Origin of the sequence: Acinetobacter sp. YH1901134 (genome assembly GCF_013416965.1) — a bacterium.
GTDB lineage: Bacteria > Pseudomonadota > Gammaproteobacteria > Pseudomonadales > Moraxellaceae > Acinetobacter > Acinetobacter amyesii.
In genome coordinates this window covers 519,043-575,913 of sequence record NZ_VPEW01000004.1, presented here as the reverse complement: position 1 = coordinate 575,913, position 56,871 = coordinate 519,043, and the positions used below count along the sequence as shown (strand labels likewise).

Genomic DNA, 56,871 nt, shown 5'->3' with positions numbered 1-56,871 from the left:
CAAAATACATGGAATACATTAACCAGCCGTTTTCCACAACTGGGACATGGCGTGCTTTTGTATGGCAAAAAAGGCTGTGGTAAAGAGGCATTTGCAAAACAATTTCTTGCATGGGTGCTGTGTCAAAAACGTGATGAGCGGACTGAGCCATGTGGTGAGTGTGGGAGTTGCCAGTGGTTAAAGTCAGATACACATCCAAATTTTGTCCACATCAGTACAGATGAAGACAATAAAAAGCAAAATGCCAAAATTAAAATCGAAAAAATTCGTGATTTATTGCCCTTTGTACAACAAACCGTAGACGGTTGGCGAGTTGTGTTGATTGAGCCTGCTGAAGCATTAAACATTGCGTCATCGAATGCTTTGCTGAAGACATTGGAAGAGCCTGGCGAACGCATTGTGATTATGTTGTTGGCAGAGCATTATTTGAAATTGCCGGCAACCATTCGCAGTCGAATGCAGCACTATGCATTGGATCGTATTGAACCCGAACAATCACAGCAATATTTACAGCAGCATTTGCCCGATAGTGGTGAAACTCAGCGCAAAGTTCTCATGAACTTAGCCAGTCAAATGCCATTACAAGCAATTTCATTGGCAAGTAGTGAATGGCTAAATATGCGCCAAGAGTTTCTACAAGATTGGCAAAAACTTGTGACACAAAAAAACATGCCGATGGCAATTGCGACCAAGTGGAATAAAGCACTGAGTTTTAGTGATTTTAGTCAAATGTTTGAATACTTGTTGTCCGATATAATTTGTGTCAAGCTAAATCAATCCATAAAAAATATAGATTTGGATTTTGGGGTGTTGGCAGAGCAATATTCGCTCGAAACACTCTTTGGGATATATACAGAATTACAGCAGTCTAAGCGGTTCATCGAGCAGAACGTACAGGGGAATCTGGTCGTAGATGAGCTTTGCATCAAACTGATGAATGTTTAATTAAGGGGAAACATCATGCAACCACGTATGGGCGGGATTGTTCACGCTAATATTCCAGATGTGGAAACACTTTTTGCGAGCTACATGCCTTATGTCGTTGGTGGCGGTTTATTTGTACCATCAAAGCAAGCTGTGAAAATGGGTGATGAGGTTTTCTTATTGGCGACTCTGCCTGAACAAAGTATAAAAATTCCTTTGACAGGAAAAGTGATTTGGATTTCGCAAAAGCAAAATGGCATTAAACCACAAGGCTTTGGAATTCAATTAAGCGGCGAAAAAGGCGTTTATTTCAAAACAGAAGCAGAACGTTTACTTGCAGGGCTTAAATCTGAGGGGCGTAGAAGTTACACTATGTAGTTACAACAGTGAAGACTTGTAGGTACATATTGTGTTTGTAGATACCCATTGCCATTTAACCATGCTCGACTTAAGCCCTTACGAGGGTAATTTAGATCTTGCATTGGATCAGGCTCGTCAAGCCGGGGTCTCAAAATTTATGAGTATCTCGGTTGATCTAGATGACCATATTGAACTTTCAAAAATTGCTGCACGTCATGCCGATGTAGGTTATTCCGTTGGGGTACACCCATGTGAAGATCCTGCAACGATGGCTCGGGCAACAGAAGAATATCTCATTGAATTAGCACAACCTGAAAAGGTTTGGGCGATTGGTGAAACAGGGCTGGACTATTTTCATAGTACAGACTTTATTGCAGAGCAAAAAGAATGCTTTGCCCGCCATATTCACGCATCACAAGCTGTAAAAAAACCGGTGGTTGTACATACCCGTTCTGCAAAGCATGATACGGTGGATATTATCCGTGCAGAGAAATCCACTCACGGGATTTTGCATTGTTTTACTGAAGATTGGGAAACAGCAAAAGCGGTCTTAGATTGTGGTTATTACGTGTCATTTTCAGGCATTGTTTCTTTTAAAAATGCGCAAGATTTACGTGATGTGGCTAAGCAAGTGCCACTGGATCGCGTGCTGATTGAAACAGATAGCCCATACCTTGCACCGATGCCCTATAGAGGAAAGTCTAATGAACCAAAATACGTTCCTTATGTAGCCAAAGCCTTAAGTGATGTATATGATAAGTCAATTGAAGAGATGGCTTTCATTACAATGCAAAACTTTGAAAATCTCCTCAATCTTAAGTAAATAATTTGAATTGATATAAGAGTAAGAGAGTATAGGGTGAAGATGGATCGTCAAGCTCAGTTTAGAGCAAGAGAGGCATTAATTTTCCAAGTGGCAGAGCAGCTGCTATTGGAAAATGGCGAAGCAGGGATGACACTAGATGCGCTAGCGGCAGAACTCGACTTGGCAAAAGGGACGTTATATAAACATTTTCAAAGTAAAGATGAACTATATATGTTGCTCATTATTCGTAATGAACGCATGTTATTGGAAATGATTAAAGACACCGATAAAGCTTTTCCTGAACACCTTGCTTTCTTTATGTTGCATCACTTACATCACCCAGAACGTACAGTGTTGTTTCATCAAATTGAAGAGCGTTTATCGACAACGGGTGTGGGTATTCAGCACTTGTTTAGTGAACTATATCAAGTGCGCAAACAACGCCTACGATTGATCATTCGTATGACTGAGCATTATTTGGAGTCGATTCAAAGTAGCATGCCAGTACGTGATTATCTTGCTTCAATTTGGTCACTTACACATGGCGCTGCAGCAATTTTGAACTCAAGTTTTTATCAGCGTTATTTGGGTTCAAGAGACACCTTACGGGTTGCTTATATTGATCAAGCCTTGGCCTTACCAAAACAAGTGCATGCGGTTGCTCAATTCGCTTAAAGGCTGCTTATGAAAAGTGCATCACCATCATTGGTTCGTGGCTTCACCCTCGTAGAATTGATGGTGGTGATTGTGATTATGGGCATCATGGCCTCATTGGTGCTTTTAAATATTGGTGGGACAGATCAACGCAAAGCCATGCAGGCACGTGAAGTGTTTGTGATGGATCTAAAACGAATTTTACGCGATGCAAATGATCAAGCTTTGATATTGGCCCTACAGCAAAAAGCTGGAACGGATGTCAACACCCAAAGCTATGCGGTACAAGAATATTTACCAGAACAAAAACGTGTAGAAAATAGTATTTTAAATCAGAACAATAAATGGCAAAACTATAAAAACTTTGAAACCCGAGTATTACCTGAAAATGTCTCTTTTACGATTCAGTCTTTAGACCAGCAGTATGAAAATGCCAATAATGATGATTTGTTAAATACCAATGCACCCAAGTTGATTTGGTTAGGTAATGGGGAAGTGAAGCCTGTGCGTATACAGTTTTATTTTGAAGAACGTCCCATTGGCAATGAAATCGAAATTGATCATTTAGGGAAAGTCAATGCGGGCTAAAGGATTTACGCTACTTGAAGTCATGGTTGCATTGGCAATTTTTGCGACGGCGGCAATGGCTTTGTCTAATGTTGCGATGCAATATACACAGTCGACAGCACACGCAATTTTAAGAAATAAAGCACAATTCGTCGCGTTGAATGAAATCGCTAAGATGGAAATCAATCGTGAATGGATGACAGGTACTGCATCTAAACAAGTCACTGAACAAGGCGAGCAATGGCAAATTGACAAAAAAGCCCAAGCCACCATTAGTCCAAATGTACAACGGATTGATATCCAAGTGAGTTTGATGAATGCTGAAACAGGCGATGTTGAAGCAGGGATTAGCAGTTTGGTGTTCTTTAACTATAAGGCTCCGTTGGATGAAAATAATAACTAGAAAAAAATGTACATCTCAAGATATGCCTGTGCTTGTACAGCAAGGAATGAAGAATCAAGCAGGATTTACCTTAGTTGAGCTTTTGGTTGCGATTGCTATTTTCGCAGTGCTGTCTGCTTTGGGTTGGAAGGTTTTTGATTATGTCTCGAAAGTGAAGGAACGAAACGCAACCCATGAGGCAAGGCTCAGTCAGTTGCAAGATGCCCATCAGCAAATACTCAGAGACACTGTACAAGCTGTGCCGTTAACTGCCAATATTAATGGAGATATTCAACCAGCGTTAGTATTGCAAAATGGCCGATTTAATTTTAGTAAGACAGGTGTCACTGATCCATTAAATCAGGGCATTGCACCTGACGAGCGAGTGGAATATCAATACAAAGCTGATGAAAAAAAATTGTATCGGCTAAAATTTAAAAATCTCAACCAAACGGGGCATGATCAGCCAGATTCGAGTGTTTTACTGGATAATGTTGAACAATATAAAATCACGGTACTCAATCCAAATGAGTTAGAGAATTGGCCAGATGCTGCCGCTGATTTGAATAATGAAAAAACCATTCAACTGTTACCGCGGGGTATCAGGATGCAGCTCACAGTGGATGGGACAAACTACGAATGGTTATTCAGTTTGTTAAATACTGATTTTTTATTGGATAAAAATAAGAATGGTTAGCGGTCAGGTAGTAGAGTCATTTGAAGTTCGGAGTTGCGTATGAAACAGCAACGTGGCATCGCTTTGTTAACTATCCTGATGATGGTAGCTTTGGCAACCATAGTTGCAGCAGGTATCGCAAAACAACAAGCCCATACTTCTGAAAATACCGCTTATGTGATGCGCCAAAATCAGTCGTTGTTATATGCGAAAAGTGCCGAAGCATTTTTTGCTGAACTTTTAGTAAATGATACCGAAAATGCAGGGCAGGTGGATCACCTCCAAGAAAATTGGGCTCAGCCTATGCCCGCCTTTCCTGTGGAAGGTGGAACTGTTGCAGGTGTGCTGCAAGACGAATCTGGAAAATTTAACCTCAATAGTTTGGTTTCAGAAGAGGGTGTGGTAAATGACAAAGCAAAGCTATGGTTTGAAAAAATATTGCAGCGTGTTGGGTTACCCGCAGAATTAAGTCAAGCCGTGATTGATTGGCAAGATGAAGATGATGAGACCTCTGGCCCGATGGGCGCAGAGCTGGCGTACTATCGTGGTTTAAATAATGCGGCACTACCGCCAAATGCAAAATTTCATAGTGTGGAAGAACTGAAATCAGTCCGTGGTTTTGAAGGTGCTCAATATAAACTGATTGCGCCCTATGTGAGCAGCTTGCCCTCGCATGAAACAACGGTAAACATTAATACCGCTCCTGCATTTTTGTTAGCGACTATGGATGATCGTTTAGATGTCAATGCAGTTGAGCAAGCTTTGCAACAAAAAGCTGCCAAATTTGAACATTTCGAAAATATCAATGATTTATGGGCAATGGAGCCATTTGCACAGGTGAGCACAGAAAATAGGGAAGTTTTAAATTCACAATTGGGTGTGCAGTCGAACTATTTTAAAGCGCAAATTGAAATTATTTTAAATGAAAGAAAGCGTCAATTTACCAGTGAGTTAGTGCGAAAAGATAAAGATGTATATGTGGCTTTTCGCAGTATGGCACCATTTTAGGTCTTAAAGGTCGCTAAATTTTCATGATGCCTTTTCCCAATTGTGCTGAATAGCAAAATTAATGCCTCTTGTTAGACTTTTGCATTATAATCTCTGAGAACCCATAGATTATTTGATTGCATTACGACACATGTTAATTCGTAAGTTATTTAAGTTTGAAAACGCGCATATCGTGCGTAATTGCACGTCAGACCGTTGCAAACGTTCCATTCATGGACACAGTTATAAAGTCGAACTATTACTTAAAGCGTCGAAACTTGACCATGGACAAATGGTTTACGATTTTGGTTTGCTCAAAGGGGTAATTAAAGACTTATTTGACAGTTTTGATCACGCGATTTGTTTTTGGCAACACGATGATGCTGAGTACATTCGTGCCTGCAAACAGTTCAGTGCACGTTGGGTTGAACTACCCGTATCGCCCTCAGCAGAACAGTTTTCACGAATCTTCTTTTATTTAGCACAACAAGTTCTAAAATCAACAGAAACTCAAAATGGTGAGGGTGATGTTGAGGTGTATTCTGTGATCGTGCATGAGACAGACACAGGCTATGCGCAAAGCTTCTTAGAAGATATCGACAACGCACAAATGGGGTTGTTGCAGTTAGATCAAATTATCTTCTCCGAACAGGTTCAGTCGGAATGGAACGATACCCAGATGTATGAAAAATTAAAACAGGGTCAAAAATTTTTAAACCCTGCAGTTGATTTACAAATTAGAATTTAAGTAAATATTTGGTTTTATTAGGATTGGTTAACAGTGATGTCTTTAACAGAAGAGCAACAAGCAAAACTCGCTAAAGTGCAGCTTGAGCCTAGCTGGAAATATGCCCTAAGTGAGTTTTTGCTTAGCCCCCGCATGGATGAGTTAAAAGACTTTCTGCTACAACAAATCAAACAGGATAAAGTGATTTATCCACCGAATCCGCTGATCTTTAATGCCCTAAACACGACGCCTATTGCAAATGTAAAGGTGGTGATTTTAGGCCAAGACCCGTATCATGGGCCAAATCAGGCACATGGCTTGAGTTTTTCGGTACAAAAGGGGGTTGCATTACCACCTTCTTTACGTAATATTTTCCATGAGTTAAATACCGACCTTGGGGTGCCTGTGTCAAAACATGGGGACTTAACACGCTGGGCAGAACAAGGTGTTTTGCTTTTAAATGCGGTACTGACTGTTGAGGCTGGGCAACCAACTTCACATCAAAAACGTGGCTGGGAAGATTTTACAGACCATGTGATTGATGTTTTAAATGAGCAACGTGAGCATATTGTCTTTATTTTATGGGGGGCATATGCACAGCGTAAGGGACAACGCATTGACCAAAATAAGCACTTGGTGCTAAAAGCCGCGCATCCATCACCTTTGGCTGCAAACCGCGGTGGTTTTTTTGGTTGTAAGGTGTTCTCAAAAAGTAATAATTATCTTAAACAAAATGGCATTGAGCCAATAGACTGGCAGCTGGACGCATGACTTATTCTCCCGTTTCAAAAAATTATCACCCAGATCTGATTGTTGAAGAAGCGAAAAACGGCTGGCGCATTGTTCGCCTGAATCGCCCAAAATCCCTTCATGCATTAGATGAATCTATCTGTACAGCGTTGCTTGAAGTCTTTCAGGACTTTCAACACGATGATGCTGTAAAGGCGATTTGGTTAGATTCCACTACGCCGAAAGCATTTTGTGCAGGTGGCGATGTACGCAAATTGCGACAATTGGTGGTCAATGATGAAGTTGAAACGGCGAATAAATTCTTTGAACAAGAATATGCCCTAGATTTGCTGCTGCATAACTATGCAAAGCCGATTTTGGTTTGGGGCGAAGGTTATGTGATGGGTGGTGGCCTAGGTCTATTTATGGCCGCACCTTTCCGTTTAGTAACACCTTATTCACGTTTAGCAATGCCTGAAATTAATATCGGTTTGTATCCAGATGTCGGTGCGACACGTTTCTTGGCTGATCGTGGCGCCATTGGGTTGTTTACTGGGTTAACTGGCTCTATTATGACCGCAGCAGGTGCTTATGGTATCGGTTGGGCAACGCATATTTGTGATGCACAGCGTGATAACGTACTTGAAACTGTCATTAATATTGATTGGGATCATTATCCAGCTGGCGATTTTCGTGCCATCGATGACACTTTAAATAGTATGCATCGTCCTGTGGGGCCTGGCCCATTACAAAATTCATTGGATGTAATTCAAAGTGTGTGCCGCGGACATAATTTTGAACATGACTATGAATCAATTATTGGTTTAAGCGATGCGCGCAGTGATTGGCTACGTCAAGCCAGTGAAAATCTGCAAAAAGGTTCACCTGCAACCGCCGCATTAACATGGTTGTTGTGGCAGTGGGGCAAGCAAGTGCATTCTTGGAATGAAGTGTTTGAACTGGAAACCCAAATTTCGGATTGGAAAATTCGTCATGCAGACTTTGTGGAAGGTGTGCGCGCACGTCTAGTCGATAAAGACTTATCTCCAGAATGGAAAAAAGGTACAGATCTTTCCCTCAAAGGAATTCTGGCTGATGAGCCTCCTGTAACCAATATTGACAGTTGGAATGTACTGTTAAGACAGTATGGTGTAATTTAATTAATTGATGTCTGAACAAAATCTATATAGTGATGAACATTGGATGCAGCTTGCTTTCGAGCAGGCTGCACAAGCTGCCGAATTGCAAGAAATTCCTGTAGGCGCAGTCATTGTGAGTCAAAATCAAGTCATAGGTGCAGGGTTTAATGCGCCGATTTCTCTGAAAGATCCCACCGCACATGCGGAAGTACAAGCTTTGCGACAAGCTTGTTTGAATATCGATAATTACCGATTACCTGACGACGCAACTTTATATGTAACTTTAGAGCCATGCACAATGTGTGTGGGTGCTTTGGTACATTCAAGAATAAAACGAGTGGTATTTGCGACGACTGAGCCTAAAGCAGGTTCTTTGGTTAGTTCGCGTCAATTATTAAATTCAGGCTACTATAATCATATCTTTGAGTTTGAGCATGGTTGCCTACAAGAGCAATGCTCCCAACAATTAAGTGATTTTTTTAAAATGCGTCGTGAACAAAAACGACTGATGAAGTTACAGGAAAAAGCCACTTTGACTGAACTTAATTTAAAAAATCAAGTAAACTCTACTGACAATTAATATTGTCAAATAAAATAGGGTACAACATGAAATCCATTCAAGTAAAAAAAGAATTTAATGCACCGGTCGAGCAGGTTTTTGAATTACTTTCAAAACATTCGACCTATAACGTGGCTTTTGCGCCGATTCAAGTGGTGCGCGTAAAAGATTCAGCAGATCCTGAACGTCTTGATGGTGTGGGTTCTGTGCGCCGTATGGGCTTTGGGCCAGTGAAGCCGTTACAAGAGCAAATTACCTTGCTTGAGCCAAACCAACGTATTGAATATAAAATTATTAAAAACCCATTGGTGAAACATCATTTGGGCGTGATTCAATTCGAAGCGATTGATGCTGCGCGTACTTTAGTCACTTATACGATTGAATTACAGGCGCGTGCGCCATTCGTTAGTCAATTAATCCTTGCGCAACTGAAGTCAGCGATTAAAATTGGTTTTTCAAAACTTGCAAAAACCGTATAAACAAAAGTGGAAGAGCAATGACAGTTCAAATCATTACAATTGATGGCCCAAGTGGCTCAGGTAAAGGAACATTGGCAGCAAAAATTGCGGCACATTATCAGTTCCACTTACTCGACTCAGGTGCGTTATATCGTCTGTTGGGATTGTCATTGCATAAGCAAGACTTAATTGATGCATTAGACTCAAAGCTCGATGAATGCGTAAAAATTGCAACAAATTTAGATATACAATTTGTGACAAATGAAGCAGGTGTTTCGGTGCTTTTAGATGGTGAAGATGTCTCAAAAGTTATCCGTACTGAGAGAGTTGGAGAGTTTGCTTCAAAAGTTGCTGCAATTCCTGCACTTAGAACTGCGCTTTTAGAACGTCAGCATGCCTTTGCTCAAGCACCTGGTTTGGTTGCAGATGGCCGTGATATGGCAACTACGATTTTTCCAAATGCTCAAGCCAAGATTTATTTAACGGCTTCTGCTCAGTCCCGTGCGGAGCGCCGTGTAAATCAGTTGCAGGCTATGGGCGTGGATGTTAAAATAAACGACATTTTAGCTAATATCGAAGCGCGTGATAAGCGAGATATGGAACGCGCAGTCGCTCCACTCAAGCCTGCGCCAGATGCTTACTTCATTGATAGTTCAACTTTGAGTATTGATGAAGTATTCACGCTGATGACGAATTATATCGATCAGCAATTAGCAAACTAAAGAATTTTCAGCAGAAGCATAGCTTGATCAGTCTTATACGGACTATGTAGACGCTTAATTAAACCGGCCTTGTCTGATCCAAGACCGCTGACTTTACTAGGTATATCATGACCGAATCTTTTGCAGCCCTCTTTGAAGAAAGCGAATTAAACCTCAACGTTGAAAAGGGTGCAGTCATCCAAGGCGTTGTAGTAAGCATCGACTCTGACTGGGTAACAGTTGACACTGGCCTTAAATCAGAAGGTATTGTTGACCGCGCTGAATTCTTAAATGAACAACGTGAACTTGAAGTTCAAGTTGGCGACACTGTTGATGTAGTTGTTGAAGCTCTTGACAACGGTATGGGTCAAACAGTTTTATCACGTGAAAAAGCTAAACGTGCTGAAACTTGGACTAAACTTGAAAAAATCTTTGAAGACGGCGAAATCGTTACTGGTGTTATCTCTGGTAAGGTTAAAGGCGGTTTCACTGTTGACATCGGTCCAGTTCGTGCGTTCCTTCCAGGTTCTTTAGTTGATACTCGTCCTATTCGTGATACTACTCACTTAGAAGGTAAAGAGTTAGAATTTAAAGTAATCAAACTAGATGCTAAACGTAACAACGTTGTTGTATCTCGTCGTGCTGTTATGGAAGCTGAATCTTCAGCTGACCGTGAAGCTCTTCTTGCTCAGCTTGAAGAAGGTCAAACAGTTACTGGTACTATCAAAAATCTTACTGACTACGGCGCGTTCGTTGACCTTGGCGGTATTGATGGTCTTCTTCACATCACTGACATGGCTTGGAAACGTATCAAGCACCCTTCAGAAGTTGTTGAAGTTGGTCAAGAAGTTACTGTTAAAGTACTTAAATTCGACCGCGAACGTAACCGCGTATCTTTAGGCCTTAAACAATTAGGCGAAGATCCATGGTTAGCGATCATGAACCGTTACCCTAAAGGTTCTATCGTTAAAGCTCGTGTAACTAACTTAACTGACTACGGTTGCTTCGCTGAAATCGCTGAAGGCGTTGAAGGCTTAGTACACGTTTCAGAAATGGACCACACTAACAAAAACATCCACCCATCTAAAGTTGTTCAGATCGGTGACGAAGTTGACGTTATGGTTCTTGAAGTTGATGAAGAGCGTCGTCGTATTTCTCTTGGTATCAAACAAACTCGTGCTAACCCATGGGAAGAGTTTGCTAAAGAACACGACAAAGGTGAAAAAGTTTCAGGTACTATCAAGTCAATCACTGACTTCGGTATCTTCATCGGTTTACCAGGCGGTATCGATGGTCTAGTTCACTTGTCTGACATTTCTTGGAACGAACAAGGCGAAGAAGCTATCCGTCGTTACAAGAAAGGTGACACAGTTGAAGCGGTTATCCTTTCAGTAGACGCTGAAGGCAACCGTATCAGCCTTGGCATCAAACAAATGAACAGCGATCCGTTCAACGATTTCTTAGCTGCTAACGAACGCGGTGCGCTTGTTAAAGGTACTGTAACTGCAGTTGACGCTAAAGGCGCTACTGTTAAGTTAGCTGACGAAGTTGAAGCGACTCTTAAAGCATCTGAAATCAACCGCGACCGCGTTGAAGATGCAACTAAGTTCCTTGAAGTTGGTCAAGAAGTTGAAGCTAAAATCATCAACGTAGACCGCAAATCACGTTCTATCAACTTGTCTATCAAAGCGAAAGACGAAGCTGAAGAAAAAGAAGCAGTAGCTAACTTGAACAAGACAGCTACAGCAACTTCAGACAATGGTCCTAAGACTATTGGTGATTTGATCAAAGCTCAAATGAACCACTAAGTAAGTGTTTGAATTGTATTGTTAATGTAAATTAATTAATATATTTTACACAATTACTGTAACGGTAGCGTAGTAAGTGATTATTACGCTACCGTTTTGTATTTAAACAGGTTATTATCGGGAAACTGATCCTAGGTAGCTTGATAATTAAAGAGGTCGCAGATGACTACTGAAGCACTTAATAAGTCTGACTTAATAGAGCGTATTTCTCTTAAAAACCCACACTTAGCTGAACCCTTAGTGGAAGAAGCCGTTAAGATAATGATCGATCAAATGATCGAAGCTTTGTCTACAGACAACCGAATTGAAATCCGTGGTTTTGGTAGTTTTGCATTACATCACCGTGAACCACGTGTGGGTCGTAACCCAAAAACCGGCAAATCAGTTGAAGTTGCAGCAAAAGCTGTACCGCACTTTAAACCTGGTAAAGCTTTACGTGATGCGGTAAACGAATCTGCAAACTAATTTAAAACATAGTTAGGGGTGTTTATGCGTTACGTATTGGTCGTAATTCTATTAGTCCTATTTGGATACTCATTGGCTTTGGTACTGCAAAACGGAACTGAACTTTCAGTCGATTTGTTGTTTACACAAGTGCCTGCAATGCGTTTAGGGCTTTTATTGCTATTAACATTGTCATTAGGTTTGGTTTTAGGTCTTTTATTGGCAGTGCAAGTATTCCGAGTATTTCAAAATAACTGGGAAATTAAACGTCTACGTAAAGATATTGAGCGCCTACGTAAAGAGCAAATTCAAACTGCTCAACTGGCTGCTGCTGAAGCGGCTGCACATACACGTCATGAAAAAACAGTTTTAGATATTGATGCAAATGAGCGTCCTTCTAACCCGTTATAATTGGGCTTATGAAGTAAATTAACTACTTTTATGAGTATAGTTAAATTTTATATTAAACACTCTGGTGGTTCATCGGGGTGTTTTTTTATGGGCTGAAAAAATAAGCCATATATCTTAAATAAAATAATGAGATAGCTAAATTCAAATTAATCATTTCAATTAACATGAGTTTTATGACTTTCTGATCAAGTTGAATCCATCTATAATGCACTAATTTTGTCAAAATGAAGGGTAAGTCTCTTGAGTATCATCGTTGCACTAGATGCTAAAAGCCAATATGACGCACTTACAATTGCAGAGCAGTTAGATCCTGCATTATGTCGAGTTAAGGTTGGTAAAGAGTTATTTACCCATGAGGGTTCAAGTATCGTTAAAGCATTGCACGATAAAGGTTTTGAAGTATTTCTAGATCTTAAATTCCATGATATTCCAAACACCACAGCACAAGCAGTTTGTGCAGCTGCGGATATGGGTGTGTGGATGGTCAATGTCCATGCATCAGGTGGCCGTAAAATGATGGAAACCTGTGTAGAGCGCCTAAAGGCGGGCAATTACAATACTCAGCTAATTGCTGTTACGGTTTTGACATCAATGGGTCGTGAAGATCTTGCGGAATTAGGCTTAGATGTGGAACCTTTTGAACATGTGAAGCGTCTTGCGACTTTAACGAAAGAAAGTGGTTTGGATGGTGTAGTTTGTTCGGCACAAGAAGCGAAAATGTTACGTGAAACTTTGGGTGCTGACTTTGCATTAGTAACACCGGGTATCCGTCCTGAGGGTTCTGCAGCGGATGATCAAAAACGAATTGTGACACCTAAACAAGCCATGCTTGATGGTTCTACACATTTGGTGATTGGCCGTCCAATTACTAAATCGGATAATATGCGTCAGACTTTAAAAGATATTTTGGCGACACTTTAATATTTACCCTCTCTCTAACTCTCTCCCAAAGGGAGAGAGGAAGTTCTCTCCCTCTCTGGGAGAGGACTTAGGTGAGGGTTAGATAGCTGCTAATATACTCACCAATATAGGTGCAAGTACAGAAAGGATAAAGCCGCTGACCATGGCATGTGGAATAAAATCATTACCACAGGCTTGTTTGACCATAGGTAGGGTGACATCCATAGCTGTTGCACCCGCAGATGAAATTGCAGAGCGTGGGTAGCGCCAGCCAATAATATACATAAATACAATCGCAAAAATTTCTCTGAATAAATCATTCATCAGCGCGATACTGCCTAGATGCGCATTTTTTAATTCAGTCACGACGATGCCTGTCATCGAATAGAAACCATAGCCTTGTGACAGCATAATCAAATCTTTCAGGCTGATTTGTGGCAATAGATAGGCTGCAGCAAAAGCGCCCAAAAGTGAACCGACGATACAGCCCAGAGGAACAAGTAGAATTTTCCAATTTAACCAAGAACGATCGAGCGGTGAGTAGGCGAGATCTAGACCAATCAGAAACATAAAGATTAAGAGTAGATCCCAAGTACTCATATGTGGCTGAAGACTAAAATGTGCTGCCATTTCGGCAAATACATAACCTAAACCTAATGCAATAAAAGCATAGCTAATATTGATGAGTGAGCTTGTTACCAACTGCATGGACACTTTGCCATGACTGGGTTTATAGCCTAAAAGCTTAAATAAAATATAGCAGCAAATAAAAGCACCCACTGAGGTAAATAGTGCAATAAGTACTGATGAAGAAAGGATTTGCAGAGGTGCTGGAATAGTGTGTAATGTTTCGGAAAATTCGATTGCAATAGCAAATAACAAAATATAAGTAAAGTACGGCAGGAGTTTAAAGGCGATTTTTTCAAGCCAAGTGGGTAGGTGACGTGCAAGAATAAAACCAAGCCCTAAACAGGCCAAGAGCTGGAAAATCAACCAGAAAGATTGCATACAAAAATAGGCAGATAATGAATATCTGCCTATTATGACCTGTTATTGCTTAAGCTGCATGACTAGATTTTGTTTTACTGAGGAGTCGAAAATCGGCTGGATTTATTTTTCGAGTAGCCAGCCAATATTTCCATGTATAAGTTGGCCACAGTGCAAAATTTTTACCGCCATTTTGCTGATACCAACTCACGCAGCCTGATTGCCATACCGTACCATCAAGCATGTCTTGTACATGAGTGTTAAATTGATCTTGCACCTGATCTTTGACAGCGATGGCTTGAACATTAGATTTTGAAACCAATTGCATCATTTGTAAGATGTAATCGACTTGTGCCTCAATCATAAATACCACTGAATTATGGGCAAGCACAGTATTGGGGCCTAATAATTGGAATAGATTTGGAAAGCCTTTGGTGCAAATGCCATAAAAACTTTCTGCGCCAGCTTGCCAAACTTGTTTGAGTTCTTGAGCATTTTCACCAATACATTCAAATGATTTTAAATAAATTCTTGGATCGGTAATAAAGCCTGTACCATAGATCAGACAATCGATTTCACGGGATTTTCCATCTTTGGTAATAATGGCATTTTCAGTGATTTCTTGTATTGCATCACTGACCAATTCCACATTAGGTCGATTAAAGGTTGGAAAGTATTTATTAGAAATTAAAATGCGTTTACAACCCATGATGTAGTTTGGCGTTAGTTTCTTTGCAAGTTCAGCATCTTTCACTTGATACTTAATATACAGTTCTGCCAGTTTTTGCGCATATTTCATGGTAGTTGGTTTAACAATTGGCACGACACGTGATTCGTTGGTCCAATACAGGCGAGCGCGGTGAATTTTTCGAAACCAATCATATTTTTTAAATAATGATTTTTCTAAACCATGATAACTGCGTTCATCTCGTGGAATGACCCAAGCCGCGGTACGTTGAAAAACATACAGTTGTTTTGTTTGTGGTGCGATTTCAGGAATGTATTGGATGGCACTGCCGCCTGTACCAATAGATGCGACTTTTTTACCTTCTAATGGATATTGATGATCCCATTGAGAAGAATGAAACACTTTGCCTTTAAATTTTTCAATGCCCGGAATGTGTGGAATTTGCGGGACATGTAGCGGGCCAGATGCAAAAATCACGTATTGAGCGGTAATTTTAACGCCATCTTTGAGTTCTAAATGCCAGTCGCAGGTTGATTCATTGTATTGGCTTGAAAGTACTTCACTGTTAAAGCGACAGAATTGTTTTAAATTATATTCACGGGTGACCTGTTGGATATAGTCAAATATTTCCGGCGCTTCAGCATAACGTTTTGACCAATCTGTTTTGGGTGCAAAAGAAAGCGAATACATATGTGATTGCACATCACACGCAGCGCCAGGGTAGCGGTTTTCACGCCAGGTTCCACCAAAATCATTGGCTTTTTCGAGGATCAAAAAATCTTGATTACCTTGTTGTAAAAGGCGTATCGCCATAGCAATACCACCAAAACCACCGCCGATGATGGCGATTTGTGTATGTATTTCAGAATTGGCTTTTGGGGTTTGCACTGTTTTTGTTTGCGCTTCCTGCATCATTTTTTTAATTCCAAGCGAGATTACAAGTTAAGCATACTTGAGTTCGTGATCAGAACAATATGATTGAGGTGACAGAAAAATTGATCGAAACGGCAATGTTCATAATTGCAAATTTGTAGTAAAAAAGAAGAAATTTAATGTCATTTTACGATTTATGAAACGATCCATTCTAAGCCTGATGTATTTAGTACAAGGAATGCGTAAAGCAGGCGTAGATGTCGATCAACGTTTGCAAACTATTGGGCTGCGTGTCGACGCGCTCGATCCTACTTCAGTGATTCATCCGAGTTTAGAGTGGGATGTACTGAAAGTCATTGGTAAAGATGTAGAACCTGAGCAAGGGTTATTTATTGGTCAGCATTATACGTTAGCGGGTTATGGCCCGTTGCTGATGTTATTGGTCACCAGTGATACTTTACGCCAAGCTTTAAATCAGGGGATTCGCTTTCAACAGTTGACACATCTAACTGGGCGTTTGAGTTTGCAAATCAGTCAGCATAAAGTGGCTTTATGCTACCAACCGCAAGATGTGTATGCGCCACTGGGTGCATTATTGGCGCAGTCAGAGATTTCAGGAACTTATAAATTCATCCGTGATCTGTACAAAATGATGGGGCTATCTACACCACAAGTTCAAATTGATTTGCCGTTTGCTGAACCCAAAGATCCCGAAAAATTAAAAATGTTTACAGATTATTATGGCTCTCAAGTTCGCTTTGGTGCGCCATTTGCGGCATTTTGGTTCGATGAAGATGTTTTAGATATTCGGATCCCTTCCGCAGATATTATTACTTTTCGATTATATGAGTCGAAATGTATTGCGGAGTTAGAACGTTTAAGCGCCGATGAAGATGCGCCATCATTGGTTCAACGTGTGCAAGATTATTTGGAATTACAAAGTGGTGCGATGCCAAGTATGGCAGCAACTGCTCAAGCGTTGAACTTGCCTGAAAGAACTTTGCGTCATCAACTGCAACAGTTAAATACCAGTTATAAGCAAATTCGTGAAGATATTATTAAAGATAAAGCACTCCGTATGATTGAATATAATGAATATTCAATTGAAATGATTGCAGAATTGCTGGGCTATTCAGAACCTGCGGCGTTTAATCATGCGTTTAAACGTTGGTTTGGGCATAGTCCGAGACAATATAATAAATAGCCAATGCGCTTTACTGCCAAAGTGTTATATCTTCGAGTTTATTCTTCGTTATAATTCATTTAGCCCAAAAAAGTATTTAATGATATGTCAGATTTTCAGTCACCACACAACACCGCATTTACTCCGATTTCACCGGCTGAGCGTTATGCTCAAGCCTTAGCATCTGGTCAGTTTTTACCAGATCAGGAACAGGCGCAAGCGGTGCATGAGTTGGATCGAGTTTGGCAAGAATTAATCCAACGTTTTAAGGCTTCTAAAAAAGCGTTTCGTCGTTTCCGTCGTCAAACTGCACCGAAAGGGGTGTATATGTGGGGCGGTGTAGGACGTGGTAAAACGTGGCTGATGGATCAGTTTTATGATTCTGTGCCATTTCGACGCAAAACACGTATGCATTTCCATCACTTTATGCAGTACGTACACCGTGAATTAAATAAACTTTCAGGTCAGCGTAATCCACTAGACCTTGTTGCCGACCAAATTTATAAAGAAGCAGTCGTGATCTGCTTTGATGAATTCTTTGTATCCAATGTCACGGATGCTATGATTTTGAGTGATCTATTCCAAAAATTATTTACGCGTGGGATCACCCTTGTTGCAACCTCTAACATCGCACCAGATGGTTTGTATAAAAACGGGATCCATCGTGACCGTTTTATCCCAACCATCGAAATGGTGAAAAAGAACTGTGTGATTTTAAATGTAGACTCAGGCGTAGACTATCGTTTACGTGTATTGAAACAAGCGCAGTTGTTTAAGTCGCCTTTAACACATGAACATGAGTTGTGGATGGCACAGCGTTTTACAGCATTAACGCAAACCCAAACGGTTTCACAAGAGCCAATTATTATTAATCAGCGTATTGTAGAAACCATTGGTCATACGGAAGATGTGCTGTGGTGTGAATATTCTGAACTTTGCCTAAAACCACGTAGTCCAGCGGACTTTATTGAAATTGCCAATATTTATAATACGGTCTTGGTGAGTAATGTGCCGCACATGACGGATTATTTGTCTGAAGGGACTCGTCGTTTTATCTATCTAGTTGATGAGTTTTATGACCGTGGTGTGAAGTTGTTGCTTACTTCAGAAGATACGATTATTGAATTATATCAAGGTGAAAAATTGGCATTTGAAATTGAGCGTACACGTTCGCGCTTATTGGAAATGCAATCTGATGATTATCTACATACATCTCACCGTCAAATCAATGCACCAGAATCTACAGCAGAAAATTAAGCGTTTCTGTTGGAATGAAAAAAGAACGTCTTGATGGCGTTCTTTTTTTGATTTTTAGTTTTAGATTACATGCATAGATAAGAAAAAGTATAGATCGAACAATCGACTTTAAAAGCGAGGTCGGAAGATAAAAGCATCATTTAATAAGAAGAAGGGTTGTTTAATAATTCATCGATAAAAGCGTTAAATTTAAACTGATTGGTTGAAGTTGTAGCATCGACATTGGCAGCATTTCATGGCTTAATCGAGTGAGTTTGTTTGACGCTTGGGTCTATTTGTTCAGTTTTAGAACAAAATTCTGCACTTAAGTCTAATTTCGACATTTCAAAAACTTTATACACTGTAAAAAGGTATTCAGGCTGATGATGACGTCGTATTTCTGATCTTTATTATGTTGAATGATGAGGGTATTTCATTACATAGAAAATGATCATTATTTAGGAATGTGATAGTACTATTCAGCAAAGTATAAATGGGTATACTAGAATCTCTTGTTATAAAAAATAGCAATATCAGGAAAGACAATGACTGCACGTATTCAAAAAGGCAAGTTAGCGATTGCTAAAGAACTTTACGATTTCATCGAAAATGAAGCACTACCGGGTTCAGGTTTAGACAGTGAAACTTACTGGAAAAACTTTGAACAAGTCGTTGTCGATCTTAGCCCAAAGAACAAAGCACTATTGGCTAAGCGTGACGACATTCAAGCTAAAATTGATGAATGGCACCGCAACAACAAATTTGAACTCGAAGCTTACAAAGCTTTCCTTACTGAAATTGGCTACTTATTACCAGAAGTAGAAGATTTCCAAATCAGCACAGAAAATGTAGACGAAGAAATCGCATTATTGGCTGGTGCGCAATTAGTAGTGCCTGTACGTAATGCACGTTACTGCTTAAACGCTGCGAACGCACGTTGGGGTTCACTCTACGATGCTCTTTACGGTTTTGACGTGATCTCTGAAGAAGACGGCGCGGAAAAAGGTAAGGGCTATAACCCAGCTCGTGGCGCAAAAGTTATCGAATTTGCTAAAAACTTCTTAAATGAAACTTTCCCGCTAGCTAATGGTTCGCATGCAGATGCAACTAAATATGCTGTAGAAGGCAAAAAGTTAGTTGTAAGCCTAAAAGATGGCTCAACTGCAACTTTAGCGAAAGAAGCTCAGTTTGTTGGTTTTAATGGTGACGAAGCTGCACCAACTGAAATTGTACTTTTAAACAATGGTTTGCATGTAATCATTGAAATTGATGCGACGAGCCCAATTGGTTCAACTGATGCTGCGGGCGTTAAAGACTTAGTTCTTGAAGCTGCGGTAACCACAATTCAAGACTTAGAAGACTCAATTGCAGCAGTTGATGCTGAAGAGAAAGTTGAAGGCTACCGTAACTGGTTAGGCTTAATGAAAGGTACACTTTCTGAGTCAATCGAGAAAAATGGTAAGACCATCACGCGTACATTAAATAAAGATCGTACGCACAAAAATTTAATCGGTGGTGAAACTACGCTTCACGGTCGTTCATTGATGTTGCTTCGTAATGTGGGTCATTTGATGACAAACCCTGCGATCCTTGTCGATGGCGAAGAAATTTATGAAGGTATCATGGATGCCTTGGTTACTCCGCTTCTTACGATTGCTGACATCCGTGGTGAAAACACGATTAAGAACTCGCGTAAAGGTTCAATGTATATCGTGAAGCCAAAAATGCATGGTCCTGAAGAAGTGGCATTTGCAGTTGAATTGTTCGAGCGTGCTGAACAAGCGCTTGGTCTACCTGCGAAGACTTTGAAAATCGGTATCATGGACGAAGAACGTCGTACTTCTGTGAACTTGAAAAACTGTATCGCACAAGCAAAAGATCGTACGATCTTTATTAATACAGGTTTCATGGACCGTACAGGTGACGAAATCCATACTTTCATGGAAGCAGGTCCATTCGTTCGTAAAGGCGAAGTAAAGTCTCAAATCTGGTTCCCAGCATATGAAAACCGTAACGTGATGATCGGTCTACAAGCCGGCTTACGTGGTAAAGCGCAAATCGGTAAAGGCATGTGGCCAAAACCAGATATGTTGCTTGATATGTACAAAACTAAAATTGAGCATCCAGAAGCTGGCGCAAGCTGTGCATGGGTTCCGTCTCCATCTGGCGCTGTAATTCACGCGATCCATTACCATCAGTGCAATGTTTCTGAGCGTCAAAAAGAGTTGTTGAATACTCAGCCGCTATCTTTAGATGACTTGTTAACGCCGCCTTTAGCGACAGATACAAACTGGTCTGAAGAAGAGAAAACCAAAGAACTCGAAAACAACCTTCAAGGTATCTTGGGTTATGTTGTTCGTTGGGTTGATTTGGGTGTAGGTTGTTCAAAAGTACTAGATATCAACAACGTTGGTTTGATGGAAGACCGTGCAACTTTACGTATTTCTTCTCAACACGTTGCGAACTGGTTACGTCACGGTATCGTAACTGCTGAACAAGTTGAAGAAGTATTTAAGCGCATGGCGAAAGTTGTGGATGAGCAAAATGCCAACGATCCACTTTACACACCAATGGCACCAAGCTTTGATGGTTATGCATACAAAGCTGCTTATGATTTAGTATTCAAAGGTGGCGAGCAGCCTTCTGGTTATACAGAGCCGCTTCTTCATGCTTACCGTTTAAAATTAAAAGGTTATACAGGTGACTAATCTGTAAATCAAAAAAAGCCTCTTCGGAGGCTTTTTTTATTGCTTGAGAAAGTTAGAATGTCGACAAAAAAAAATAAAAAGGAAACTCCATGTATTTATGGAATGTAAATCGGTTGGTGGATGATATAAGACTGAATAAAGTCTCTGAAACCCATTATAAAAACTACTATATTGCCAGCTCAATATTGATTTTCTTTAGCTACTTAGCACTGATGTTAACCCCAGAATCCAAACCTACAGAAGCTTGGGCTTCGTTTGTTTTACAAGTTGGTCTGCTGATCAGCTGGGTGAATGCCATATTTAAAGCCAATGGCGGCGAGCAAGGCCGAGATTTTTTAAAACGCTTTATTGCATTGTATCTGCCAGTGACGATTCAGAGTTTAGTCCTCTTTATCTTGATCGCTGTTGTTGTCGAAGGGCTGTTACCCATGTTGACCCTAAACATGGAGGAGGCTGCGCTTGAGCAACTCACCACAGTTAAAGATCTAAGTTTTGAAGTCATCATTAGCTGTTATATTTATTGGCGAATCTATAAAACGATGCGGCAGATTCATCAGCCTGTTTAAAGTATAAGGTTGTAAAAGAAGTTAATTATAAAGTTTTATCCTGTTTTTCTCATAGCTTTTCAATGCTGAAGCCTTTACATTGGAATGAATGATAAAAATGGGATGGAAACGATGTCAGCTTATACCGCATTAGATTTGCAATATATTGGTGGGCAATGGCGAGCAGGGACTTCAACGCGTCACATCAAAAATATAAATCCCTTTAGCCAAGCACAGATTTTTGAATTGCAGGCAGCCAGCAGTGTCGATGTAGACAGTGCTTATAGTGCGGCAGAAGCAGCATTTAAATCAGAAAAGACCAAGTCTATTAAAGTACGTCAGCAAGTTATCAACAAATTAGCTCAAACCATTCAGCAGCGCAGAGAAGAAATTATTCAATGGCTGATAGATGAATCTGGGAGTACACGTTTAAAAGCCAATATTGAAGTTGATGCGGCGCTCGGCATTATCCAAGAATCGCTGAGTTTTCCTGAAAAAATGCAAACCACGCAGTTGGAGAGTAAAGATCCGAGTCGAAAGAGTTTTGTCTTGCGCAAACCCTTGGGTGTCATTGCGGTGATTAGCCCTTGGAATTTTCCATTTCATTTGTCGATGCGTTCTGTGGTGACTGCGATTGCTTGCGGCAATAGTGTGGTGCTGAAGCCTGCAACTGACACACCAGTCACAGGTGGAACGTTACTCGGGAAATTATTTGAAGAAGCGGATTTGCCACATGGTGTGTTAAATGTTGTTGCAGGCAGCGGCAGTGAAATTGGCGACTATTTTGTAGAGCATCCTGTACCTAAATTGATTTCATTTACAGGTTCAACTGAAGTGGGTCAACAGGTGGGGGTGAAAGCGCTAGGAAGTTCACGGATTAAGCGTTTAGCGCTGGAACTTGGCGGCAATGCGCCTTTGGTCATTTTAGATGATGCAGATTTAAATTTAGCCGTTGAACTGACCGTGATGGGGCGTTTTTTGCATCAAGGACAAATTTGCATGAGTACCAATCGAGTGATTGTGGATGAATCCTTGCACGATGCTTATGTTGAAAAATTAATTAAACGGGTAAAAAGCATCGTGGTCGGTAATCCGAATGCTGCTGAAACCCTCATAGGGCCCATTATCAACAAGGTGCAGGTCGATAAAATAAAAACCATTATTCAAAACGCCATTCAGCAAGATGCAATTTTAGCCTATGCAGGCGGTATTGAAGATCAATTGGTTGCACCGCATATTTTTACTCATGTCGATGCACACGCTGATATTGCATTAGAAGAAAGCTTTGGGCCAATCTTGCCGATTTTAAAAGCGCGAGATGAAGCGCATGCACTTGAATTGGCGAATTCAACCCGATTTGGTTTATCGAGTGCGGTATGTACCTCAAATTTAGCACGCGGCGGAGAGTTTGCGGCCAAACTCGATATAGGCATGACGCATATCAATGGCATCAGTGTGGCGGATCATTCTAATGCACCCTTTGGCGGTGAACGGAATTCAGGCCTTGGTCGCTTTAATGGTGAGTGGATATTTGAGGAATTTACCCGCACCCATTGGCAAACGTTCCCTGCTTAAAATACACAAATTGAAGTCTATTTTATCTTGTGCAATAGACTTCACCGAAGCTAATGTTACGCAGGACATTTTTAGTTTATTTCCATGAAATATCAGGCAGAATATAGTCCCAAAAACGGCTCCAACGTGTCTTGTAATAGAGAAAAGAGCCAATATCTTGGCTTGAACAATTATCCTGATAGTACATTTTGTGATTCATCAACAGCATAGGTTTACGCTGCAAGGCCGTCATATATAGCTTGACCTGTACCTTATAATTGTAGATTGAATAATTAGAAGAAATACTCTCGGTTTTCATTTTTTGGATATTGTGAATATACACATCAAACTTCAAACCATTTTTGTAATCTGTTGCCTCATGAATTGTTCGATCTTCGATTGGAATAAGCGGATTGTTATCACTAAACACTAAATATGCGTTATGTATTTTGTTTCCTTGTTGATAATTAAACTGAAGAGCTGAATTTGCAGTAGTGAAATAGGGGAGCGCATCTTGAGGATTGATTTTAAACGTGCCTGTACAATTAGTCCTGACACGCCCTTCATCTGCGTTCACCGTAAACCAGCCAAATTGATCTTCCAATTCCGTCGTATGGGCTTCATCTACGTCAGGAAGAATCACGCCAAACTGATCTCTTTGTCTTTGCTGATTTTGCATTAAGCGATAACTATTTTGAGCACGTTTTGCAAAACGGATTTCAGGAAACATCTCTGGAGATGTAATTTTAAAGTCAGAGACATTGATTACTTCACCATCAGGCAATATGACCAATGAAAATTGTTGTTCTTGGGTGGTGGGAAGATTTTTGACCGTAACCCAGTGATTCGAACTGATCATTTGCTGATTGCGAAAATGCTTATATTGAATGCGGTACTTGCCTGCAGGAATCTCAGTCTCATTGATTAGGTCTTGTTTAAATGGATATTCGTTGAGATAGAGCGCGTCGAGACTAAAAGGTAGAAATGAAACGGTATGTACAGAGACTTTTGCGGCATGTGCGGTTGGATACAGGCACATACTTAGAATTAAGACGATAAAGCGACTTCGGTCTAGATTTTTCATTTATTATAAAGATTGATTTTTTGCGGATTATGGCAAATATGTGTGCTAATTTCAAACCGATTACCTTATCGCAATTAAAGTCTCAAAACTTGCCTGAAATCAGCTTTGAATATCCTGAGGAAGTCTATCCAAATTATGATTTGCCGCTACTCTTTAAGTCTGAACAAGGGCTAGAGTGGCGGAAAGTGAATTTTGGCATGGTGCCTAAATGGGCCGAAGACAAATCAATTGCACTTAAAACCTATAATGCCCGAAATGAAACTTTGTATCAAAAGCCTACGTTTATTAATGCGATTTCAAAATGTAAGTTTGGCGTAATACCCGTGTCTGAATTTTATGAGTCAATGTATATCGATAATAAGCCGCAGCGTTGGAGTGTTAAGCGCAAAGATGGAGAAGCGTTTTATATAGCTGCCTTATATGACATTTGTAGACAAGGTGACGAGATTGTACGTTCAAGTACCATGATTACGATGGATGCTATTCAGCATGAGATGATGAAACACTTTCATGAGCCGGGCAATGTAAAGCGCTCGGTCATTGTGATTCCGCATGCGCGATTAGAGGAATGGCTAAGTTGGAAATCACCCAACATCCAAAGTTTTGTACAAGGTTTTCCTGTTGATGAGTTTGAATGTGCGCACGCACCCAAAATAAAAATCGAAAAAATCAGTCCCCAACTGAATATTTTCGATTGATATTTCGGTGATGCAAATGCTTATCGAGCTAAGTTTTTAAAGATATGCTTTAAGCTTTCCATGGTTTTTTCAATTTGTAGCGGTGTTAAGCCTTCAAAAGATTGCTCTAGAACGACATTCGTTAGATCGTTAATCTTCTGCGTCATTGCAGTGCCTTTATCAGTTAATACAACCCGGGTAATACGTGCATCATCTTCACAAGAATAGGTATCTACCAAGCCTTCATCTTTTAAGCGATAAACGATCTTGGTTGTGGTCGACATTTTAGATACGACCATTTCAGATAAATCCGAAACACTCGCATGAGGTTTAGACTTGAGTGCGAGCAGGATACGACGACGTGAATTATCAACGCCATACTTTTTCAATGCATGGTCGACGTTTAAAACATATTGTGAATGCACCTGAGTAACCCAGTAGAAAGGAAAATTTTCTAAACTAAAGTCATCGGTGGATGGTAAAAATTTTGAATACTTTTTTGTCATAAAGGAGTCCCCTGAATATTTGTTTTAATTTTATTTAATGTTTTAACATTCTATTGAAAAATAGAGGGTAATAGCAAGAGTTCACAATAAAAAAATAGAAAGTAGAAGATATCTCATTTTTAGATTATCTAAATAGATTATATTGATATTCTGTCTAAATGCTTAACAGAAATTAAAACTAAGGTTAGGTATAGAGATAGTGTAGTGAAAATAAATAAGTTTTTAATTTGAATTGAATATTAATATTTTTTACCAAAAGGTAGAAATAAATAATTCATTAGATTTGTCATACAATCTATTACAAGCGTCCTTAATTACATTTAATTAAAAGTCAGGTGAATTCATACTTTTTTTAAAGTGGAAGAGGAGATCTCAAAAAGTAGGTTTTAACATCTAGATGTGTATTTTATATCGCCCATTCGATTTGTAATACATTCAGCGTTTTTAACATTTTGTCATATTGTTGCTGCGAAAAAATATGCTTGAATACATTACAAATGCGCAAGATTGTGCATAATGGAATGGTTTATAGTTACACAGGTTAAATTTATGGATCCGTCGCCGTGCGTTGGTCTGATTGAAGATATTCTTACAATCCAGAATGAGGAAGAGAGCTAATGGAATTTTTGTTAGATCCCGGAATCTGGGTTGGTTTACTTACATTAATTATTTTAGAAATTGTACTAGGGATTGATAACCTAGTCTTTATTGCCATTTTGGCAGAAAAACTCCCTCCAGAACAACGTGACAAAGCCCGTATACTTGGTCTTTCACTCGCATTATTAATGCGATTAGGATTGTTATTTGCAATCTCTTGGTTGGTCACATTAACAAAGCCCCTGATTACCGTTTTTGATTGGACATTCTCTGGTCGAGATCTCATATTATTGTTCGGTGGATTGTTCTTAGTCTATAAGGCGGTCACAGAGCTACATGAGAAATTAGAAGGAAAACCAGAAGTTCAAGTGACAACAAAAGTGGCATATGCCAGCTTTACAGCAGTTGTTGCGCAAATTGTTGTCTTAGATGCGGTTTTCTCTTTAGACTCTGTCATTACAGCGATCGGTATGGTCGACAACATTTATGTCATGATGGCAGCAATGATTGTGGCAATGGCAGTGATGTTACTTGCATCTAAACCGCTAACGGCTTTTGTAAACCGACATCCGACCGTCGTGATCCTATGTTTAAGCTTCTTATTGCTTATCGGGATTAGTTTGATAGCAGAAGGTTTTGGTTTCCATATTCCGAAAGGCTATATCTACTCAGGTATTGGTGTTGCGATTGTCATCGAAGCCTTTAACCAGTTTAGTCAACGCAATGCTCAAAAACACGAAGCGAAAATTCCATTACGCCATCGTACTGCAGACAGTATTTTAAAACTGATGGGTGGGCGCTTAGAAGCTGATCAAGTCGGTAATCAGGCGCAAGAAACCTTTGCAGACGAAGAGCGTTACATGATTGGGGGGGTGTTGACGCTTGCAGAGCGTTCAGTTGCGTCGATCATGACTCCCCGTAATCAAATTTCTTGGGTGGATTTAAATGACACACCTGAGCAAATTCGTGAGCAAGTCCTTTCAGTGCCGCACAGTTTATTCCCTGTGTGTCGTGGTAGCTTGGATAAAGTAATTAGTATTGTCCGCGCGAAAGAACTTATTGATGTTCTAGACAGTGAAGATGATCTAAAAGCATTGATTAAACGTCATCGTCCGATCTTTATTTTCCAAAAAATGAAGGTGATTGATGCGATTAATACCTTGCGGACTTCTAAAGGCTCTTTGGTATTGGTTACGGATGAGTTTGGTGCGGTACAAGGTCTGATTTCACCACTCGATGTGTTTGAAGCAATTGCTGGTGAATTCCCTGATGCGGATGAACAACTTGATTTGATTAAAATCGATGATGAACATTGGAAAGCTTCAGGCATGCTCGATCTGTATCAGTTAGAACTTGAATTGGAAATGCTGGATTTGATCGAAGAAGATGATGGTTATATCAGTGTTTCAGGCCTCATTTTAGATCAGACTCACGGCAATGTTGAAGTCGGGACTGTGGTTGATTTTAAAGGCATCCAATTTAAAGTTACGGCAATGGATGAAAACCGCATTAAAACGGTTGATATCTATTACCAAGCTTAATGCTTAAATTTTAAAAATAACTCAAAGACAGCTTTTCGAAGCTGTCTTTTTTGTATGACTAGAAAGTATAAGAAATCCTATCCAAGGAGGCTGTAATTCACTATGTTAAAACGTATTATATTTACATGATGTAACAGTCAAAAAACGCTGCAACTTTTGGGCTTTTAGAGGGCTAAAACGATTCAAAAGTAAGAAATATTGATAGGGTTGGTTTTAAAAAAGCATGAGGTTAAATAGCGATTCATTTTTAACTCGGGGTTTTAATCATCATAGATGATCTATGAATAATTTTATTTCATTTAAATACCGCTTCGGAAAACTTTATAACTAGGTACTTTGAAGAAATTCAAAGTTAATCCATTAAAAAATGGGTGTTGGTATGGCGATCACTGAGAATATCATTGATTTTAGTAAACTCACGACTGAAGAAAAACATGAGTTGTTTCAACGGCTCTGGGAGTTTGATCAATGTATTTTCCCAACTTCTAAGATTGAGCAACTCTATCAATACATGCATGACCCCGATATTGTTGCATTACCAATCATTCAGTATTTTGAGCACGATAAACTGATCGGGCAAAATATTGTGCGTATATTAAAAATTATGCATAACAATCGGCCGATTTTTATTTTTAATTCACGGGCAGGGGTATTGGTTGATTATCGTCGGAAAAACCTGACCTTAAACTCGGCGATTAAAGTGGCAATGCAGCATCAGATTCGATTTCCAGCGATTCCGATGTGGTTTGTGGCAACATTGGCACAACCAAAGGTATATACATTATTTGCCTCGCGCTCTGTTAAGTTTTATCCAAGGCACGGTGCCCCGATGCCCACTGAGTATGCGGATGTTTTAAAAAGTTATAAAATCCGTCAGCATGATGTGCAGCATCGGGCTGAGGATATTTTTGTTCATCGTTGTGATTTACCGAAGGTGACGCCCGAGCAATTGGTTCGGCTACGGAAAAAATCTGATGAACATGTTCAATTTTTTATGCAGCACGTGCCAGATTATTTTGATGGCATGGGGTTAATGTGTATTTGTAAATTAAATGTATCAACCATTTTTGAAGCAAGTATGAATCTGGCAGTTGGGCGGGCAGTTTAATGATGGACATGGATGTATTATGCGACAAATGACAATATATCGATTATTCGGTTTCGGTGCGGCAATCTTTTTAACGGCTTGTCAGCCTGCAGAGCAAAAAGTACAAGAGCAATCGCAGAAATGTGTTGCACCGGAAAAACTGGTCAAACAAATTTATGACCAAGAGTTGAAATTACATGCTTTGAGTAAAGATCAACTTGCTGCCTATTTTGAGCCATCGTTAGCGGAACGTATGCAAGCAGAAATTAACTGTAAGCAGTCGCAACAAGTGTGTAATGTGGATTTTGATATATTCACGGATAGCCAAGATCCGCAGCAAGATTCGAAAAAAGGCGTTCAGCCTAAACTGAGTTTTGATGAAAATAAAAACGTTGTTCGTGCTGAGTTTAAAATTGGTGATGAAGCCAAAGTATTAAATTATGAAATGAGTGATGGCGACTGTTCAAAAATCAAAAATATTGTTTATGCAGGGGACTATGACCTCGACATGATTTTGAGTAATCCAACAGAAACGATCGAAGATTCAGAAATGTTTGATGCCAATGCTGCAAGTGACAGTACGGCACAGTAAATTTTTTGTCGCATATTAATTAGTACAAAACAGTATGAATCCCTGAACAGCTTGAGTCCTTTACTCAAGCTGTTTTTGTTTTCCTCAAGCTATCGTAGTTCATAGTGCATAAATTTGTATGTTGGCAAGTTGATTGAAATCATCTTCATTGAGATTATAAATTTCATCTAAAAATGCAACATTAAAACTGCCGACACTTGAGCTAATTTCATAGGCTTTTTGACCCGCAATCGCAAAGTGCAAATGTGCTGCGACCGTGCCAGCAGTTAGCGTTTCACTCACGGCGCAATACGCCGCTGTTAACGCACCTAAAGCGCAGCCAGAAGCCGTCACTTTGGGTTGTAAGTAAGATCCACCATTAATCTGTATCACCGCATTTATTTCTTTCGATAAGATGAAATCCGATTCGCCTGAAATTGCCACACATTCACAGTGTTCTAACAAGGGCGCAGCATTTAAGTAAATTTCTGCACTATTGAGCGTGCTATCGACACCGCGTGACTCACCTTGATTACCTGCAAGACCACTGATTTCTGATGCATTGCCACGGATTATGCTTGGCTTGTACTGGAGTAATTGATCAACCATTTCAGATCGCCACGGCAAAACGGGGCCATAACCGACAGGGTCAAGCACCCAAGGTTTATTTAAATTTTGTGCTGTTTGTGCAGCAATTTGCATGGCCTGCATTTGTTCAGACGTTGGCGTGCCTAAATTGATATTCAATGCACTGGCAATCGAGGCAAAGCTTTCAGCTTCAAAGGGATTGTCAATCATTGCAGGAGAAGCACCCGCAGCCAAAAGGACATTGGCGACATAATTGCTCGCAACTGCATTGGTAATGATGTGCACCAAAGGTTGTTTGGATTGAAGTTCAATCCACGCATTAATGACGCTTTGCAAAAGCGGGCTATTTAAGTCAGTCAATTCACTGTTCATGGTCGTTTCAAAATTTTCAGATTGATTCATCGTTTTCTCCCTTAGCGGGTGAAGTAATGGTCTTGATGTTTACAATTACGGCAGAACAGGGTCACATAATCTGCGGCATCATAATCGACAGAGAGTTCTTGTGAACCACAGTACATGCAGCGCTTTGTGGAATAAAAATTTAAGCGAGGTTCGATTTTTTTCCACGCATGGCGTATCGGTTGCACAAAGATACTTTCATCGAGTCCTAAAAAGTTAAAGAGTAAAATTTCACTCATTTTACTAAAGGGGAGTTGTGGCGGACGAGGGAGGGTAAAGGTTTCCCATTTTTCCTGTAAGCCACGTTCACGGTATTGCTGTAAGGTCTTTTTTAACAGATTGGTGTTAATGAAATTTTCATTACGAACTTGCAGGGCTTTTTGTTTATGTAGATATTCGAGTGCTGACTGAATCATATAGTAAATCTGCCCAACCGCTAAATGGTCGAGTAGGCGATAACAGAACACTTGAAAGCTTTTATTTCCTGCAATTTGAATACCCCATGTCTTACAGTAAAACTGCATAAATTGCACAATTTCTTGAAACAGTAGGAGATACAAACATTCTTTCACTTCGTCAGCGCTTTTAAACGGGACACCCAAGGCTAAATTTTCATAAAACCAATGGCGGAGTTGCTGCGCTACGCTAAAAAGACTGGGCTCTGAATATCCATCCAAACGGACATTGATATAATACTGTTCAGCTTGTAGAGCATCATCTTTCACAATCAAAATTTGCTCATGCACGAGATGCTTTTTGAGTGATTGTTGGAAGAAATAATTCGGGCTGATGTTGTGATACTTAATAGCGTCCCAGTCGATAAATTCTTGATGCGCCGTATGTTCTTGGACGTGATTATCCAATAAAGCCAGCAAAAAGAGTTTCTGTAAAAAACTCAGTTCACTTAATTCACGTTCAACGATATCTTTATTTTTGAGTTTTCGATGTTCTTGTAAGCGGGTTTCTTTCAGTAGTTTTTTTCGCGCAGCCTGACAGTTTTCACAATGACAGTTGTATTGCTGTTCTGGAAATATTTGATGATGACAGTGGCTACACTGATAAAAATTAAATTCTTGCTCATCTAATTTTTCAGCATCTACCCAATACATTGATGCACGACACAACGGGCATTGTGTACTTTCATCCATTTGTTTGCGTAGAATATTGAACATGTTGCCAGCGTTTCTTGAAAGGTTAAATTGATTATACACATCTCTGTTTAAAGACGGGTTTGCAATTTCAGTTGCGGCAGCTCAGGCGATATGTCGACAAATAAAAAAAGCTGCATAGTGATGATGCAGCTTTTAGTCAGAATGGATTATTAATAGGCGGCTGGGCATGGGATCGATTCGTCCTCCTCTCCAAGTTGTTTGGCTTGTATTAAGGCTTGCACTTTTTTAGACGCGACTTTTTTAGTGCCTAATGCACTATATGAATTAAGTAATGAACTGACCTCAAAGGCTTTGAGTGGGATCCCTTCGCAGGTCATAAACATTGCAATTACCTGATGATCGATATTTGCAGCATCAAGCGCTTGCAGGGTCTTCATATTTTCAATACGGATGATGTGTTCTTTAATAAACATAATGCACCTCTTTTTGTTTTAGCCTGAATATTTTGCTTTTGGCAATTAAGTAGATGCAAAACACATGCTCAAATGTTTTGAGTAGACATTTTAAAGCAGATAAACGGCATATTGTTTTATTAAGATATTGAAAATAAATTATTAATTTAAAAGTAACAAAATAATATTGATGCGTATGGCTATGTCTAATGCATTCTCAAAATGCTTAAACTGTTGAAAAAGAAACATCTTGGTGCATGGTTTAAACAGAAGTATGCAATCAAATCTAAATCAGAATATTGATATGATTCGAGAGCTAAGGTGCTTTTTGGAAGGAATCACCTAAGCGATTGGATTTGAAAAGTATATTTGTATATATTGAGCTTATAATTCTAATGATCTAGGCTTCTAGGATTGAAACCAAGCGGAATCTACTGAACTTGATACACAGCATGATTCAGCTGGATTTCTAAAGGTTTTGATCTTTTTTTATCCTTTCTTTGTATGGAATACATATGTCAGACGCACTTAAAAACAGCAATATCACCCGTATGCAATTATATAAGCAGCCACAGGGTACGGTTGGTGCGCTGATTATTGGGCATGATCAAACACTGGAAAAGACGATCGAGTTACTTGGCCTGGCGCAGCAACATCAAGTATCTAAAATTTATGTGGCGGGTGCGACGGAAGAAATTCAGCAATTCCTCACCTCAAAAGTCACGGCATTTCAATTTTACTTTGCTGCAGACTATGACAGCGCGCTCGATTTAATTTTCGAAAATCAATAATCCTCTAAGTCTTAAGCAGGTAAGTTTGAGCGCAATAATTTGAACGTACAGATGGATTAAGCACCTGTACTTTCTCTGTCTAGTATATAGGTGCTTTATTTATTTGAGGTAGATATAAAATTTGCATATTGAAGTAGCTGTGCTCAACTCAGGCATTTATTTTGCTTAAACATGGCGAAAATATGTGCCAGCCTTTAAATTATTCAATAAAGATGATTGAAAACAACATGCGCTGAGCCCATATATAAATCATTGTAAATGCGAAGACAGCTTATGCATCTTGTCGTATGATCAAGTCATTCACAATGTGTTCAAAAAGCTGATGAAGCAATAACTAAGGAATAGGACGAGATATGAATATTGCGGCAAATCCAGTGGTCGAAGCAGACCAAACTGTTTATTTAAAAGATTATCAAAAACCATCATTTGTCGTAGATAGTATCGATCTAGATATTCAAGTCTTTGATAAGCATACCAATGTAAATGCAAAATTAGTGATGCAGCGTCAAACGGCTGGGGATTTGGTGTTATTGGGTCGTGATTTGGAACTCAAATCAATTCGCTTAAATGGTCAAGTTTTGCCAGCAGATGCCTATGTTGTAGATGCAGAACAACTGGTGATTTCAAATGCACCTGAGCAAGCTATCATTGAAACCGAAGTCGTGATTCATCCTGAAAGCAATACTCAACTCGAAGGCTTGTACCAAGCGGCAGGCGATTTATTCGTTACCCAAAACGAGCCTGAAGGCTTCCGTAAAATTACCTATTATCCTGACCGTCCTGATGTGCTATCGGTATTTACCACACGTGTTGAAGCGGATAAAAAATTTCCTGTATTACTTGCCAATGGTAATTTGATTGAAGCGGGTGAAACCGGTGAAGGTCGTCATTATACCGTTTGGCAAGATCCAACCAAAAAACCATCGTATCTATTTGCTTGTGTGATTGGTGATTTGGCAGTACTTAAAGACACTTATGTGACGTCTGAAGGTCGTAATGTTGCTTTAGAAATCTATGCAGAAGAAAAAGACATTCCAAAATGTCATATTGCCATGGAAGCTTTAAAACATTCGATGCGTTGGGACGAAGAACATTATGGTCGTCCTTATGATTTAGACAATTATATGATCGTGGCAACCAGTGCATTTAACATGGGTGCAATGGAAAACAAAGGTTTGAATATTTTCAACACCTCTTGTGTGCTTGCTGATGAAGAATACACCACTGATGCTGCGATCATGCGCGTTCAGTCTGTGATTGCACATGAATACTTCCATAACTGGACAGGTAACCGTATTACCTGTCGTGATTGGTTCCAACTATGCTTAAAAGAAGGTTTGACGGTATTCCGTGATCAGTCGTTCTCAGAAGATTTACAATCTGCTGCGGTACAACGAATCGATGATGTTGCTGTGTTAAAAGCACATCAGTTCCCAGAAGATTCAGGCCCGCTTTCACATCCACCGCGTCCAGATCATTTTGTTGAAATTAATAACTTCTATACCGCAACAGTGTACGAAAAAGGTGCGGAAATTAACCGCATGATGGCAACACTTTTGGGCAAAGAAAAATTCCGCGCAGGTACAGACGAATATTTCAAACGCCATGATGGTCAAGCCGTGACTGTTGAAGATTGGGTAGCAGCACTAACAGCGGGATCAGGTGTAGATTTATCGAGTTTCTTGATTTGGTATAACCAACCGGGTACACCAAAACTTGAAGCAAAAGGTGAGTACGATGCTGCAAATCAAACCTATACTTTAAGCTTGAAACAAAGCTTAAAAGCGCATCCGAAATATCCAAATTTAAAAGCTGTGCCTATTCCTGTGGCTTTGGCATTGTTTGATGCGACGAGTGGTGAACAGTTAGTTCTCAGCTCAGATGCATTGGTTGAAAATGGCATCAAAGATGGCGTGTATTTATTTGATACCGATACTGCAACGATTACATTTAGCGGTGTAAAAAACCAGCCTGTTGTGTCTTTACTGCGTAACTTCTCTGCACCCGTTAATCTTGAATTTAACTATTCAGATGAAGAGCTTGCATTCCTGATGCAGTACGAGCCGAATGGTTTTAACCAATGGCAAGCCAGCCAAACCTTGTTAGAACGTATTTTGTTAAATGGCCATGATGCTGACATCTATGTCCAAGCTATACAAAATACATTACCAGCATTGGTTGAGCGTGATCCATTACTTGCTTCACGTTTATTCGATGTACCGACAGAGGGTTATTTAGGTAGTCGTATTGATACCGACTACAGTCCTGCCCAAGTGCAAGAACAGCGTGAAGCACTGTTAAGTCGTGTGGCACGTGAGCTAGGTTCATTCTTTAAAGAGACTTATGCAACTTTAGACCCAGATGCGCAGAAAGAGTTTTCACAAGCTATGGGTGTTCGTGCATTGAAAAACATCATGTTGAGTATGATGGCACGTCAAGGTGATGCTTCTGTATTTGAATTGGCTTATGAACAATTCAGCTCAACAGGCAATATGTCTGAACGTCTTGGTGCTTTAAAAGTATTGGTTTGGAATGATGCACCACAAGCACAGCAAGCTTTAGAAACCTTCTATACACGCTTTAAAAATGAAGCTTTGTCGATGGACCAATGGTTTATGTTGCAAGCGGCACATCCGAAAGCAACTGCGGAAACCATTAAGGCACTGACTGCTCATCCTGATTATGACTTGAAAGTGCCGAACCGTATTCGTGCGGTTACTGGTGGCTTAAATAGCAATCCTGTCAACACTTGGAGCTTTGGTGTGCAGCATATTGTTGAATTAGCAAAATTCCTCGATGAGAAAAATCCAATTGTCGGTTCACGGTTACTGCAAATTTTGTCCCGTTGGTACACGTTGGCAGAGCCGCAGCGTAGTGAAGTCAAAGCCGAACTTGAAGCGCTTAAACCTGTCGTGAAATCGAAGAATGTATCAGAAACCTTAAATAGCATGTTAAGTGTTTAATCATTCAACCTCTCTGTACGATTGATTTGATTTAAATCAGTCGTACTGAAATGAGCCTGTTGCCATGGCTATGGCAGCAGGCTTTTTTTATATCCAGTCTTTTTATCCAATCTTTAGTTAGAATTGAAAATCAATTATGTTTAGATGGCTGAAACTCAAAAATTTTCTCTGAGAATTTATTTAAATTACATAATAATTGCAATATAAATCACATAATGGCGTTACAATAAAATAGGTCTAACACATGAATGACTGTATGCGGTAATGCATCCAAGTTTATGAATGTTTAGATTTTTTATCTATTTTATTATGTGGGATTTTTGAGGCAGGTCATGTTAGTTAAGGTTGATGAAGGTTTTTATTTAAACTCACATCATATTATTGCAATTCGGATTAATAGAGATTTGCTTGATACCTTTGTTGTGTCGGTAGAATACACGCCCAATAGTGTGCAAAACACAGGTGTATTTGAAAAGAAATTCAATGCGCGCCGCGATGCAGAACAATACCTACAGACTCTGAATCAAATCATTGGTAAATCGTAAAAGCTAAAGTGTATATCGTGGATATTGTCTAGATTGAAATGGGCAAGATACGAATCAGACTCAGATTGACGTCTAGCAAAAGGGATGAAGCGCATCCCTTTTTTGTCTTATCTGAGCGAAACTGATGTAAAGAATTGAAAATAAATCATTCTATCGATACGACTCGATTTGCACGTCGGATATTTTCCTGACATGCTGTAGCCATCCAAAATGAGTTAAAACTATATGCGAATCAGTATTGTGGGTGCAGGTCGTGTTGCAAATCATTTGCTCAATGTGCTTCATCCACAACATCACATTGTGCAAGTTTATGCGCGAAATCTTGATAATGCAGAAAAACTTGCAGCCAGAGTAGGTGCAGAAGCCATTCATAACCCAGCTAAGTTGAATGCTGAGATTGATCTTTTGATCATTGCGGTGAGCGACCAATCGATTGCAACCGTTATTCAGCAAGTCAAAGCCTATCTGCCACAAGTTTTGATTGTGCATACGTCAGGTAGCACCAATATCACGGTACTGACCCAACAGCATTCGCGAGCAGGGGTGTTTTATCCTTTACAAACCTTTAGTTTAGATCGAGATGTGGACTGGATGTCGACACCGATCTTTGTAGAAGCGGCCGACTCTGCAGATTTGACGACACTTACAGATTTAGCAAACAGCATTAGCCAAAGGGTTTATCAATATGATTCGGCACAGCGCTTGAGTCTGCATCTTGCTGCGGTGTTTGCCTGTAATTTTAGTAATTATTGTTATGACATGGCAAAGCAGATTGTCGATGCAAAAAATGTCGATTTTAGTTTGCTTTATCCTTTGATTTTAGAGACAGCCAATAAAGCTACTCAGGCTGAACCACGTAACATGCAAACAGGTCCTGCAATGCGTGGGGATCAAAATATCATGTTGATGCATGCCAATATGCTTGAGCAAGCTGATCAAGTCGATCTGAAAGCGGTCTATGAAATGCTGAGTCAGCAGATTCTTGGGCATCATCAGAAATAAACAATCCATATAGAATAATGAATATTTATTAGCTTAGACATACATGTCAAACAGGATGTTACATGGCAAAAGATTTTAATAGCCCACAAGTGGTCGAAAGTTATGATGCACATATACGAAAATTAATTCCCGGCTATGAACTTGTCCATCAACAAATTCAGGCGGTGTTGAATTGCCATATCGCTGAAGATGCCCATATATTGATTATTGGATGTGGGACGGGCTATGAATTGGGTTATCTCATGGCCTTGAATCCAACATGGTCATTTACCGTTACAGAATTGTCTGAAAATATGCTGAATCAAACACAGCAACGCGTTGAAGCCGCTGGACAGTTGCATCGCGTCAATTTTGTTTTGGGCAGTCATACTGCTTTTGAGGAAGTAAGTTGTTTTGATGCGGTGCTGAGTATCTTGGTGACGCATTTCATTGCGTTGTCAGAGAAAACGAATTTTTTAGCAAAAGCATTTGAACTGCTTAAACCGCAGGGCATTTTTTTAAGTTTTGACTTGATGCAAACTCATTCGAATTTTGAGCAGCGTGTCCTGCCTGAATTTTGCCAAATGCAAGGTTTATCTGCTGCGCAAGCGACAAAAATGATGCAGCGTTTAGAAGATGATTTTGAACTGATTAGCCAGCAGCACTATCAAAGCTTACTGACGGAAATAGGCTTTGATCAAATCTATTGTTTCAGTCAAATCTTTAGCTATGCAGCTTACAGTGCATTTAAAACGGCTATGGATTAAAAGAATAAAGACCAAGTTTGAGTGTATTAAGTTTATCGATCATTTTCATCGATATAGTTACTACGTTGCATGAGTGAAACTTGCATCAAAATTTTGATCAATAGTCTCATTTTTCTTGCTCGGTATGGCGCTCATTATTTTAAAAAAGAAACTTTTCAGTCAGCGTTAAATCACTTATTGTGCATTTATAAAAAGAATCAATTGGATGAAAATAATGTGAAAAATGGAATTTGATTATATTGTGATTGGTGGCGGAAGTGCGGGATGCGTACTGGCTGCACGACTCAGTGAAGATCCGAATATATCTGTGTGCTTGCTAGAAGCAGGTGGACAAGGTGATCAGTGGACGGTCAATATTCCAGCTGCATGCGTGGTGAGCCTGCCGACCAAGATCAATAATTGGGCCTTTGAAACTGTGCCTCAAGCTGGCTTGAATGGTCGTAAAGGCTATCAACCACGTGGAAAATGCCTTGGTGGTTCATCGAGTATTAATGCCATGATTTATATTCGTGGACATAAAAATGACTATGATCAATGGGCGGCACAGGGAAATACTGGCTGGTCATATGATGAGGTCTTACCATATTTTATTCGCTCAGAAAATAACAACCGAATACAGAATGAATTCCACGGTAATGACGGCCCTCTGTCCGTCACAGATGTACAAAGTGACAATATTTTCCATCAACGCTATACCGAAGCGGCTCGTGCACAAGGCCATAAATTTCTCGATGATTTTAATGGCGCAGAACAAGAAGGCTTAGGGGTTTATCAGGTAACACATATCAATGGAGAGCGTTGTAGTGTGGCGCGTGCTTATTTGTTTCCGCATTTAAACCGACCAAATTTAACGGTATTGACCAAAGCCACAACACATAAAATCATTATAGAAGATAAAGTGGCCACAGGTGTTGAAGTCCAACATGCAGGGCAAATGAAACACCTAAAAGCCAGACGGGAGGTTTTACTCAGTGCCGGAGCGATGCAGTCACCGCAGATTTTAATGTTGTCTGGAGTAGGCGACCAGAGCGAACTCCAAGCGCATGGCATTGAAGTGAAACATCATTTACCGGGTGTAGGAAAGAACTTCCACGACCATCCCGATTTCATTTTTGGTTATAAAGTCAAAGAATACCAATGTACATTTGGCATGTCCTTACCTAATTCAATTGATATGTTCAAGCAGATCAGTCGCTATCGTAAGGAACGAAGGGGTATGATTGCTTCAAATTTTGCAGAATGTGGCGGTTTTCTAAAGTCTTCACCCGATTTAGCCATTCCAAATTTGCAATTACACTTTGTCGTGGCGTTAGTAGATGACCATGCACGGAAATTTCATGCAAGCCATGGTTTATCGTGTCATGTGTGTCTGCTCAATCCAAGAAGTCGCGGCACGATCAAACTAAGTGGTTCCAGTATCAATGATCCATTATTGATTGATCCAAACTTTTTAGGGGATGAACAGGATTTAGAAGATTTGGTACAAGGTTTTAAGTTGACGCAGCAATTGATGATGTCGCCGTCTTTATCGAGTCATTATCAGCAAGATTTATTTACCTCACTGGTCAAAACAGATGATGATATACGTGCAATCTTACGTCAGCGTGTGGATACGGTTTATCACCCTGTCGGTAGTTGTAAGATGGGCGTAGATGAGATGTCTGTGGTTGACCCTGAATTGAAAGTCTACGGCATTCAAAACCTTCGTGTCGTCGATGCTTCCATCATGCCTTCTGTGGTGAATGGCAATACCAATGCGCCGACAATGATGATTGCTGAAAAAGCCGTGGATATGATTCGACAAAGTCAGCTCCAATCACAAGTAGCTTAGATGTAAGCCATTTTTATATGATTTGATACAACAAAGATAAATCTAAAAATAAAACAGAAATAAAAAAACCACCGCTAACGGTGGTTTTTTGCTTCATTCAAAAATTAATATACTTTTTTGAAGATGAAGTCATTAATTTTATGGCCTGCTTCAATTCCGCGACGTTCAAACTTAGTTTGTGGACGCCAGTCTGGACGAGGGTAGCTATTGCCTTTACCCGCAAGGTTTTCAAGACGTGGGCGTTCTTCAAGCACTTCGATCATCCATTCCGCATACGGTTCCCAGTCAGTCGCTGAGTGGAATGTGCCGCCGATTTCTAATTTTTCTTCAACCAATGGCATACGGTCATGAGATACAAAACGACGTTTGAAATGACGTTTCTTCTGCCATGGATCTGGGAAGTATAATTGCACAGTGTTAATACTGTTGTCTGGCATTTCACGTAGCACTTGGATGGCATCAGCATCCAATACTCGAAGGTTAGTTAACCCTGCAAGACCTGCTTCATACACACATTGAGCGATACCCGGAACATGTACTTCAATGCCGACAAAGTTACGTTCTGGGTTTGCTTTTGCCATCAGTACCAAAGAACGCCCCATACCAAAACCGATCTCAACAGTTAATGGGCGTTCAGGGTGCTCAAAATGCTGACGCAAATCCCCAACAGGATATTCCAAAATTAGATGACCATATTGTTCCAGCGCAGTACGTTGCGAAGTATTAAGTGGCGCAGAGCGGCGCATAAACGTCACGATTTCACGGTGTTCGTTCAGGTTATCCAGATCTACTGCGTGCTGGTCTAATTGATCGTTCGACATAACTTTGGCAAATGTAAAAAATTCGAATGCCGTATTTTAAGTCCTGAGATACACAAGTCAAATTTTTACCGTGAATAAATCCGCTTTTTGCTCAATCTTACCGATTGGAGCCGTGCTGAGCATTTGCCATGTACAGTGAATTACTTAGCTCAAAAGTCATGAATTAACATTAATCTAGGCTGTTTTTTCATCAAGATCTTCACTGTCAGCACCATCAGATTTAAATGGCAAAATGGCCTCAAGAACGGTAGAACCCGGCTGTGATTGTATTATAAATTCACCGCCGATACGATGGATTCGTGTTTGCATACTATGTAGACCAACATGTAGACCTTGTTCAACATTGTTAGGGTTGAAGCCTATACCGTTATCTTCAATACGTAATACCAACTGAGTTTCTGTTTGGCACAAACTGAAATGAACTTTGCTTGCTTGACTGTGTTTTAAAATATTGGTGAGGGTTTCTTCTGCGACACGTGTCAAATTGAGACATTGGGTCGCAGAAGGTGAGTGAATCCATTCGGCAGCAATTTTCCAGCTCGAGCTTATGTCTAATTCCTCAAAGAGCTGTACAAAGCGATGGCGAATCGGTGCCGCCCATTCGATCGGGGTGTCGGGAACTTTCGTTCCTATACTCGAACCTGAATCGATGACTTGTCTTAAATCATTTCGGAACAGTTTAAGCATCGACATGATTTGTGGTTTTTCAATTTTGTCATTTTGTTCTAACAGTAAAATTGAACGGACAATTGATCCGCCTAAACCATCATGTAAGTCATGAGATAAATGAATTCGTTCTTGAAGTCGTGCATTTTCAAGTGCGAGTTGATGTTGTTGACCAAGTGAAGTGGCGAGTTTCAGTTCTGCACGTTGTACATTTTCAGTTAAGGTCTTATTAAAGCGCTCAATTTGACGGGTGTGTCGGGCTAAACGTAAAGCCAGTACGCCGCCCAAGATGAGGGTGGTCACTGGCCCGGTATAGGGCGAGAGGGCATGACCTTCCATGGTCATCATAAAGTGAGCATCATGTACCGCAATCGGTAAATAAATCAGATAAAGCGTTGCAAGCAAATAGGTTTCAGCCATTTTGGCTTTATACGCTAAATAGGGGTAGCTAATACATTTGGCCACAAAGACAAAAACAAAGAAGCTAAAACAAATTTGGATGACGGTCTTTAAATAAGCCTCTGGCGCAAAACCTATACAGAGCGCGGCGATGGTGGCTAGGCTTAATAACATTTTCTGAATTTTCGGGAAAGGATGGTTTGCAAAATACCACGCACCAATACAGCCAAAAACCGTATAAAAACAGAAAATAATATTTTGTAGGCGGTCGACCTGTACGGTGGTTAGAAATGTAATTGGCCCATTAAAAATAATACACAGGCTATAAAACACCCAAGCCATGCCTGTGATGGTTAACCATAAATAAGCTCTTTCATTGCGATTGGCGAGCCATGCTAAAAAAAAGAACACAGCCACGACGAAATTAATCATCGTATTGAGTTCGACTAATTGTCGTTGTTCGAGTAGCCAAATCTTAAAGGTGTCGTAGACTTGCGGGTATTCCCCAATTTGAACTGAACTGAGTCCTGATTTTTGGGTCACTGAACCATACACTTGCACCCAAATGGTATTTACACCTTGCTTTAAACTCGAGCTAGGCAAGTTCAATAGTCTAGGTTGATGTTGGCTTCGTGAAAAATGTTCTGCTGAAATGTAATCTTGCCAAAGTAGGGCATCGTTGATATAAACCCGTCCACTTTGGGTGATGCCTTGTATAGCGATAGCAATGGGTTGATTTAACTGATGGAAATTACAGTTCAACTTAAATTGGATTTTGTACCAAGCGATACCATGATAGTCCGGCCAACGTTTATTCCATGTGTCTGGAAGCTTTTGCAGATTTTGCCAACCTGTACGTGGGCGCTCTTGCTCGACAGCGCTTTTAGCTGTGGCAATATGGGTAATTTCAACAGGACAATGACTGCTTGAGATCTGAGGGGTGGAATTGGCAAAAGTGGGTATAGCGAAACAACATAGCAGGCAAAATAGACTCGCTAAGACCAGCAGCCGATTTGCTTGAATGCAGTGTCGTGACCAAAACCATACCATCAAAATTCCCCCAATTTTGTGTATCCACAATTTAAAAAAATAAATAGAAAGTCACATCAAATCTTTATTTTATTTTTGATAGTTATAATTTTATGAGATGAATTATACAGTTAAATCGAATGAATGGTGAATTTTTCTCTTTTTTATAGCCTTAGTATTTTATGTAATGTCATTACAAATGAGACTTTGATTATTGAAACCCTTTGCTATATTCATCCTGCATAGGGTTTCAATAGGTCACACTTTATTGAAAATTGATTTGATTCAAAGTGAATATTTCAAAAATCCATTAGACACTGACACGGTCAAGTAAAGTGCTACTTGCTTCATTTAAGCCAAAAACCTCTACTTGAATCTGTCTTGATTCAAATTTTTGCACGACATTCTTCAAAATATTAACAGAAGTAATATCCCAAATATGTGCATGACTCAGATCAATTCGCACATGACTAACCCTCTCCTGAAAATCAAAAAATTGATAAAAAGTCTCAGAGCTACTAAAGAAAATTTGTCCATAGACTGTGTAGCTACGAATATTGTCTTTAAGTTCAGATGTGACTTTTACCGAGCTTTCCAGTTGATTGATAATAAACAACGCAGAGAGGAGCACGCCAACCATTACGCCAAGGGCTAAATTATGTGTTGCAAGCACCACGATCACCACAGCAATCATTACGACATTAAAAGACATCGGATGCTTCGAAAATTGCTTGACTGATTTCCACTGGAAAGTAGTGAATGACACCATGACCATAATCGCGACTAAGGCCGCCATTGGGACATAAGCCAACCATTCTTTTAAGAACACCACCAAACACAACAAAAATACACCTGCAACCAAAGTGGAAAGGCGAGTTCGCCCGCCAGAACTAACATTAATAATCGACTGCCCAATCATGGCACATCCAGCCATGCCGCCCATAAAGCCACTGACTATATTGGCAATCCCTTGACCACGACATTCCTGATGACGATCACCTTCAGTTCCAGTGACTTCATTGATCACTGTCGTGGTCATCATCGTTTCTAATAGGCCAACTGTTGCTAGGGTAATGGAATAGGGAAAAATAATCGTGAGGGTTTCAAGATTAAAAGGAATTTCAGGAATCAAGAAAATAGGTAAAGTCTCTGGAAACTTACCCAAATCACTCACAGTACGCAGGTCAGCACCTAAAAATAATGCCAAACCACTGAGGACAATAATGCAAATCAGCGGTGATGGAATGGCTTTGCCAATTTTAGGTAGATATGGAAACAGATAAATAATTGCAAGCCCTAAAAGCATAAAGACATAGCCCAAACTATCCATCTTTGACATTTCAGGTAGCTGTGCGAAAAAAATCAAAATCGCGAGTGCATTTAAAAAACCATACACCACTGACTGCGAGACGAAGCGCATAAGTTTTGCGACTTTAAAATAGCCAGCAATGAACTGAATCACACCAGTTAAAATCGTGGCAACCAAAAGGTATTGCAAACCATGATCTTTGACCAACGTGATCATAAGTAAGGCCATCGCACCCGTAGCAGCTGAAATCATTGCTGTACGACCACCAAAAAAGGCAATGGTGACGGCAATACAAAACGAAGCGTACAAACCAACCTGAGGGTCAACCCCAGCAATAGCTGAAAAGGCGATGGATTCTGGAATCAACGCAAGTCCAACCACCAAGCCAGCGAGTACATCAGTACGAATATTGGAAAACCATTGTTCTTTTTTAAGTTGTAACACGGTAACTTTTCATCAAATCTTAAACGCGGCTATGTTAAAACAACTGAGTATAAAAATGCATAACACAGTGACTTGAAATCTTCTTAAATATGGATAATAGTCAATGAGTATATATGTTTCAGCATTTACGCTTTTTTGCAATTTACAGGTTTGATCACTTGAAAGTTTGACAGAAGAGATTTAAAACATTGAATAGTACATAACAAGGATCAGATATGAAGCTTTATTATTCTCCAGGTGCATGTTCATTAGCATCACATATAATTTTAAATGAAATTAATGTCGATTTTGATTTGGTCCGTGTTGACCTAAAAAACCATAAAACAGAAAAAGGGGTAGATTATTACGAGATCAACCCAAAAGGTTATGTACCTGCATTAGAAATTAACCCAGGTTTGATCTTGACCGAGAATGTGGCCATTTTACCGTTCCTTGCACAGCATGATCCAAAACAAGACTTAATTCCGCCATCTGGTTTAGGTCGTGCCAAAGTTTTAGAATGGCTTGGCTATTTGAACTCAGAATTACATGATGCTTATGCCGTATTCTTTGGTGCACCACTAGATGCAGACGCTAAAGAAAAAGCTTATGCAGAAATTGATCGTTTATTGACATATATCGATAAAGCGATTGATGAATCGGATAACGACTATTTGGTCGATGATAACTTTGGCCCAGCAGATGCCTATCTCTTTGTACTGACAAATTGGTCAAATGGCATCGGACATGATTTAACGCCATATAAAAATATCATTGCATTACGTAACAAAGTTGCAGAGCGTCAATCAGTTCAAATTGCGATGCGTGATGAAGGATTGATTCCTTAAGTTGTGTATTCAAATTGAATAATAAAATACCGCCGAAATTGGCGGTTTTTTATTGCTCAGGTTCAACTTAGTACTCGAACTGTGTATAGAAATCATCAAAGTTAATATTTTTAAGCGTCAGCTGTTGTGGTGTTTTGAAGCTTGACCATTTGGTATGAGTTTTGGCATCTTTAAACATATTGCCGCCTACAATTTCCTTACGTTTTAAGGTCGAAAAATTGTAGCTTTTCGATGTTTCTTCACCAGAAGCTCGGTGAAAGCTACTGTAGTCAAAACCAATCAGGTCAAAGCGTTGATTTTGCCAACGGAAGGTATGACTATGTCGGGGCAATTCCCAGCCACCACAAGCCATAAAATAACTAAAATGAACGAGTAAATTGCCTTTACTGATTTGGATGTCTTCTGCTTCAGCAAGTGGGTCTAGTAGGCATGAATTCGGTTGCTGAGCGACAGGGATGCTGTTGTTTTCAACGATACGTTGATATCCCTTTGCGGTTTTAAAAAACACGATGAGTTTTCGTGGATGGTTATGAACGACTTTGCCATCGTCATCATAGGTCGCTACATCGACTTTTTGCTTTTCCACGATCATCGCAATATCTGGCATTTGATCTTTGTTTAGGTCTCCAGTCGTAGCCATCAAAATGTTCCAACCTTGAGGCGCGAGTGATTTGGCTGTGCTCGGCACTTGGGCAGACAGCCAACTAGATGCGACACAAAGACTCAAAGTACAAAATATATGGGATATTTTCATTATTATCAGGTTTTCAAAATCAAAAAGAGGACTCAATAGAGTCCTCTTTTATACCGTGAATAAGTTCTTATTTAAAGAAGTATCCAGTTTCAGGTGAACTGGCATTTGCCATGCGTTTACGTGGCATACGTCCTGCTAGGAATGCTTCACGGCCTGCTTCAACTGCTTTTTTCATCGCTGAAGCCATCAGAACAGGGTTTTGTGCAGCTGCAATTGCTGTATTCATTAATACGCCATCACAGCCCAATTCCATCGCTATCGCTGCATCACTTGCTGTACCTACACCGGCATCGACCAAAACAGGTACTTTGGCATTGTCTTTAATGATCGAAATAGTATGTGGGTTGAGAATGCCTAAACCTGAGCCAATAAGACTACCTAAAGGCATAATCGCTACACAGCCCATGCTTTCCAGTTCTTGTGCCACAATTGGGTCATCTGAGGTATAAACCATGATTTCAAAGCCATCGTCAATCAATGTACGTGCAGCTTTTAAAGTCTCAGTAATATTTGGATATAGGGTTTTCTCATCCCCTAAAACCTCAAGTTTAACCAAATTGTGACCATCTAAGAGTTCACGTGCCAACATACAAGTACGAACCGCGCTGTTCGCATCGAAACAACCGGCTGTATTTGGCAAAATCGTATATTTCTCAGGTGGAACTACAGAAAGCAAGTTTGGCTGGTCTGGATGTTGACCAATATTCACACGGCGAATGGCAACGGTCACAATTTCAGCACCACTGGCTTGAATGGCCTGGTCAGTTTCCGTTAAGTCCTTGTACTTACCTGTACCAACTAAAAGTCGTGAATTAAATGTACGTGAACCAATGATTAGGGGTGTATCTTCCATGGGAGCTCCATTTTAGCCGCCACCTACGGCATGAATAATTTCAATATGATCTTGCTCAGTAATTGGGGTTTGTTCCAATTTACTTTTCGAGATGATCATTTCATTTTTTTCAACAGCGAAGCGTTTGCCTTCCAGTTGTAATTGTTGAACCAATTGCAAGAGGTTGACACATTCGGTTTGTGTAGCTTCGCCGTTTAAATAGATTTGCATTTGCGGATTCCGTTCTTGCTGCCTTACCTATTGAATAAGGCCAAAATCTGTTGTTAATTATTTTGCGTATTTAAATGCATTCCAGGCCAATATGAGCCATCCAGCAATCATCAACGCTCCACCAATTGGAGTAATGGCACCGAGACTGCGTGGTAAACCTAGAGCCATCACATATAAAGAACCACAGAAGAAGAAAATACCAATTTGTATAACTAGGAAACTGGCTTTTATTGGAAGTTGGGGAATGACTTTGGATAAGATCGCGAGGGCAAGTAAGCCCAGTGCATGATAAAAGAAATAGTCCGTTGCAGTTTGCCACCAAGCCAATTGGGCTTCAGTCGCGCGAGCTTTTAATCCGTGTGCACCAAAGGCACCAAGCATTACAGCAAAAGCTAAGTTAAGTGCGGAAATGGCAATCCACATGTGCATTCACCTTAACAAAATTTGCGCATAACCATAGCATATTTAGCACGCAGGGTTAAAGCAAAAATGCCCAAAGTTTTTGTGTTGTAGCTTGTCATTCAATACTATTCAGACATAAAAAAGAGCATCGAAATGCTCTTTTTAAGAATGACTGGAAAAGCCTTCAACTTAGTTTGAGGACATTGCGACTTTAATTTTTTCCATCGCATTTTTTTCCAACTGACGAATACGTTCAGCAGATACATTATATTCCGCCGCCAATTCATGCAGCGTCGACTTTTCGTCATCTAACCAGCGACGTTGTAAGATGTTACGTGAACGGTCATCCAACTGATCCATGGCTTCATGTAAAGCTGAAGTGCTTTGTTCTTCGTAATCTTCATCTTCCGCTAAACGCGCAGGGTCGTAACGGTTATCTTCGAGATAAAGGGCAGGAGCGACATGGGTCGAACCTTCATCGTCATCATCACCTTGAGCTTCAAAGGCAGCATCATAAGCGGTTAAACGGCCTTCCATTTCCAAGACTTGTTCAGGTGTTACATTTAAGTCATTGGCAATCGACTGTGCTTCATCCAAAGTTAATTTTTTAGATGACTTTTTTAAGCTACGTAAATTAAAGAATAATTTACGCTGCGCTTTAGTGGTCGCAATTTTGACAATACGCCAGTTACGAATCACATATTCATGAATTTCTGCTTTAATCCAATGCACAGCAAAAGATACGAGACGTACGCCCATGTTTGGGTCAAAACGTTTTACCGCTTTCATTAAGCCCAAGTTACCTTCTTGAATCAGGTCACCTTGTGGCAAGCCGTAGCCTGCATAGCTACGTGCGATATGTACAACAAAACGAAGATGTGACATTACTAGCATTTTAGCTGCGTCTAAATCTTGGTCATAATAATAACGTTCGGCCAGCTCTTTTTCTTGTTCGGCCGATAAAATTGGAATCTGATTAACAGTACTAATATAAGCACCAAGATTCACCCCAGGTGCCGATAATGACAGGGGCATCAATTGATTGCTGCTGTCACTCATGTTTTCTCCTTGAGAATTAAAATGGGTAAGCCCAATAACTAAGATTCATCTTAATCCAATATTTCCGTAAATTATGGAAAATTGGGTATAGAAATGTAAACTTTTATTCAATTATGAAGCAATTTAGTTTAACTGAATCTTTTTAAGATTCAATCAAGTAATGAAACTCAGAATCGGAAATTTTGCGCATTTCACAGTTTAACTGATGTATTTGACAGTATCGTGATATATCTTGTTGGCTGTGCGGATCGGATGACTTTAACAATAAAGATTGGTCTGGACTTTTCTTTAAAGCTTTTTTGAGCATCAATAGTGGCATCGGGCAGGGTTTACCCATTGCATCTACAGTTAAAAGCGAATTTTGGCTGTCATTCACGAAGCAGATCCAACATGTTTACATTTCAATGGAAATATTAGCAAATACAGTGCCAAATCCCAACCTAAAATAGGTAAAAATCCTTTGTGATTTATAACTCAAACGATGTGAAAAAATAAGAATATTCAAAAGGAAAATAGATCAAAAAAATCTATTAATTGCGGTAAACCCGTGTTAAGCTCGTTGCGTTGTTAAGATTTTTGTTGGCTGTGAAGCCTCTTAACTCTTGATATATTTGGATGTAACCGGGATTTTGTTGATAGTTTTACAGAATGATTACAAGCTTAGAAATAAAAATATTTTTTTTAACCTTGTTTGGTCTGCTGTTTGCAACACCGGGTGGTCCTTCTTTTTTAAATACGATAAGGATTAACTTATGACAGCTCGTGAACAAGGCGTTGTTAAATGGTTCAACGACACTAAAGGCTTTGGCTTTATTCAACGTAACGGCGGCGACGACGTATTCGTTCATTTCCGCGCAATTATGGGCGAAGGCCACCGTTCACTTCGTGACGGTCAACGCGTAGAATTCAGCGTTGTTAAAGGTCAAAAAGGCTTCCAAGCTGAAGAAGTACAACCTTTAGACTAATCGTCTGAATGTACTCAAAAACGCTCCAATGTAAATTGGGGCGTTTTTTGTTTATAATGCTTCAGCAATTTTGTGATTATTCAATTAGGGCACATCTATATGTCATCAGGTTTTGAAACCTTAAATTTACATCCGAACCTTAAAAAAGCCATTGATGCTTTAGGTTTTAAGGATATGACGCCTATTCAGCAAAAGGTTTTAAAATTTACATTGGCTGGACATGACGCTATTGGTCGTGCTCAAACTGGTACTGGTAAGACTGCGGCTTTCTTGGTCAGTGTGATCAATGACTTGTTGAATAATCCAATTAAGGAACAGCGTTATCGTGGTGAACCGCGTGCATTGATTCTTGCACCAACGCGCGAACTTGCTTTGCAAATTGAAAGTGATGCAAAAGATTTAGTGAAATACACTGATCTCAATGTCATGACTTTGCTCGGTGGGGTAGATTTTGATAAGCAAAAAAATCTATTAAATCGTAATTTTGTCGACATTATGGTGGCGACACCGGGTCGCTTAATTGACTTTGTTGAACAAAAAGAAGTTTGGCTCGATCAAATAGAATTTTTAGTGATTGATGAAGCTGACCGTTTATTAGATATGGGCTTTATCCCATCTGTAAAACGTATCGTGCGCTTTTCACCACGTAAAGAACAACGACAAACTTTGATGTTCTCTGCAACATTTAGTTATGACGTTTTAAATTTGGCACAGCAATGGTTGTTTGAACCAGTAACTGTTGAAATTGAACCTGAGAAAAAAACCAATGCAGATGTAGAGCAACGTGTCTACATGGTGGCGAAGTCTGATAAATATAAATTGCTGGAAGACATCTTACGTGATGAACCAATTGAAAAAGTTATGATCTTTGCCAACCGCCGTGATCAAGTGCGTAAACTTTATGATCATCTCAAAAAAGATGGTTATAAAGTGGTGATGTTGTCAGGTGAAATCGCTCAAGATAAACGTTTGAAAATGCTTGATCAGTTCAAAAATGGTCAACATAACATCATGATTGCAACAGACGTTGCGGGTCGTGGTATCCATGTCGATGGTGTTTCTCATGTAGTGAACTTCACACTTCCTGAACAGTCTGATGATTATGTACACCGTATCGGTCGTACAGGTCGTGCAGGTACTCGTGGTGTGAGTATTAGTTTCTTGTCTGAAGATGATGCTTTTTCACTGCCTGAAATTGAAAAAGCCATTGGTCAAAAATTACCTTTAACCCGTTTAGACGGTTATTGCTAATTTTGCTTCTAAAAAGCCTGCAGATTTGCAGGCTTTTTTATTTCATGTCGACTATTTCATTTTGAGTTAATGACAAAACAAAATCACAGACTAGCGTTTTAGTTTGCACGGCAACTAAAGGTTAGTACGGTTTGGTAATCATCATCTTTGCTGATGCTACCGCTATTTCCTGTAATGGTGCCAAGTACACCAGCCGCAGCCTGAATCATTTGACCTGTCTTTTCATCGACCACGCCTTTTAATACACCGTTGTATTCTTGCTTTTCATCCACGACGACAGGGGTCGCATTTTTACCACAGGTACTATTTGCAGCTGCAATTGCATTATTTTTTGCCGCTAAACTGGTTTTACCTACGGCAGTCACTTCATATTGATTATTTGGTTTTTGAATCGCTAAAGATTTTGTTGGCGTAGATGTACATGCAGCTAAAAGCACAGTTGCGCTTAGCGTGCTAACAATGGCAACAGTTTTGTTGAATTTTTTCATGCGGTGCCCCGAGTTAGAAACAATTTGATTTATTTGAACATAAAATTTCTTATAGAACAGGGAACTGCTGTACAAGTTATGCGGTTTTTTTATAGTAAATCTGTGAATAAAGCTGACTTAACAAATAAGCACCGAGTCTGATGTAAACATTCTAGAGTAAGTTATTGAGAATATGCTAATCTTGAGCAAACGTTTTAAAGTACAGTGTATAGATGTCAATTCTAAAGTCAGCAGTTGATACAGTTCATCAAAATATTCATCAGCGTCAGTCGATTGGTCATTTAATTGAACCTGCGCCGAATGCTGAGCAATTGGAAAATGCGTTTCAAGCCGCTTTAACGGCGCCAGATCATCATCGTCTTAAGCCTACGCGTTTCGTGATTATTCCTGAAACTGAACGTGAAGCATTTGGTGAGTTGCTTTCACATGCCTTAGCCGATACTGGACAAACAGAAGAAGCGCAGTTGGAACGTGTGAAACACCACCCATTTCGTGCGCCACTATTGGTTTTGGCTTTAACTCAATTACAAGATCATCCCAAAGTTCCGCATTTCGAACAAATCTTAAGTTCAGGCGCAGCAGTACAAAACTTTTTGCTCTCTCTACAAGCACAGGGCTTTTCAACCATGTGGCGTAGTGGAGCGGTGGTTGAATCTAAATTGTTTAAACAAGCCTTAGGCTTAACGGAAAATGATTTGATTTCAGGCATTATTTATATCGGTACAGCAGTGAAAGCAATTCCACCTCGTGCTGAAATACAGTCTGCTGACTTTGTAAGCCATTGGCATAAAGCAAACCAATAAAAGTGAAAAATAGATCGATTGATGAAGTTCGATCAGTAAAGAAATTAGGATAAAAGAACAATGTCAGAACTTGATTTTGCAAGTCTTGTTAGCCCTGTGTCAGTTGACCAAAAAACTGCACTACGTGTTACGGTGTTGGGTGGTGGGAGTTTTGGTACTGCGATGGCCAATACCGCAGTACGTAATGGCTGTGACACCATGATATGGATTCGTGATGAGGCGGTAGCTGCGGACATTAATGCAACACATATTAATAAACGTTACTTGCCAGATTTTCAATTAGAAGCAAGTTTGCTTGCTGTTTCAGATTTAGAAAAAGCAGTATGTAATCGTGACATTATTTTGGTGGCCATTCCGAGCCATTCTTTCCGTAGTGTTTTACAGCAGATCAAGCCTTTTATCACGTCACAAGCAGTGGTGTCTTTAACCAAAGGTATTGAAGCCAATACCTTTAGCTTTATGAGCGATATTATTCGTGAAGAACTTCCTGAAGTCCCTTATGGTGTGCTTTCAGGGCCAAACTTGGCGAAGGAAATTGTTGCAGGACAACCAGCAGGAACAGTGATCGCAAGCCAATCTGAGCTGGTTCGTTATGCAGTTCAACAAGCGCTACACAGTGCGTTGTTCCGTGTATTTGCCAGTGATGATGTGCATGGCGTGGAATTGGGCGGTGCTCTGAAAAATATCTATGCAGTCGCGATGGGTCTAGCTGCGGCTTATGGTGTCGGTGAAAATACCAAGAGTATGATTTTGACACGTGCTTTGGCAGAAATGAGCCGTTTTGCAGTGAAATTAGGCGCAAACCCATTAACATTCCTAGGTTTATCTGGTGTCGGTGATTTATTTGCAACTTGTAGTAGTCCGCTCAGCCGTAATTACCAAGTCGGCTTTGCACTCGGTAGTGGTAAAAGCTTAGAGCAAGCCACCAAAGAACTGGGACAAACTGCGGAAGGGATTAATACCATTGTGCAAGTACGCGCACGCTCTGAAGAGCTCGGTGTATATATGCCAATTACCAGTGCCTTGTACGAAGTGATTTTTGAAGGTGCACCGGCACTGAATATTGCATTGTCACTGATGAAAAATGGCCATCGTAGTGATGTTGAATTTGTCTTGCCACATCAGCAAGTTTAAGTTAGCTGATTAATATGCAATACACATAGCTTTGTCATACTGGCTGTATATAATGTGCGGAATAGAATAAGGAAATTTTATGCAACTGACATTGGTTAGGCATGGCGAAGCTGCTCCGCCAGTAATGGGGAATGATGAAAAGCGTCCTTTAACAGCGCGCGGACAAACTCAAGCGGCAGAAACTGCAGCATATTTGAAAGATATAATTCAACCAGACGTTTTTGTGGTGAGTACGCTACTGCGTGCGCAGCAAACACTTTCATCTTTGCAAAAACATTTTCCACATGTGCCTGTGGTTATTTGTAATGCCATCAAACCGGAAGATGATGCCAAAGTTGCAGTGGAATGGTTGTCACATTTACCGTATGAGTCTATTGTGGTGGTGTGCCATATGAACGTTGTGGCACATATGGCCAGTGTTTTGGTCTCAGAATATTTTAATCCCTATGCTTTGGCAGAAGCGCGCATTTATGAACAAGCGGTCATTGCTCCAGGGTTATCAACACAAATTAAAACGTTTATACCATCAACATAAAAACCAATTAAAACGGCAGAAAAATTAATGTTGTATTTATGGATGCCCGAAGCCAATGGGGTTTGGCAATGGTCAGAAGGGGATTTCTGGAAGCAGTCATCGACACTTGAACAATTGATTCAGGAAATTCAGCCACATGCGGGAAAGGAAGCGGTTGTTTTCTTTCCAAGTCGTGATGTACAAATCATTCAGCAAAATTTTCCAAAAAACCAATATAAAAAACTTGGCCCAGACGGCGTAAAATATTTACTTGAGGAATATGTCATTTTGCCTTTGGATGCAATGAAAGTATTGCATCATTTTCAAAGTCCAGATGAATTAACGGTCATGGGGGTTGCGCATAGTGCAGTCGAAACGATGCAGCATGCTTTGACACTAATCCCTGTGAAAGTCATTTCGTTATTACCTGACTTTTTGGTCTTGCCAAGTCCAGAAGCAGGGCAACATGTTTTGGCAAATGTCAGCGGTCATTTATTGGTCCGAAATAGTGAATATGTCGGTCAGTCTGTTGATGATTTGGCATTGTACTTAGATTATCAAATTGGTCAGCCGAACTATAAGATTTCAAATCTAAGTTCAGATCAGACGCATAGTCTTGAAGCCGCTGTAACGCATGATCACATTGAATCGTTTCATTATGAACTACCCAATATAAAAAAACCGAAACAACATCCACTCAATGTTTTGCCGAAAGCCAAAGCCAATAATGGTGTGAGTGGCTATTGGAAAGCATGTGCAGCAGTTTTGGTCGCGGCTGTAATTACACAGTTTAGCTATGATGCAGTTCGTTGGTATCAATACAAAAAAGTGGCCAATATCACTGCGGCACAAGCGATTGATCAGTTTAAATATTGGTTTGGGCAAAGCTATCCTGTGACTGAACAAACGCTGAAAAGCCAGTTCGAATCACAATTGCGTCAGAGTCAAACGGGCAATGCGCAGGCGCTGTCCTTGCTGAGCCGTGTCGGGCCAGTTTTGATGCAAAACCAAATTTCTGCAAATCGTGTGAGCTATGAAGCCTCGATGCTGAATATGGAGCTAAAAGCTAATTCAGCAGAAGTACTACAAACCCTAACCAATCAATTAAAACAACAAGGTTTTAAAGTTGAATTAGGGAATATTCAACCAAGTGCCAACGGCGCGATTGGATTGGTGAAAATACAATAATGACAAAAATGGAAAACCTACAGCAACGTATAGATGGGCAAATTGAGCGCATCACTGATTATTTAGACCAACTTTCTACTCGTGAACGAGTCATGGTGATCTTTACCACGATTTTTGTTGTAGTGGCAGCGATTGGTTCGGCACTATTTTATATGAATAAAGCTGCAAATTTTCAACAAAAGCGCGTGAATGAACTTAAAGATACTGTTGTTTGGATGCAAAGTAATGCCGTCACGATGAAACCAGCAGGTGATACACAACTGAGTGCGTTGGAAAAAGTTCAGCGTGTGTCGCAACAACAGGGCTTGTCAGTGGCATCGCAACAAGTCGGCGAGCAAATACAGATTGCTGTGATGCATGAAAATTATGCAATTCTGGCCAATTTTTTGACGCAATTGGTTCAAATTGGCTTAAGTATTGAAAAGATGGAATTAAGTTCTGAAGCGGGACAGGTCAAATTAACAGCGAGTGTACAATAATCGGTAAAAATAAAGATCTGCTAAGCATGGTGTTTTATTTGTGCTGTGCCTATAATATGCCGACTTAAAAAGCAGTAGACTTTTATAGATATGTTGTATTCTCTAGCCCGCCCTTTGTTGTTTACTTTAGCACCAGAGCGTGCACATGAGCTGACATTATCGCTGTTGAAATCTTCTCACAAGATGGGAATGATGCGTCAAAACGTGGCGTCTAAACCAGTGACATGTATGGGAATCGAATTTCCTAATCCAGTTGGTTTAGCAGCTGGTCTTGATAAAAACGGTGCTTATATCGATGCGCTGGCGAGCCAGGGCTTCGGCTTTATTGAAATTGGTACAATTACACCACTTCCACAATCAGGGAACCCTGAACCTCGTTTATTTCGTTTACCGAAAGCAAAAGCCATTATTAACCGTATGGGTTTTAACAACGATGGCGTGGATCAGCTGATCGAAAATGTCAAAGCTGCAAAATTTAAGGGTGTACTTGGGATCAATATCGGTAAAAATGCAGTCACACCTGTTGAAAAAGCAGTTGACGATTATCTGATTTGTCTAGAAAAAGTTTATAACTACGCTTCTTATATTACCGTTAATATTTCATCTCCTAACACAAAAAATCTTCGCAGCTTACAAAGCGGTGATGCTTTGACTGAACTGTTAGAGACGCTCAAGAAACGTCAACTCGAGTTGGCGGATGAAAATCAACATTATGTACCCTTAGTACTTAAAGTTGCACCAGATCTAGAACCTGAAGACATTAATTTTATTGCACAACAATTGTTAAAATTTAAAATTGATGGTCTGATTGTCACCAATACGACTTTGTCACGTGAAGGTGTTGAAGGCCTTCCATTTGGTGATGAAGCTGGTGGTCTATCCGGTGCACCAGTCTTTGAAAAAAGTACGGCATGTTTGGCGGCTTTTGCTAAAGTATTAAACGGTCAAATTCCATTGATCGGTGTAGGTGGTATTTTGTCGGGCGCGGATGCTGTTGCGAAACAAAAAGCAGGAGCAAGCCTTGTACAAGTGTATAGTGGCCTCATATATACAGGTCCGACACTTGTAAAAGACTGCGTAGACGCATTGTAAATATCATGAATACCATTGATATCTTTATACTGATTATTTTGCTCATTGGAGGGCTTAACGGTTTGCGTCAAGGATTTGTAAAAGCCTTTGCGAACTTCATTGGATGGATTCTTGCACTTGTCATTGCGGCAAAGTATGCAACCGTCCTTGCACCTTCGATGACATCTTTAAGTACAGATCCAGTGGTACAGAAGATTGCCGCGTTCGCATTTATTGTATTGTTGATTGTAGTCATGACTTGGGTCGCAACATGGTTATTGAACAGTATTTTGAAAACATTAAAGCTTGGTCCTCTAAATCGACTGGCAGGTGGTGTTTTTGGAAGCTTGAAAGGATTGTTGGTGGTGCTGATCACTATGCAGGGGCTAGGTCCTTGGGTAGAAAGTTCACCACATTGGAAACAATCTAAAATGGTTCAGTCATTATTGCCATATGCGCCTTGGGCAACCGAATTGTCCAAAGATGCTGCAAATCAAGCACTTCATCATATTCAGTCTGAAGATGCTCAGAAATCTTCAGACCTCCCATCTGAGTCGCAGAACAAGCACGGACGTTCTGGATCGGGTGAGTCAACAAATAATCCTTTTTATTAACCCTAGCTTGTCTGCGAGGTTGCTATGTGTGGAGTAGTTGGTATAGCTGGTAAATCACCTGTTAACCAAATGTTGTTTGATGCGTTAACGATGT

61 protein-coding genes (2 of these 61 cut by a window edge) are annotated in these 56,871 nt (G+C 40.0%); 44 read left to right on the top strand and 17 right to left on the bottom strand.

Annotated elements, in window-relative coordinates; translation table 11 throughout:
• The 18 genes from FTV50_RS06680 to pyrF form a co-directional block, all read left to right on the top strand.
• A protein-coding gene (locus FTV50_RS06680; protein ID WP_078193725.1) for a DNA polymerase III subunit delta' crosses the window boundary here: on the top strand, positions 1-945 show its 3' portion. It extends 39 nt beyond the left edge of the window; the window shows 945 of its 984 coding nt (coding positions 40-984); the start codon falls outside the window, past its left edge; the stop codon is at positions 943-945.
• 15 nt (positions 946-960) lie between these two features.
• Positions 961-1,302 carry a PilZ domain-containing protein gene (locus FTV50_RS06675; protein WP_111885061.1) on the top strand — a complete coding sequence of 114 codons (342 nt, stop codon included), beginning with the start codon at positions 961-963 and terminating at the stop codon, positions 1,300-1,302.
• Between the two features lie 31 nt (positions 1,303-1,333).
• Positions 1,334-2,107 carry a TatD family hydrolase gene (locus tag FTV50_RS06670; RefSeq protein WP_111885060.1) on the top strand — a complete coding sequence of 258 codons (774 nt, stop codon included), beginning with the start codon at positions 1,334-1,336 and terminating at the stop codon, positions 2,105-2,107.
• Positions 2,108-2,149: 42 nt separating this feature from the next.
• Positions 2,150-2,764, top strand: a complete 615-nt coding sequence (locus tag FTV50_RS06665; protein ID WP_078193665.1) for a TetR/AcrR family transcriptional regulator — start codon at positions 2,150-2,152, stop codon at positions 2,762-2,764.
• A gap of 9 nt (positions 2,765-2,773) precedes the next feature.
• On the top strand, positions 2,774-3,331 hold the full coding sequence (locus FTV50_RS06660; protein WP_180023913.1) for a type II secretion system protein: 558 nt from the start codon (positions 2,774-2,776) through the stop codon (positions 3,329-3,331).
• Entirely contained in the window at positions 3,321-3,713 is a 393-nt protein-coding gene (gene gspI, locus FTV50_RS06655) for a type II secretion system minor pseudopilin GspI (RefSeq protein WP_078188947.1), read from the top strand. The genes FTV50_RS06660 and gspI overlap by 11 nt, the downstream gene beginning before the upstream one ends.
• Positions 3,714-3,759: 46 nt before the next feature.
• Entirely contained in the window at positions 3,760-4,389 is a 630-nt protein-coding gene (gspJ, locus tag FTV50_RS06650) for a type II secretion system minor pseudopilin GspJ (RefSeq protein WP_111885090.1), read from the top strand.
• A gap of 39 nt (positions 4,390-4,428) precedes the next feature.
• On the top strand, positions 4,429-5,376 hold the full coding sequence (gspK, locus tag FTV50_RS06645; protein ID WP_180023912.1) for a type II secretion system minor pseudopilin GspK: 948 nt from the start codon (positions 4,429-4,431) through the stop codon (positions 5,374-5,376).
• Positions 5,377-5,506: 130 nt separating this feature from the next.
• On the top strand, positions 5,507-6,103 hold the full coding sequence (locus FTV50_RS06640) for a 6-carboxytetrahydropterin synthase (RefSeq protein ID WP_180023911.1): 597 nt from the start codon (positions 5,507-5,509) through the stop codon (positions 6,101-6,103).
• A 36-nt stretch (positions 6,104-6,139) separates the two neighbouring features.
• Entirely contained in the window at positions 6,140-6,853 is a 714-nt protein-coding gene (ung, locus tag FTV50_RS06635; RefSeq protein ID WP_180023910.1) for a uracil-DNA glycosylase, read from the top strand.
• Positions 6,850-7,971, top strand: coding sequence for an enoyl-CoA hydratase/isomerase family protein (locus FTV50_RS06630; RefSeq protein WP_180023909.1), 1,122 nt, complete (start codon positions 6,850-6,852; stop codon positions 7,969-7,971). The genes ung and FTV50_RS06630 overlap by 4 nt, the downstream gene beginning before the upstream one ends.
• Positions 7,972-7,978: 7 nt before the next feature.
• Positions 7,979-8,530, top strand: a complete 552-nt coding sequence (gene tadA, locus FTV50_RS06625) for a tRNA adenosine(34) deaminase TadA (protein WP_111885055.1) — start codon at positions 7,979-7,981, stop codon at positions 8,528-8,530.
• Between the two features lie 26 nt (positions 8,531-8,556).
• Complete coding sequence (locus FTV50_RS06620; protein ID WP_180023908.1) at positions 8,557-8,988, top strand: SRPBCC family protein; 432 nt, start codon at positions 8,557-8,559, stop codon at positions 8,986-8,988.
• A 17-nt stretch (positions 8,989-9,005) separates the two neighbouring features.
• Positions 9,006-9,689: a (d)CMP kinase gene (gene cmk / locus FTV50_RS06615; protein WP_078193656.1), complete on the top strand. Its 684-nt coding sequence runs from the start codon at positions 9,006-9,008 to the stop codon at positions 9,687-9,689.
• 107 nt (positions 9,690-9,796) lie between these two features.
• Complete coding sequence (rpsA, locus tag FTV50_RS06610; protein ID WP_078193655.1) at positions 9,797-11,476, top strand: 30S ribosomal protein S1; 1,680 nt, start codon at positions 9,797-9,799, stop codon at positions 11,474-11,476.
• Between the two features lie 162 nt (positions 11,477-11,638).
• Positions 11,639-11,941, top strand: coding sequence for an integration host factor subunit beta (locus FTV50_RS06605; RefSeq protein ID WP_067767464.1), 303 nt, complete (start codon positions 11,639-11,641; stop codon positions 11,939-11,941).
• A 24-nt stretch (positions 11,942-11,965) separates the two neighbouring features.
• The gene (locus tag FTV50_RS06600) at positions 11,966-12,331 is read left to right on the top strand and encodes a lipopolysaccharide assembly protein LapA domain-containing protein (protein ID WP_180023907.1); all 366 of its coding nucleotides are present in this window, start codon (positions 11,966-11,968) and stop codon (positions 12,329-12,331) included.
• 240 nt (positions 12,332-12,571) lie between these two features.
• Entirely contained in the window at positions 12,572-13,252 is a 681-nt protein-coding gene (pyrF, locus tag FTV50_RS06595; RefSeq protein ID WP_078193653.1) for an orotidine-5'-phosphate decarboxylase, read from the top strand.
• Between the two features lie 78 nt (positions 13,253-13,330).
• On the opposite strand, the gene FTV50_RS06590 is transcribed toward pyrF, so the two are convergent.
• Together FTV50_RS06590 and FTV50_RS06585 are read right to left on the bottom strand one after the other, a co-directional pair.
• Positions 13,331-14,239 (bottom strand): lysine exporter LysO family protein, encoded by a 909-nt coding sequence (locus FTV50_RS06590; protein WP_180023906.1) that lies wholly within the window; start codon positions 14,237-14,239, stop codon positions 13,331-13,333.
• 49 nt (positions 14,240-14,288) lie between these two features.
• Positions 14,289-15,818 (bottom strand): NAD(P)/FAD-dependent oxidoreductase, encoded by a 1,530-nt coding sequence (locus FTV50_RS06585; protein ID WP_180024001.1) that lies wholly within the window; start codon positions 15,816-15,818, stop codon positions 14,289-14,291.
• Between the two features lie 157 nt (positions 15,819-15,975).
• On the opposite strand from FTV50_RS06585, the gene FTV50_RS06580 reads away from it, so the two are divergent.
• The 5 genes from FTV50_RS06580 (at position 15,976) to FTV50_RS06560 (ending at position 23,026) form a co-directional block, all read left to right on the top strand.
• A complete protein-coding gene (locus FTV50_RS06580) occupies positions 15,976-16,983 on the top strand; it encodes an AraC family transcriptional regulator (protein WP_111885051.1) in 1,008 nt (335 codons plus the stop codon).
• A gap of 84 nt (positions 16,984-17,067) precedes the next feature.
• The gene (gene zapE, locus FTV50_RS06575; RefSeq protein ID WP_180023905.1) at positions 17,068-18,219 is read left to right on the top strand and encodes a cell division protein ZapE; all 1,152 of its coding nucleotides are present in this window, start codon (positions 17,068-17,070) and stop codon (positions 18,217-18,219) included.
• A gap of 524 nt (positions 18,220-18,743) precedes the next feature.
• Positions 18,744-20,906: a malate synthase G gene (locus FTV50_RS06570; protein WP_180023904.1), complete on the top strand. Its 2,163-nt coding sequence runs from the start codon at positions 18,744-18,746 to the stop codon at positions 20,904-20,906.
• Positions 20,907-20,995: 89 nt separating this feature from the next.
• Positions 20,996-21,472, top strand: coding sequence for a hypothetical protein (locus FTV50_RS06565; RefSeq protein WP_180023903.1), 477 nt, complete (start codon positions 20,996-20,998; stop codon positions 21,470-21,472).
• A gap of 111 nt (positions 21,473-21,583) precedes the next feature.
• Complete coding sequence (locus tag FTV50_RS06560; protein WP_180023902.1) at positions 21,584-23,026, top strand: aldehyde dehydrogenase family protein; 1,443 nt, start codon at positions 21,584-21,586, stop codon at positions 23,024-23,026.
• A gap of 76 nt (positions 23,027-23,102) precedes the next feature.
• On the opposite strand, the gene FTV50_RS06555 is transcribed toward FTV50_RS06560, so the two are convergent.
• A complete protein-coding gene (locus FTV50_RS06555) occupies positions 23,103-24,089 on the bottom strand; it encodes a hypothetical protein (RefSeq protein WP_180023901.1) in 987 nt (328 codons plus the stop codon).
• A 38-nt stretch (positions 24,090-24,127) separates the two neighbouring features.
• Here FTV50_RS06555 and FTV50_RS06550 point away from each other — a divergent pair, with 38 nt between their 5' ends.
• Complete coding sequence (locus FTV50_RS06550) at positions 24,128-24,787, top strand: SOS response-associated peptidase family protein (protein ID WP_111885089.1); 660 nt, start codon at positions 24,128-24,130, stop codon at positions 24,785-24,787.
• Positions 24,788-24,807: 20 nt separating this feature from the next.
• Here FTV50_RS06550 and FTV50_RS06545 read toward each other — a convergent pair whose 3' ends face one another.
• The gene (locus FTV50_RS06545; RefSeq protein WP_078193646.1) at positions 24,808-25,272 is read right to left on the bottom strand and encodes a MarR family winged helix-turn-helix transcriptional regulator; all 465 of its coding nucleotides are present in this window, start codon (positions 25,270-25,272) and stop codon (positions 24,808-24,810) included.
• Positions 25,273-25,889: 617 nt separating this feature from the next.
• On the opposite strand from FTV50_RS06545, the gene FTV50_RS06540 reads away from it, so the two are divergent.
• The 3 genes from FTV50_RS06540 (at position 25,890) to FTV50_RS06530 (ending at position 29,089) form a co-directional block, all read left to right on the top strand.
• Positions 25,890-27,410 (top strand): transporter associated domain-containing protein, encoded by a 1,521-nt coding sequence (locus tag FTV50_RS06540; protein ID WP_180023900.1) that lies wholly within the window; start codon positions 25,890-25,892, stop codon positions 27,408-27,410.
• Between the two features lie 379 nt (positions 27,411-27,789).
• A complete protein-coding gene (locus FTV50_RS06535) occupies positions 27,790-28,518 on the top strand; it encodes a hypothetical protein (protein WP_180023899.1) in 729 nt (242 codons plus the stop codon).
• Positions 28,519-28,537: 19 nt separating this feature from the next.
• Entirely contained in the window at positions 28,538-29,089 is a 552-nt protein-coding gene (locus FTV50_RS06530) for a hypothetical protein (protein WP_180023898.1), read from the top strand.
• 99 nt (positions 29,090-29,188) lie between these two features.
• Here FTV50_RS06530 and thiM read toward each other — a convergent pair whose 3' ends face one another.
• The 3 genes from thiM to FTV50_RS06515 form a co-directional block, all read right to left on the bottom strand.
• The gene (gene thiM / locus FTV50_RS06525) at positions 29,189-30,058 is read right to left on the bottom strand and encodes a hydroxyethylthiazole kinase (protein ID WP_180023897.1); all 870 of its coding nucleotides are present in this window, start codon (positions 30,056-30,058) and stop codon (positions 29,189-29,191) included.
• An 11-nt stretch (positions 30,059-30,069) separates the two neighbouring features.
• The gene (locus FTV50_RS06520; protein WP_180023896.1) at positions 30,070-31,227 is read right to left on the bottom strand and encodes a hypothetical protein; all 1,158 of its coding nucleotides are present in this window, start codon (positions 31,225-31,227) and stop codon (positions 30,070-30,072) included.
• Positions 31,228-31,376: 149 nt separating this feature from the next.
• Complete coding sequence (locus tag FTV50_RS06515) at positions 31,377-31,640, bottom strand: hypothetical protein (RefSeq protein ID WP_078193641.1); 264 nt, start codon at positions 31,638-31,640, stop codon at positions 31,377-31,379.
• 494 nt (positions 31,641-32,134) lie between these two features.
• Here FTV50_RS06515 and FTV50_RS06510 point away from each other — a divergent pair, with 494 nt between their 5' ends.
• The 6 genes from FTV50_RS06510 to FTV50_RS06485 all read left to right on the top strand — a co-directional run bounded on the left by FTV50_RS06510 (position 32,135) and on the right by FTV50_RS06485 (position 39,497).
• The gene (locus FTV50_RS06510) at positions 32,135-32,410 is read left to right on the top strand and encodes a hypothetical protein (RefSeq protein ID WP_180003034.1); all 276 of its coding nucleotides are present in this window, start codon (positions 32,135-32,137) and stop codon (positions 32,408-32,410) included.
• A gap of 353 nt (positions 32,411-32,763) precedes the next feature.
• Positions 32,764-35,373 (top strand): aminopeptidase N, encoded by a 2,610-nt coding sequence (pepN, locus tag FTV50_RS06505; protein ID WP_180023895.1) that lies wholly within the window; start codon positions 32,764-32,766, stop codon positions 35,371-35,373.
• Positions 35,374-35,705: 332 nt separating this feature from the next.
• Positions 35,706-35,918, top strand: a complete 213-nt coding sequence (locus FTV50_RS06500) for a hypothetical protein (protein ID WP_078193638.1) — start codon at positions 35,706-35,708, stop codon at positions 35,916-35,918.
• A gap of 225 nt (positions 35,919-36,143) precedes the next feature.
• Complete coding sequence (locus tag FTV50_RS06495; protein ID WP_180023894.1) at positions 36,144-36,920, top strand: Rossmann-like and DUF2520 domain-containing protein; 777 nt, start codon at positions 36,144-36,146, stop codon at positions 36,918-36,920.
• Positions 36,921-36,982: 62 nt separating this feature from the next.
• Positions 36,983-37,666, top strand: a complete 684-nt coding sequence (locus FTV50_RS06490; protein WP_180023893.1) for a class I SAM-dependent methyltransferase — start codon at positions 36,983-36,985, stop codon at positions 37,664-37,666.
• 223 nt (positions 37,667-37,889) lie between these two features.
• Positions 37,890-39,497 carry a GMC family oxidoreductase gene (locus FTV50_RS06485; protein ID WP_180023892.1) on the top strand — a complete coding sequence of 536 codons (1,608 nt, stop codon included), beginning with the start codon at positions 37,890-37,892 and terminating at the stop codon, positions 39,495-39,497.
• A 104-nt stretch (positions 39,498-39,601) separates the two neighbouring features.
• On the opposite strand, the gene trmB is transcribed toward FTV50_RS06485, so the two are convergent.
• From trmB to FTV50_RS06470, 3 genes are all read right to left on the bottom strand, one after another.
• Complete coding sequence (gene trmB, locus FTV50_RS06480) at positions 39,602-40,318, bottom strand: tRNA (guanosine(46)-N7)-methyltransferase TrmB (RefSeq protein WP_180023891.1); 717 nt, start codon at positions 40,316-40,318, stop codon at positions 39,602-39,604.
• A gap of 174 nt (positions 40,319-40,492) precedes the next feature.
• Entirely contained in the window at positions 40,493-42,433 is a 1,941-nt protein-coding gene (locus FTV50_RS06475; protein WP_180023890.1) for a sensor histidine kinase, read from the bottom strand.
• A 289-nt stretch (positions 42,434-42,722) separates the two neighbouring features.
• Positions 42,723-44,165, bottom strand: coding sequence for a SulP family inorganic anion transporter (locus tag FTV50_RS06470; RefSeq protein WP_180023889.1), 1,443 nt, complete (start codon positions 44,163-44,165; stop codon positions 42,723-42,725).
• Between the two features lie 215 nt (positions 44,166-44,380).
• Here FTV50_RS06470 and FTV50_RS06465 point away from each other — a divergent pair, with 215 nt between their 5' ends.
• Positions 44,381-44,992, top strand: a complete 612-nt coding sequence (locus FTV50_RS06465; RefSeq protein WP_180023888.1) for a glutathione binding-like protein — start codon at positions 44,381-44,383, stop codon at positions 44,990-44,992.
• A 67-nt stretch (positions 44,993-45,059) separates the two neighbouring features.
• Here the strand turns inward: FTV50_RS06465 and FTV50_RS06460 are convergent, their stop codons facing one another.
• From FTV50_RS06460 to FTV50_RS06435, 6 genes are all read right to left on the bottom strand, one after another.
• Entirely contained in the window at positions 45,060-45,632 is a 573-nt protein-coding gene (locus tag FTV50_RS06460) for a hypothetical protein (protein WP_180023887.1), read from the bottom strand.
• A 181-nt stretch (positions 45,633-45,813) separates the two neighbouring features.
• Complete coding sequence (locus tag FTV50_RS06455; RefSeq protein WP_111885685.1) at positions 45,814-46,599, bottom strand: thiazole synthase; 786 nt, start codon at positions 46,597-46,599, stop codon at positions 45,814-45,816.
• A 12-nt stretch (positions 46,600-46,611) separates the two neighbouring features.
• Entirely contained in the window at positions 46,612-46,809 is a 198-nt protein-coding gene (gene thiS / locus FTV50_RS06450; RefSeq protein WP_180007313.1) for a sulfur carrier protein ThiS, read from the bottom strand.
• Positions 46,810-46,866: 57 nt separating this feature from the next.
• The gene (locus FTV50_RS06445) at positions 46,867-47,232 is read right to left on the bottom strand and encodes a DUF423 domain-containing protein (RefSeq protein WP_180023886.1); all 366 of its coding nucleotides are present in this window, start codon (positions 47,230-47,232) and stop codon (positions 46,867-46,869) included.
• A gap of 168 nt (positions 47,233-47,400) precedes the next feature.
• Positions 47,401-48,270, bottom strand: coding sequence for an RNA polymerase sigma factor RpoH (rpoH, locus tag FTV50_RS06440; protein WP_180023885.1), 870 nt, complete (start codon positions 48,268-48,270; stop codon positions 47,401-47,403).
• Between the two features lie 142 nt (positions 48,271-48,412).
• Positions 48,413-48,607: a sulfurtransferase TusA family protein gene (locus FTV50_RS06435; RefSeq protein ID WP_218950719.1), complete on the bottom strand. Its 195-nt coding sequence runs from the start codon at positions 48,605-48,607 to the stop codon at positions 48,413-48,415.
• Positions 48,608-49,022: 415 nt separating this feature from the next.
• Between FTV50_RS06435 and FTV50_RS06430 the strand changes: the two genes are divergently transcribed.
• Together FTV50_RS06430 and rhlB are read left to right on the top strand one after the other, a co-directional pair.
• Positions 49,023-49,235: a cold-shock protein gene (locus FTV50_RS06430; protein ID WP_005014923.1), complete on the top strand. Its 213-nt coding sequence runs from the start codon at positions 49,023-49,025 to the stop codon at positions 49,233-49,235.
• Between the two features lie 99 nt (positions 49,236-49,334).
• Positions 49,335-50,486: an ATP-dependent RNA helicase RhlB gene (gene rhlB / locus FTV50_RS06425; RefSeq protein ID WP_078193628.1), complete on the top strand. Its 1,152-nt coding sequence runs from the start codon at positions 49,335-49,337 to the stop codon at positions 50,484-50,486.
• 98 nt (positions 50,487-50,584) lie between these two features.
• On the opposite strand, the gene FTV50_RS06420 is transcribed toward rhlB, so the two are convergent.
• Entirely contained in the window at positions 50,585-50,974 is a 390-nt protein-coding gene (locus FTV50_RS06420; RefSeq protein WP_078188876.1) for a hypothetical protein, read from the bottom strand.
• Positions 50,975-51,186: 212 nt separating this feature from the next.
• Here FTV50_RS06420 and FTV50_RS06415 point away from each other — a divergent pair, with 212 nt between their 5' ends.
• From FTV50_RS06415 to purF, 8 genes are all read left to right on the top strand, one after another.
• A complete protein-coding gene (locus tag FTV50_RS06415; RefSeq protein ID WP_171525909.1) occupies positions 51,187-51,777 on the top strand; it encodes a nitroreductase family protein in 591 nt (196 codons plus the stop codon).
• A 60-nt stretch (positions 51,778-51,837) separates the two neighbouring features.
• The gene (locus FTV50_RS06410; RefSeq protein WP_180023883.1) at positions 51,838-52,911 is read left to right on the top strand and encodes an NAD(P)H-dependent glycerol-3-phosphate dehydrogenase; all 1,074 of its coding nucleotides are present in this window, start codon (positions 51,838-51,840) and stop codon (positions 52,909-52,911) included.
• 79 nt (positions 52,912-52,990) lie between these two features.
• Positions 52,991-53,446 carry a histidine phosphatase family protein gene (locus FTV50_RS06405; protein ID WP_180023882.1) on the top strand — a complete coding sequence of 152 codons (456 nt, stop codon included), beginning with the start codon at positions 52,991-52,993 and terminating at the stop codon, positions 53,444-53,446.
• A gap of 27 nt (positions 53,447-53,473) precedes the next feature.
• Positions 53,474-54,613 (top strand): type II secretion system protein GspL, encoded by a 1,140-nt coding sequence (gspL, locus tag FTV50_RS06400; protein WP_180023881.1) that lies wholly within the window; start codon positions 53,474-53,476, stop codon positions 54,611-54,613.
• Entirely contained in the window at positions 54,613-55,092 is a 480-nt protein-coding gene (gene gspM, locus FTV50_RS06395; protein ID WP_180023880.1) for a type II secretion system protein GspM, read from the top strand. Before gspL ends, gspM begins: the two co-directional genes overlap by 1 nt.
• A gap of 90 nt (positions 55,093-55,182) precedes the next feature.
• Positions 55,183-56,184, top strand: a complete 1,002-nt coding sequence (locus FTV50_RS06390) for a quinone-dependent dihydroorotate dehydrogenase (protein WP_078188867.1) — start codon at positions 55,183-55,185, stop codon at positions 56,182-56,184.
• Between the two features lie 5 nt (positions 56,185-56,189).
• Positions 56,190-56,777: a CvpA family protein gene (locus tag FTV50_RS06385; RefSeq protein ID WP_078188866.1), complete on the top strand. Its 588-nt coding sequence runs from the start codon at positions 56,190-56,192 to the stop codon at positions 56,775-56,777.
• A gap of 24 nt (positions 56,778-56,801) precedes the next feature.
• On the top strand, positions 56,802-56,871 hold the 5' end (the start) of the coding sequence (gene purF, locus FTV50_RS06380) for an amidophosphoribosyltransferase (protein ID WP_078193623.1). 1,469 nt of this gene lie beyond the right edge of the window; only the first 70 of its 1,539 coding nucleotides appear in the window; the start codon lies at positions 56,802-56,804; the stop codon falls past the right edge of the window.

What these genes read in the sequence shown, in the direction of transcription:
- FTV50_RS06675 (WP_111885061.1), top strand. Translation starts at nt 961, where the DNA reads ATGCAACCACGTATGGGCGGGATTGTTCACGCTAATATTCCAGATGTG.
- FTV50_RS06665 (WP_078193665.1), top strand. Translation starts at nt 2,150, where the DNA reads ATGGATCGTCAAGCTCAGTTTAGAGCAAGAGAGGCATTAATTTTCCAA.
- FTV50_RS06660 (WP_180023913.1), top strand. Translation starts at nt 2,774, where the DNA reads ATGAAAAGTGCATCACCATCATTGGTTCGTGGCTTCACCCTCGTAGAA.
- gspI (WP_078188947.1), top strand. Translation starts at nt 3,321, where the DNA reads ATGCGGGCTAAAGGATTTACGCTACTTGAAGTCATGGTTGCATTGGCA.
- gspJ (WP_111885090.1), top strand. Translation starts at nt 3,760, where the DNA reads ATGAAGAATCAAGCAGGATTTACCTTAGTTGAGCTTTTGGTTGCGATT.
- gspK (WP_180023912.1), top strand. Translation starts at nt 4,429, where the DNA reads ATGAAACAGCAACGTGGCATCGCTTTGTTAACTATCCTGATGATGGTA.
- FTV50_RS06640 (WP_180023911.1), top strand. Translation starts at nt 5,507, where the DNA reads ATGTTAATTCGTAAGTTATTTAAGTTTGAAAACGCGCATATCGTGCGT.
- ung (WP_180023910.1), top strand. Translation starts at nt 6,140, where the DNA reads ATGTCTTTAACAGAAGAGCAACAAGCAAAACTCGCTAAAGTGCAGCTT.
- FTV50_RS06630 (WP_180023909.1), top strand. Translation starts at nt 6,850, where the DNA reads ATGACTTATTCTCCCGTTTCAAAAAATTATCACCCAGATCTGATTGTT.
- tadA (WP_111885055.1), top strand. Translation starts at nt 7,979, where the DNA reads ATGTCTGAACAAAATCTATATAGTGATGAACATTGGATGCAGCTTGCT.
- FTV50_RS06620 (WP_180023908.1), top strand. Translation starts at nt 8,557, where the DNA reads ATGAAATCCATTCAAGTAAAAAAAGAATTTAATGCACCGGTCGAGCAG.
- cmk (WP_078193656.1), top strand. Translation starts at nt 9,006, where the DNA reads ATGACAGTTCAAATCATTACAATTGATGGCCCAAGTGGCTCAGGTAAA.
- rpsA (WP_078193655.1), top strand. Translation starts at nt 9,797, where the DNA reads ATGACCGAATCTTTTGCAGCCCTCTTTGAAGAAAGCGAATTAAACCTC.
- FTV50_RS06605 (WP_067767464.1), top strand. Translation starts at nt 11,639, where the DNA reads ATGACTACTGAAGCACTTAATAAGTCTGACTTAATAGAGCGTATTTCT.
- FTV50_RS06600 (WP_180023907.1), top strand. Translation starts at nt 11,966, where the DNA reads ATGCGTTACGTATTGGTCGTAATTCTATTAGTCCTATTTGGATACTCA.
- FTV50_RS06590 (WP_180023906.1), bottom strand. Translation starts at nt 14,239, where the DNA reads ATGCAATCTTTCTGGTTGATTTTCCAGCTCTTGGCCTGTTTAGGGCTT.
- FTV50_RS06585 (WP_180024001.1), bottom strand. Translation starts at nt 15,818, where the DNA reads ATGCAGGAAGCGCAAACAAAAACAGTGCAAACCCCAAAAGCCAATTCT.
- FTV50_RS06580 (WP_111885051.1), top strand. Translation starts at nt 15,976, where the DNA reads ATGAAACGATCCATTCTAAGCCTGATGTATTTAGTACAAGGAATGCGT.
- zapE (WP_180023905.1), top strand. Translation starts at nt 17,068, where the DNA reads ATGTCAGATTTTCAGTCACCACACAACACCGCATTTACTCCGATTTCA.
- FTV50_RS06570 (WP_180023904.1), top strand. Translation starts at nt 18,744, where the DNA reads ATGACTGCACGTATTCAAAAAGGCAAGTTAGCGATTGCTAAAGAACTT.
- FTV50_RS06565 (WP_180023903.1), top strand. Translation starts at nt 20,996, where the DNA reads ATGTATTTATGGAATGTAAATCGGTTGGTGGATGATATAAGACTGAAT.
- FTV50_RS06560 (WP_180023902.1), top strand. Translation starts at nt 21,584, where the DNA reads ATGTCAGCTTATACCGCATTAGATTTGCAATATATTGGTGGGCAATGG.
- FTV50_RS06555 (WP_180023901.1), bottom strand. Translation starts at nt 24,089, where the DNA reads ATGAAAAATCTAGACCGAAGTCGCTTTATCGTCTTAATTCTAAGTATG.
- FTV50_RS06550 (WP_111885089.1), top strand. Translation starts at nt 24,128, where the DNA reads ATGTGTGCTAATTTCAAACCGATTACCTTATCGCAATTAAAGTCTCAA.
- FTV50_RS06545 (WP_078193646.1), bottom strand. Translation starts at nt 25,272, where the DNA reads ATGACAAAAAAGTATTCAAAATTTTTACCATCCACCGATGACTTTAGT.
- FTV50_RS06540 (WP_180023900.1), top strand. Translation starts at nt 25,890, where the DNA reads ATGGAATTTTTGTTAGATCCCGGAATCTGGGTTGGTTTACTTACATTA.
- FTV50_RS06535 (WP_180023899.1), top strand. Translation starts at nt 27,790, where the DNA reads ATGGCGATCACTGAGAATATCATTGATTTTAGTAAACTCACGACTGAA.
- FTV50_RS06530 (WP_180023898.1), top strand. Translation starts at nt 28,538, where the DNA reads ATGCGACAAATGACAATATATCGATTATTCGGTTTCGGTGCGGCAATC.
- thiM (WP_180023897.1), bottom strand. Translation starts at nt 30,058, where the DNA reads ATGAATCAATCTGAAAATTTTGAAACGACCATGAACAGTGAATTGACT.
- FTV50_RS06520 (WP_180023896.1), bottom strand. Translation starts at nt 31,227, where the DNA reads ATGTTCAATATTCTACGCAAACAAATGGATGAAAGTACACAATGCCCG.
- FTV50_RS06515 (WP_078193641.1), bottom strand. Translation starts at nt 31,640, where the DNA reads ATGTTTATTAAAGAACACATCATCCGTATTGAAAATATGAAGACCCTG.
- FTV50_RS06510 (WP_180003034.1), top strand. Translation starts at nt 32,135, where the DNA reads ATGTCAGACGCACTTAAAAACAGCAATATCACCCGTATGCAATTATAT.
- pepN (WP_180023895.1), top strand. Translation starts at nt 32,764, where the DNA reads ATGAATATTGCGGCAAATCCAGTGGTCGAAGCAGACCAAACTGTTTAT.
- FTV50_RS06500 (WP_078193638.1), top strand. Translation starts at nt 35,706, where the DNA reads ATGTTAGTTAAGGTTGATGAAGGTTTTTATTTAAACTCACATCATATT.
- FTV50_RS06495 (WP_180023894.1), top strand. Translation starts at nt 36,144, where the DNA reads ATGCGAATCAGTATTGTGGGTGCAGGTCGTGTTGCAAATCATTTGCTC.
- FTV50_RS06490 (WP_180023893.1), top strand. Translation starts at nt 36,983, where the DNA reads ATGGCAAAAGATTTTAATAGCCCACAAGTGGTCGAAAGTTATGATGCA.
- FTV50_RS06485 (WP_180023892.1), top strand. Translation starts at nt 37,890, where the DNA reads ATGGAATTTGATTATATTGTGATTGGTGGCGGAAGTGCGGGATGCGTA.
- trmB (WP_180023891.1), bottom strand. Translation starts at nt 40,318, where the DNA reads ATGTCGAACGATCAATTAGACCAGCACGCAGTAGATCTGGATAACCTG.
- FTV50_RS06475 (WP_180023890.1), bottom strand. Translation starts at nt 42,433, where the DNA reads ATGGTATGGTTTTGGTCACGACACTGCATTCAAGCAAATCGGCTGCTG.
- FTV50_RS06465 (WP_180023888.1), top strand. Translation starts at nt 44,381, where the DNA reads ATGAAGCTTTATTATTCTCCAGGTGCATGTTCATTAGCATCACATATA.
- FTV50_RS06460 (WP_180023887.1), bottom strand. Translation starts at nt 45,632, where the DNA reads ATGGCTACGACTGGAGACCTAAACAAAGATCAAATGCCAGATATTGCG.
- FTV50_RS06455 (WP_111885685.1), bottom strand. Translation starts at nt 46,599, where the DNA reads ATGGAAGATACACCCCTAATCATTGGTTCACGTACATTTAATTCACGA.
- thiS (WP_180007313.1), bottom strand. Translation starts at nt 46,809, where the DNA reads ATGCAAATCTATTTAAACGGCGAAGCTACACAAACCGAATGTGTCAAC.
- FTV50_RS06445 (WP_180023886.1), bottom strand. Translation starts at nt 47,232, where the DNA reads ATGTGGATTGCCATTTCCGCACTTAACTTAGCTTTTGCTGTAATGCTT.
- rpoH (WP_180023885.1), bottom strand. Translation starts at nt 48,270, where the DNA reads ATGAGTGACAGCAGCAATCAATTGATGCCCCTGTCATTATCGGCACCT.
- FTV50_RS06435 (WP_218950719.1), bottom strand. Translation starts at nt 48,607, where the DNA reads ATGGGTAAACCCTGCCCGATGCCACTATTGATGCTCAAAAAAGCTTTA.
- FTV50_RS06430 (WP_005014923.1), top strand. Translation starts at nt 49,023, where the DNA reads ATGACAGCTCGTGAACAAGGCGTTGTTAAATGGTTCAACGACACTAAA.
- rhlB (WP_078193628.1), top strand. Translation starts at nt 49,335, where the DNA reads ATGTCATCAGGTTTTGAAACCTTAAATTTACATCCGAACCTTAAAAAA.
- FTV50_RS06420 (WP_078188876.1), bottom strand. Translation starts at nt 50,974, where the DNA reads ATGAAAAAATTCAACAAAACTGTTGCCATTGTTAGCACGCTAAGCGCA.
- FTV50_RS06415 (WP_171525909.1), top strand. Translation starts at nt 51,187, where the DNA reads ATGTCAATTCTAAAGTCAGCAGTTGATACAGTTCATCAAAATATTCAT.
- FTV50_RS06410 (WP_180023883.1), top strand. Translation starts at nt 51,838, where the DNA reads ATGTCAGAACTTGATTTTGCAAGTCTTGTTAGCCCTGTGTCAGTTGAC.
- FTV50_RS06405 (WP_180023882.1), top strand. Translation starts at nt 52,991, where the DNA reads ATGCAACTGACATTGGTTAGGCATGGCGAAGCTGCTCCGCCAGTAATG.
- gspL (WP_180023881.1), top strand. Translation starts at nt 53,474, where the DNA reads ATGTTGTATTTATGGATGCCCGAAGCCAATGGGGTTTGGCAATGGTCA.
- gspM (WP_180023880.1), top strand. Translation starts at nt 54,613, where the DNA reads ATGACAAAAATGGAAAACCTACAGCAACGTATAGATGGGCAAATTGAG.
- FTV50_RS06390 (WP_078188867.1), top strand. Translation starts at nt 55,183, where the DNA reads ATGTTGTATTCTCTAGCCCGCCCTTTGTTGTTTACTTTAGCACCAGAG.
- FTV50_RS06385 (WP_078188866.1), top strand. Translation starts at nt 56,190, where the DNA reads ATGAATACCATTGATATCTTTATACTGATTATTTTGCTCATTGGAGGG.